Genomic DNA, 57671 nt, shown 5'->3' on the forward strand with positions numbered 1-57671 from the left:
GGGGGGGGGGGGGGGGGTAAAAGACGATGCCCCCGACCAGTTCGGTTGCCATGGGGATGCCCACCTGCTCGAAGGAAGCGATGGTACCCGCGGGCTCCACGCTCAAAAACGCCCGCATACCGTCTTCCGGAGCTTAAAAACGTGAGACCCTAGAAGAGACACAGCCACAGATACACCCCAACCTGAATGGGGTAGCAGGGGCAGAAAGGCACCGCATGCAGACTAAACCCTCCATCATTGCTGTCGATATGGATGGCACCTTCCTCACCGACTCCAAAACGTTCGACACCGAACGTTTCTCGCGCATCCTATCCCGCCTGCAGGCGCAGGGCATCCACTTTGTTGTGGCGAGCGGAAACACCTACGCCAAGCTGCAGGACTATATGCGCGGCTTCGAGAACCAGGGTCTCATCTATATCGCTGAAAACGGTGCGTATCTTGCCGATGAGAGTGGCAAGCTTGCCGTGCATCCCTTTCTGGACGAAGATGTGCCGCGCATTATTGAGGTAGTGCAGGGATTGGACCGGATCGGTCTGCTGGTTTGCACCACCGAAGGTATCTACCTGCCCAAGGACCGTTGCGACCAGATTGTGCACATGATTCGCGGCTATTTTGAAGACACCGGTCAGGAGCTTCCCGAAACCCTCACGTTGGAGGACTTTGCGGCGTTCTTCTTCCCCGGCTCGGTCATGGTTGACTCTGTTGAGGATTTTGAGGGCGCACCCATTAAGTTCCCGCTGTTGACTCCGCCTAAGCAGACGCAGCAGTTGAGCGTTTACCTGCGTGAGGTTCTTCCGCAGACCGTCACTCCGATGGTTAGCGGCTTCGGTGCCATTGATCTGGTGCGTACCGGTGTCAATAAGGCGACCGGTCTGGAGGACCTGTGCGAGCGTCTGGATGCTGATCCGGCGGGCATTCTTGCCTTCGGTGACGGTGAGAACGACATGGAAATGCTCCGCTACGCGGGCTGGGGTGTTGCCATGTCTAATGCCCCGGAGGTTGTGCGAAATGCTGCTGATGAGGTGATTGGCTCGAACGAGGAACAGGCAGTTCTGGAGTATCTGGAACAGCTCCTGGACCGTTTGGAAGCTTCGCACTAGACGCTTCACAAAGAGACGCGCAGAAGCCTTTGCATGCGGGGCGGCGCGGGCCTGGGTGAACCTCAGGTAAACACCGCCCTGAAATATTCTGGCAAGGTCGCTAGAAGCCCATGCTGGTAACGAACAGCGCCCGTGAGCACAGAATCTATCCGATATAATTAACAGAATTAGTTTTGTACCCGTTTAAGGAGAGAAAGATGGCGGGAAACCCGCTTCTGAATTCAATGACGAAGAATGTCACTCAGGGTGACTCTCGTTTCGGTCGTTTTGGTGCGCAGCCGCAGCAGACCAGCCAGCAGGCGCAGTACGGTCAGCAGGCGCAGTACGGTCAGCAGGCACAGTACGGTCAGCAGTATGATCAGCAGGGCTACGGCCAGAACACCTACGGCCAGCAGCCCTATGGCCAGCAGTATGGTCAGCCCCAGTACGGTCAGCAGGCACAGTACGGCCAGCCGTACGGTGAGGCTGACTACGGCGTAGCAGCCCCCACCTACTCGGAGCCCATCCCCGCCGGTGAGCGCCTGACCATGAACGATGTCTTGGTTAAGACCGGTATCAACCTGGGCCTGGTCGCTGTCGGTGCCGCTGTTGCATGGAATGCACCGGTGCTGCTGCTCCTGGGCATGGTTGGCGGTCTGGTCCTGGGTCTGGTGAACTCCTTCAAGAAGAAGGTTTCCCCGATTCTGGTCATGACCTACGCGCTCATGGAAGGTCTGCTACTCGGTGGTCTGTCCGCTGTTGTGGATATGCGCTACCCCGGCGTGGCAGTTCAGGCGGTTCTGGCAACCCTCGTGGTTGCGGGTGTGACCCTGGCTCTCTTCGCCAACGGCAAGATTCGCACCACCCCCAAGCTGAATAAGATTTTCATGATTGGTGCGCTCAGCTACCTGGGTTACGGCCTGGTGTCCATGCTGACCGCGGGTATCTTCGGTTCCTCGCTGAACAGCTTCTCTATCGGTGGTATTCCGCTGGGCCTGGTTGTTGGCCTGTTCGCTGTTGCGCTGGCAACCTACTCGCTGCTGCTGGACTTCACCACCACCTCCGAGGCTGTGGAGGCTGGCCTGCCCGAGCGTGAGTCCTGGCGTCTTGCATTCGGCCTGACCGCTTCTCTGGTCTGGCTGTACGTTGAGATCCTGCGTGTTCTCATGTACCTGGCAAGCATCTTTAGCAACGACTAAAGCTCGTTATGAGGCGGCGGTACCGTGATGGTGCCGCCGCCTTTGCCGCTTTACTTCCCCGATGTATCGAGGCGCAGGGGAGGGGCGCAACAACATCACCACATACCGCCTCCGCTGGGGCAGCCGAAGCTGCCCCGCGCGGGCGCGACACCGATAACGATTTGGAGACACCGTGAAAATTACACCTATTGCAGAAGAACATGTAGCCGAGGAGAAGCGCGGCTACCGGGTGCCTTTTGCTATGGAAGTTGCTGGTGCTTGGGCGTGGCGCATCATTATGATTGCCGGTGCCGGTTGGATCCTTTGGAAGGGCCTGGGGCACGTCTCCCTGCTGGTTATTTCTCTTCTGGTGGCTCTGCTGCTGGCGGCTCTGCTGAGCCCCGCCGTGATGCTTCTGCGTAAGAAGGGCGTTCGTGCCGGTGGCGCGGCGGCTATTGCCGAAATCGGTATGATTCTGGTGCTCGCCGGTATTATTTCGCTGACCGGTCAGCAGATTCTGCGCGGTTTTGTGTCCATGGCGGATAAGGCGATGCAGGGCTACCAGCAGCTGATTGGTTGGCTGAAGGACCTCGGTTACGAGTTCGGTGCAGACCAGCTGAACCAGCTGCTGGAACAGATGGAGAGTGCTGCAACCAATAACCCCAGCTCCGTGCTGCACGGTGTGTCTCGGGTGGGTTCGACTGCGGCTGAGGTTGCAACCGGCACCCTGTTGACCCTGTTTACCCTGGTCTTCTTCCTGATGGAGGGCGAGCGTATCTGGCTGTTCGTCACCCGCCTCTTCCCGAAGGATGCGCGTGCCGCCGTCAACGGTGCGGGTCGTGCGGGTTGGAAGTCCCTGGGCGCGTACGTGCGCGTTCAGATTCTGGTGGCGGCTATTGACGCTATCGGCATTGGCATTGGTGCCGCAATTCTGGGCGTGCCGCTGGCTATCCCGCTGGGTGTGCTGGTCTTCCTCGGCTCCTTCGTTCCGGTGATTGGTGCTCTCATTTCCGGTGCTGTGGCTGTGCTGCTGGCGCTGGTTGCTCTGGGCCCGGTGCAGGCGCTGATTATGCTCGGTATTGTTCTGCTGGTTCAGCAGCTCGAATCCCACATTCTGCAGCCGCTCATTATGGGTAAGGCTGTCTCCCTGCACCCGCTGGCGGTTATTTTCTCGGTGGCTGGTGGATCCATGATTTTTGGTGCGGTGGGTGCTCTGTTCGCTGTGCCGACTCTGGCTGTGGTCAACGCGGTGGTGCGTTACCTGGCGAACCGTGACTGGGAGAAGGAAGCACCTCGTGAGGAGGAGTTCCTCTTCCCGCACGAGGTGGCTCGCCGCGAGCAGGCTGAGGAGAAGGCCCAGGAACGGCAGGAGAGCGTCAAGAATCTGGCCTCCCGGGTGCCGAGCCGTCAGAAGGCTGAGGAGCCTGAGAACCAGGCTTCCGAGGCTTCGGACTCCTCCGAAGACTAGGGGCCTGCATCGAGCGGGAGGTTTTGGCGTAGGGCACCCCGCCACCCTCGATAACGCACCGCTAACTCGTCCCGGCGATACCGCCGGCCGCGATGCCGTCTACGGCGGTGTCTCGCCAGGGGGCTACTTGCGACCGGGTAGCCCCCTTCGCTGTACCCATCCTCTAAAATGGGATGAGCAATACATCACCATCCCGCGCCCGCGGGACAACGCACCGTCAGAATGGAAAACCCGTGAGCGTAGATCTCGACTCCCTGCCCGTGACCATTACCGATATTGAACGTGCCGCAGAGCTGCTCGAAGGCGTTATTGAACGCACCCCGGTCGCCCATTCGCGTGCCCTGAGCCAGCGCCTGGGTTCCGAGGTGTTCTTCAAGTGTGAGAACCTGCAACGCGCCGGTTCGTTCAAGGTGCGCGGCGCGTATGTGCGCATGGCAAAGCTCTCCGAGGAGGAGAAGAAGCGCGGCGTCGTGGCGGCGAGTGCAGGTAACCACGCTCAGGGTGTGGCTCTGGCTGCTGACCGTCTGGGCATTAAGGCTCGCATTTACATGCCGCTGGGTGCGGCACTGCCTAAGATTACCGCAACCCGCGATCACGGCGCTGAGGTTGAGCTGCACGGCCTGACCGTGGATGAGGCTCTGGCGGAGGCGAAGCGCTACGCCGAAGAGACCGGCGCGGTGTTCGTGCACCCCTTCGACAATGAAGACATTATTGCCGGCCAGGGCACCATCGGTCTGGAAATCCTGGAGCAGGTTCCGGACGTTGACACCGTGATTGTGGGTGTTGGCGGCGGCGGTCTGCTTGCTGGTCTGTCCGCTGCTATCCGCGCGAAGGAGCAGAAGCTCGGTAAGAAGATCAAGATTATTGGTGTTCAGGCGGAGCACGCGGCGGCGTACCCGCTGTCGCTGGCTGCGGATGCTCTGGTGCCGCTAAAGAAGGTTTCCACCATCGCTGATGGTATTGCGGTGGGTCGCCCCGGCCAGATGCCTTTCTCCATCATTAAGGAGCTGGTAGACGATGTGGCGACCGTGAGTGAAGACGATATCGCTCGCGCCCTGATCTTCCTGATGGAACGTAACAAGCTTGTGGTGGAGCCTGCCGGTTCGGTGCCCGTGGCTGCGCTGATGAACGGCAAGCTGAAGGAAGAGTACGGCGACCTGGGTACGGTCGTGTGTGTGCTCTCCGGCGGCAATATTGACCCGATGCTGATGCTGAAGGTGATTCAGCGCGGTCTGTCTGCGGCTGGCCGCTACATGACCGTGAAGATGATGCTGTCTGACCGTCCGGGTGAGCTGGCGACCATTTCCCGCATTATTTCTGAGAATGATGCGAACGTGACCGGTGTGGATCACACCCGTGTGGGTGGTTCGCTGTCCATGGGCGATGTGTCGATTACCATCGACATGGAAACCAAGGGCGTGGAGCATTGCCGCCAGGTGATTTCTGCCCTGGAGGATGAGGGTTTCAAGCCCATCATCGTCTACTAAGCCGATATATTTATTAGCCGACGAGCTATAGCGTTGCCTCGAATCGGAAGGGTGGAGGCAACCAGATAGGCGCACGCAGGCAGACAAAAAACAGTGCGGGGTGCTGACCGTTATAGTCAGCACCCCGCACTGTTTGTTTTAAATCTAGCGCTGTCTCTTAGCTCTAACTTCTTAGCCCTGGTAGGGGGTTGCGGAGATAATCTTGGCGCTCAGTTCCTTACCGTTCGGAGCGGTGTAGGTGACTTCGTCACCCTGCTTAGCACCCATAATTGCTGCGCCGAGGGGGGACTTCTCAGAGAAGACCTTCAGGTCGCTACCTGCAGGCAGAGTGTCCTCAATTTCGCGGGAGCCGAGCAGGAACTTCAGGGTGCGGCCGGCAACCTCAGCTTCGATGACCATGCCGTGTTCTACCACGCCGTCGTCAGCGGGAGTATCGCCGATGTGCGCGGTTTCCAGCAGGTGCTTGAGCTGCTTGATGCGTGCCTCGTTCTTAGCCTGCTCGTCACGTGCAGCGTGGTAGCCGCCGTTCTCGCGGAGGTCACCCTCATCGCGTGCCTGCGCGATGCGGTCAACAATTTCCTGGCGGTACGGGCCGGAGAGGTACTCCAGCTCCTGGGTGAGGCGGTCGAAGGCGTCCTGAGTGAGCCAGGCACCGGTGTTTTCAGCCATGCGTGTCCTTTGCTTATGCGCCGGCGTTGCCGGTGCGAAACGAATAAACCCGCTACCGTGTGCCAAAGAAAAGGCGAGGAGGTGGTAACGGAATGAATCAACAGACCTATTCTAGAACACCGGAGGATTTTCGGCTGTTACGCCGGTCGTATCTTCCCCTCTGAGCGCATCTTCGTCGGTACGCACGCCGGTAGCTGAACGCTCCGCCAGCATCAGCCTGTTTCTTGCCCGTGAATCTGCTGATATGACGGCACGTTTCACGATGTCACACGGCGTCATCTGCGCTAGTGCACCGGCGCTATCCTTGGGTATCATACGAGAAGCTACAACCGTAAAATTTCTGCCGTGTAGCGCTCGCATTTGCGAGTCACAGACACATCACCCCTGGCGCATCATCTAAAGGAGACCACCGTGAGCGAAGCCATTGAACAGCTGAAGGCAAACCTGCCGACTCACCCTCCCGTGGACTCCCTCAAACCGCTGGAGGAGGACTACACCGGTCTGCGCATCCTCGCGGTGCACGCCCACCCGGACGACGAGTCCTCCAAGGGCGCCGGTACCGCCTCGGCGTATATTGCCCGTGGTGCCCGCTTCATGGTGGCGACGATGACCGGCGGCGAGCGCGGTGACATCCTGAATGAGGAGATCGATAAGAGCCCGCGTGCGCACCGTGACCTGCCGGGTCTGCGCCGCGCTGAGATGGCGGCTGCCCGCGAGATTATGGGTATTGAACACCGCTGGATTGGCTTCTTCGACTCGGGTCTGCCCGAGGGCGACCCCATGCCGCCGCTTCCCTTCGGTAGCTTTGGCACCATGCCCCTGGACCGTGCCGCCGCGCCGCTCGTGCGTCTGGTGCGTGAGTACCGCCCGCACATCATCATCACCTATGACGAGATCGGCGGCTACCCGCACCCCGACCACATCATGACCCACAAGGTCGCAGTGGAAGCATTCGAGAAGGCGGGCGACCCGGAAGCCTACGTGGGTGAGGGCGAGCCCTGGACCCCGCTGAAGCTCTATTACGACCGCGCATTCAACCCCGAACGCACCCTCGCCCTGCACGAGCATCTGCTCGATACGCACGGTGAGAGCCTGCTGAGCGGCTGGATTGAGAACCTCGCGCACCGCGCCTCCTCGGGGGAGGCGCCTCGCCACGAGACTACGACCCGCATCCTGGTTCACGAGCACTTTGAGCAGCGCGATCAGGCCTTGCGCGCGCACGCCTCGCAGGTGGACCCGAACGGCGTGTTCTTCGCCGTTCCCAGCGAACAGCTGAAGGATATTTGGCCCTGGGAGGACTACACGCTGGCCGCCTCGCACGCTGAGGTTCAGCTGCCCGAATCTAGCCTGGACGAGGGCCTGAGCGACTACTACGTTATCTAGGCTGGGGTGCAGCGCCCCGCGCGTTACAATGATGCCCTTCACCCACGATATGAGTCGTAGGTGAAGGGCATCATCCATTCTTAGGCGCGCGATGCGTGCAGCCCCTGCACGCAACCCTGCACCCGACCCGCATGCCGCCACTAGCCACCACAAATTTTGAGCCGATTCTCAGCCCAACCGTGATGCCGATTGCCGCGAAGGTACGGCGCGGCGGCGTAGAATAAGAGCTTGGACTCTTTCGTTATGAGCCCGCTGAATTATCTGCCACGACAGCCGAATGAGGTATGAGCTATGAGCGCCAACGCCCTGCCCGTGATTACTGTGCACGGCCACGCCAGCAACCCCGGCACTGTCACTGAGCCTACCGTCTATGAGCAGGCTCTGGCGCGCTCGCTGAGCCCCGAATCCCTGCCTGCACATATTGGAGTGCTGGTGGACGGTAACCGCCGTTGGGCGGCTCAGCGTGGCTTGAGCACCCGTGAGGGCCACGCTGCCGGTGCGGAGCGAATTATTGATTTTCTGGCCTGGTGCACTGAGCTGTCGATTCCGCAGGTGAGCCTGTACATGCTCTCCACCGAGAACCTGAAGCGCCCCGAGAAGGAACTGACCGGTCTGGTCGCTGTGATTGATGCGTTCTTGGTGCGTCTGGTGGAGTCCGCCTGCGGCCCGGTGCGTGCCATCGGCAATATTGACCTGATTCCTCGCCAGCTGCACGAGCGCCTGGACTGGGCGATTGAACAGACGGCGCACCTGCCCGGTGTTCGCGTGAACATTGCGGTCGGTTATGGCGGTCGCCAGGAGATTGTGGACGCGGTTCGCTCGGTTCTGCGTGAGGCCGCCGCGAAGGGCACCTCCCTCAAGGATATGGCTGACCAGCTGAATGTTGAGGATATTTCCTCGCACCTGTACACCGCCGATATGCCCGACCCGGACCTGCTGATCCGCACCTCAGGCGAGCAACGTCTGTCCGGTTTCATGACCTGGCAGAGCGCGTATTCTGAGTTCTATTTCTGCCGTGCCCTGTGGCCGGACTTCACGCGCGTTGATTTTCTGCGTGCCCTGCGGGACTACGCGAACCGTTCCCGCCGTTTCGGCTCCTAGAACTTATACGCTCTAGCACCGGTGGTGTTGGCCTCTCGGTTCTTGCCTCCCCGGCTAGCAGCCTCCGGTAGTACAGCCCCCAGCATTACAGAATGGACGTTCTATGCTCGCTGAGCTTTCCCGCCTCTACAGCGCAGGCGGCGCCTCCGTTATTGCCGCTCTGGTGCTCGGCAGCTACCTGCTGTATTTTTTGTGGTGCACCCTGCGACTGTGGCGTATTGACGTGCGCGAGCACCGTCTGCCCCACCGCATCCTGATTCCTCTGGCTATTGCCACCTATACGGCTCTGCCGGTGTCTTTGCTTTTTGCCGGTCGCCCCGCCGATATTTGGCGCGTGATTGGTGCCGGTCTGGCGCTATGGCTCTGCTACGGGCTTCTGCGTATCCTGTCTTTCGGTGCGCTGGGCCGCGGGGATGTGAAGCTTGCTGGCATTCTGGGCGGCGTGCTCGGGTACCTGTCCTGGGCGAATCTTGGCTGGGCGTCGCTGGTGACGTTCCTTGCCGGTGGTCTGGTGTCTTTGGCCCTGGTGCTGTTCACGAAGGCGCGCGGTAGCACCCGCATTGCCTTCGGTCCGTTTATGCTTCTGGGTGCGCTGGTGGCGTTGGCGGCTCCTGCGTATTCTCTGTGGTAGATTCCGAAGTAGGGTGACCGTCCGGCTAAGTGGCGGGCTTGTTCTGTGTGCGGCTCGCGACTGTTCGCTCTGCTCTCTAGCACCTATTCCCGGTAGATTTGCCGGGGCGTTTGAAAGGTTGATGTTATGCCTACTCCTCCCTATATCCGTAAGCTGCGTGAGCGGATTGGTTCGGATTACCTGTGGCTGTCCGGTGCGACGGCTGTGGTGTACCGTGAGCAGGATTCTAAGGTGCTGCTGGTGCGCCGTAGCGATAACGGGGCGTGGACCCCGATCACAGGCATTGTGGACCCGGGGGAAAGCCCCGCACTGACCTGCCTGCGTGAGGCGCAGGAGGAGGCGAACGTGCGGATTGAGGTGCTGGAGTTGGCGCAGGTGAAGGCTGACCCGCCGATGCAGTTCGGTAATGGTGACCGCTGCCAGTTCTTGGATCATACGTTCTTGTGCCGCTGGGTTTCTGGTGAGGCGAAGGTGAACGATGAGGAGTCTTCGCAGGTGCGTTGGGCGGATGTGTCTGACCCGGCGGAGCGTGCGTTGCTTTCGGAGCGGATGCTGGACCGTATTGATGCGGCGCTGAACTATGATGGCCACTGCCGTTTTGGTTTGGAGTCGGTGCCGCCGGAAGAGTACTAGACCGGCTGCTGGGGCTGAGTAAAAGCCGCCGATTGAGGCGTGCATATACAGAAGGAGGGGCGACCCGCCGTCATGGCGAGTCGCCCCTCCCAGTATTTTTATGACAGTTTGTTACATGTTATTGGGTGGTTCTTCCTGTTTTTCTGTGGGAGTGGGGGACTGGAACCCTAAAGGCTGCCGTGGTTTTATTTTGTTTTTGTCTTTTTTACCTTAAGTTGTGCCTGTGTTTCGAGTTATGAGTGGTGTACATGAGATGCTTTATATATGACACGGGTTACATTGGGAGTGACGGCCCCGTATTAGTCAGTAACCCGAGAAAGATTCGTTCACGTGATGTTCTGGTGAGCGTAGTCGCTTTCCTTTTACTCTGCCTATAAATCTTTAAGGCATGCCATTTTTCTGTGAACTAGGCTCATTGTGTTCATCGCAATTCTTGGTCGCTATTTTGATGCGTCCTGGAAGGAGCAAAGCATGACAACACATAAAATACCCTGGAGAATCTACGTAGCCCTTATTGGCTCTCTGGTGGGTACAGGAATATATTCCTTCGCCCTACCCATTGCGATTCTCGCTAGTACAGGCGAAATTGGGCTGGCTGGCGTAATGGCGGTAGCCATGCAAATCCCCAATATCGCCTTGGCATATCCACTAGCAACCCTATCGGATAGTCTGCCTCGAAAACCTATGATTGTGATTGCCGGGGCAGTAAACATCCTCAGCATCCTTACCTTGGCGTTGATGATTGAGCAGCATATGCTGTCATGGTTCGCCATCGCCGCACTAGGATTTGTGAGTGGTGTCTTCTCTGAGCTGGCTGCTGCCTCAGAAGCAGGATATATTCCGCAGCTTCTCGGACGAGAAAACCTTCTTTCGTACAATGCACGTCGTGAAATTTGCGAGGGAATATCCGCAATCATTGCGCCCCCTACAGCAGGATTTATTGTTCTTGTCGCGGGTGCAACGGTCGGTCTTATCGTCCCGGTGCTCCTTTTCGGGGCGGCAACTATTTCATACGCAACGTTGCCATCCGTAGAGATGGAAACTAAAACTGAGCAACGCGAAACCGCGCAACATGGGTTTATTCACCGCATGTTTGACGGTATCCAATACATGTTCTCCGGTGCCCCGCAGAGACTTATCCTTGTCTACACGTTCTTCTTGGCGGCAGCTACGGCATCGTATTCACTCATCATTATTTACCGCCTGTATGAGGAGCTCACTTTTGAAGCCTCAGTGGTAGGCATGATTATGGCCTGCAGCGGTATCGGCGGTATCGTTGCGGCACTCATCATCGATCGTTTCCTCTCTTTTGAGAACACGCAAGGAATGCTACTGGTCGCCAACGTCGTATCCCTGCTCGGAATACCGCTCGTCACCGTCAGCAATAACCCTGTAGTGCTCGGCGCCCTGCTCTTCATCCTGGACGTAGGATGGGCATCAGCTTTCATCTTCTCCAACAATCTGCGTGACTGCATTACACCGAATGAGCTACTGGGGCGTGCCAGCTCCCTTGACGGTGCCGTGTTTGGGCTAGGAACGCTGTACTCCATGGGCGCGGTAGCACTGATGCTTGACCATCTCGGCTCCTTCAACGCTGCGCTTGTCGTCAGTATCCCGGCTGTACTCTGCCTCATCTACACGCTGGTCCACTATAAACAGTTCAAAGTGTTTAATATCGTTGAACAATAGCGAGAACCCGCTACCAACTCATTGACGGAGCAGAGAACACATACAGAGGGAGGGGCGACCCGCCGTCATGGCGAGTCGCCCCTCCCTCTATGGTTAAGCCGCGAACCTCAGCGAGGTGCAGGCAATTGAGGTGCTGGAGCTGGCGCAGGTGAAGGCTGACCCGCCGATGCAGTTCGGTAATGGTGACCGCTGCCAGTTTTTGGATCATACGTTCTTGTGTCGCTGGGTTTCTGGTGAGGCGAAGGTGAACGACGAGGAGTCTTCGCAGGTGCGTTGGGTGGATGTGTCTGACCCGGCGGAGCGTGCGTTGCTTTCGGAGCGGATGCTGGACCGTATTGATGCGGCGCTGAACTATGACGGTCACTGCCGTTTTGGGTTGGAATCGGTGCCGCCGGAAGAGGACTAGCCAAGCGAGGGTTGCCCTCCGCCCTGCGCGAACGAGACCCGACTTTATGCCAAGTTGATACACCCTAAGTGTTATAAAAACAAGACCTTCTTTGACGAGGAAAGAGTGCTATTCTGAGGGGATACACAGCGTTCCCCCATCGGGCCGTTGCACCCCGTGGAACGCCAACGAAAGAGGGTAATTATGAACTTGGCAGAACAGATTGTCGCACAGCTCGTCGAGGCCGGTGTCACGCGTATCTACGGCGTGGTGGGCGACTCCCTGAACCCCATCGTGGACGCAGTGCGCGCCTCCGGCGGCTCGAAGAACGGCGGTATCGACTGGATTCACGTGCGCCACGAGGAAGCCGCGGCCTTTGCCGCAAGCGCCGAGGCCCAGGTGACCGGTAAGCTGGCCGTGTGCGCCGGCTCGTGCGGTCCGGGCAACACCCACCTCATCAACGGTCTCTACGATGCCAACCGCTCCCACGCTCCGGTGCTGGCGATTGCTTCCCACATCCCCTCCGGCCAGATTGGTAGCGGATACTTCCAGGAAACCCACCCCGAGCGCATCTTCGAGGACTGCTCGGTCTACAACGAGATGGCAGTCTCTGGCCACCAGACCCTGCGCATCATCAACTCCGGTATGCGTCACGCTATCGCCCGCCGCGGTGTGGCCGTCGTATCGATTCCCGGCGATATTGCCATCCAGGATGCCGTTGACCACGTGCCCGCATGGGGCGACTACCGCCCCGGCACCATCGTCCCCGATGAGACCACCGTGCGCGACCTGGCCGATCGCATCAACGCGGCCAAGAAGATTTCGATTTTCGCTGGTGCCGGTGTGGCCGGTGCACATGATGAAGTCGTTCAGCTGGCCGACCGTGTCGCGGCTCCCGTGGGCCACACGATGCGCGGTAAGGAGTACATCCAGTACGACAACCCCTTCGATGTGGGAATGACCGGTCTTCTGGGCTACGGTGAGGCCGCAGAGGGTATGAAGGACTCCGACCTGATGCTCCTGCTGGGTACCGACTTCCCCTACGACCAGTTCCTGCCCAACGTGCAGACCGTTCAGATTGACCGTGCCGGCGAGGTGTTGGGCCGCCGTACCAACGTCGACCTGCTGATTGAGGCTGACGTTGCCGCAACCCTGAAGGCCGTTCTGCCCCTCGTGCAGCGCAAGAGCGACCGCTCGTTCCTGGAGAAGCTCCTGAAGAAGAACGAGAAGATCATGACCAAGGTCGTCGGCGCCTACACCCACAACCCCACCAAGGGCAAGATTCACCCCGAGTACGCCGCATCCGTGCTGGATGAGCTGGCCTCCGATGACGCCATCTTCACCGCGGACACCGGCATGTGCAACGTGTGGACCGCCCGCTACATCACCCCCAACGGCAAGCGCCGTCTGCTGGGTTCCTTCCTCCACGGCTCCATGGCGAACGCCATGCCTATGGCCCTGGGCGCCCAGATTGCCGAGCCTAACCGCCAGGTCATCTCGGTCTCGGGTGACGGTGGCCTGTCCATGATGCTGGGTGATATTCTGACAGCGGTCATGTACGATCTGCCGCTGACCATCGTGGTGTTCAACAACTCCACCCTGGGCATGGTGAAGCTTGAGCAGCTGGTTCAGGGCTTCGAGGACTTCGGCGTGGATGTGCCGCTCGTCAACTACGCCGACATCGCAACCGCCGCTGGTTTCCAAGCTCAGCGTGTTGAGAAGGCCGAGGACCTGGAAGGTGCGCTGCGCAACGCCCTGGCTCACCGCGGCCCCTCCCTGGTCGAGATCATTACCGACCCCAACGCTCTGTCGATGCCGCCCGAGGTCGAGGCCAAGCAGATCGTTGGCTTCGCCACCTCGCTCTCCAAGATTGCGCTGAACCGCGGCGCAGCGGAGGCCGTGGCAATGGCTCGCTCGAACCTGCGTAACATGTCCGCGTGGAGGCAGTTCAGCTAGTCCGTAAGGGATGCTTAACGCTACCGGAGGGGCCCGTCGAAAGGCGGGCCCCTCCGTCGTATCTACTACCTTTGCGCACGTGGGAGGCAAGACGAACATAAGAAATCGGGTGTGACGATACCGTGGGAACAGTAGCGCCACACCCGATTCTGTATGCGGTGTGATCAGACGATTTGGATTAGAAGTTGCCCAGCATCTTGGTGACGTCCAGAGCCGCATCCAGCTGCTCCTCGGTCACTTCGCCGCGCTCCACGTAGCCCAGAGCCACAACTGCCTCACGGACAGTCACCTTGTGAGCCACCGAGTACTTAGCGATCTTCGCAGCAGCCTCGTAACCAATCAGCTTGTTCAGCGGGGTCACGGTCGAGGGCGAAGCCTCAGCCAGGAAGCGGCAACGCTCAACGTTAGCGGTCAGACCGTCAATCATCTTTTCGGCGGCAACGCGAGAGACGTTAGCGAGCAGGCGGATCGACTGCAGCAGGTTAGCGGCCATCACCGGAATACCCACGTTCAGCTCAAACGCGCCGTTGGTGGAAGACAGAGCAATGGTTGCGTCGTTACCGATAACCTGAGCGGCAACCATGATGGTAGCCTCACAAATCACGGGGTTGACCTTACCGGGCATAATCGAGGAGCCGGGCTGCAGATCGGGGATGTGCAGCTCGCCCAGACCGGTGTTCGGGCCCGAACCCATCCAGCGGATGTCGTTGCTGATCTTCATCAGGCCGTACGCCAGGGTGCGCAGCTGACCGGAAACCTCAATCAGGCCGTCACGGTTAGCCTGAGCCTCGAAGTGGTTACGAGCCTCGGTCAGGGGCAGGCCGGTCTCCTCAGCAAGCAGCTCAATCACGCGAGCGGAGAAGCCGTCGGGGGTGTTGATGCCGGTACCCACAGCGGTACCGCCCAGGGGAACCTCAGCCACGCGAGGCAGGGAAGCGTTCACACGCTCAATACCGTAACGCACAGTTGCGGCGTAGCCGGAGAACTCCTGGCCCAGGGTGATGGGGGTTGCATCCATCAGGTGGGTACGACCGGACTTCACAACGTCCTTGAACTCAGCAGACTTGCGCTCCAGGGACTCAGCGAGCACCTCGAGAGCGGGAATCAGGTCCTTCACCAGAGCCTCGGTCACAGCAACGTGCACGGAGGTGGGGAAGACGTCGTTGGAGGACTGGGAAGCGTTCACGTGGTCATTGGGGTGAACCTCAATGCCCTTGGACTCCAGGGAACGGGTTGCCAGGGTTGCCAGAACCTCGTTCGCGTTCATGTTCGAGGAGGTACCGGAACCGGTCTGGAAGACGTCAATGGGGAAGTGGGCGTCGTACTTACCGGTTGCTACCAGATCCGCTGCGTCGCGGATAGCCTGGGCGCGCTCAGCGTCGAGCACCTTGAGTTCCTCATTGGCGGTCGCGGCTGCCTTCTTCACGAGGGCAAGCGCACGAATATGGGCGGATTCGAGGGTCTGACCCGAAATCGGGAAGTTCTCGACTGCGCGCTGGGTCTGTGCACGGTAGAGTGCATCAGCCGGAACGCGAACTTCGCCCATGGTGTCATGTTCAATGCGGTATTCAATGTTTTCAGCCATATCTCTAGGATAGGCGTTCAAAGTGGCTTACGTCGCCTCGAAAAGGTGTCAAAAGAGGAAAAACGCTCATAAATTTTGAGGCGTGAGAAGGCACGTAAAAACCCCGCCCCGGTAGATGTGCGAACACGCTACCGTGGCGGGGGTATCCCATAGAAAAATCTGTTGTTAAGTGCGAGCATGTGGGTTCTCGCGCTAAGGCTCGTAATGAGCGGAGAAGAGGAAACCTAGTCCAGGTTCTCGGCAACCACAACGCGCGGGGGAGTCTTCACGACCACCGGAAGCGTCTGAGTCGGCGGGTTCTGCGCGTCGTTCTTCTCCTCCGGCAGGGTCAGATCCTGCGAACTGAACACCAGCTCCGCCTTACCCTCCTTCAGATGGTAGAAGACACCAATCACGGCGACCTTACCCTCAACCACCGCATCCGAAATGATGTGGGACTGCTCAATAATGCGGATGGCGGTCTGGCGGGTGTGCTCACGCACCATGTCGTTAACGACCGGGTTCTCCGGCAGCTTCGGGGACATCACCGAAGGCAGGATGTGCTGCACCAGGTTACGGATGAAGCCGTGCGGCATCTCACCGGACTCCAAGGACTTGCTGGCCGCAGTCACAGCACCGCAGGAGTCGTGACCGAGAACCATCACAATGGGAGTCTCAAACTCATCAACCGCGTACTCCAACGAACCGAGCGCGGCATTCTCCAGGACGTGGCCGGCGGTACGCACCACGAACGCGTCGCCCAGGCCCAGATCAAAAATAATCTCTGCCGCGAGGCGAGAGTCACCGCAACCGAAAATCGAGGCGAACGGGAACTGACCCGATGCCAGGTCGGTACGGCGAATCGTGTCCTGGTTGGGGTGCTCGTTGCTGCCCTCAACAAAACGGCGGTTACCGTCCTTCAGACGCTTCCATGCTTCTGCGGGAGTCGGTTGGATGCCAGCCATGTGATGCTCCTTAGCGGACAAATACAGATAACGCGTGCCGTCGGAGGCAACGAATCTGCGAACGGGTATGTGGGGCTTCAGGCGCTCGCACTGAAGCTCAGCTCCTTGCCGGGAGCCTCCCGGAGAAAGAACCTACCTCAAATATGCCTTAAATATGCGAAAAATAGCTAGTTTGGCACGCCTTCACAACACCCAAAATCAGTGCCTCAGAGTGTATGAAGTGCCGAAGAGAGACACAGCCCTCACCAATTTGCCGCATCTGCTCACCTTAAAGTCAACACGCACGCAAACTCGTTCAGAACAAGAAAAACGAAGCGCCCGCGCGCTATCCTGAAAGGAGCACTACTGCGTCGGCGACTTCGTGCTGGAAAGAACCAGCCAGCCGACGGTGTATTCAGAAATCTCGAAGGTGAGTCTATGACTACGAACAACAACCACGGCGATCGCAACCTCGCAATGGAACTGGTCCGCGCGACTGAGGCAGCAGCAATTGCTGCAGGCCCCTGGGTCGGCGCAGGCGAAAAGAACCTCGCAGATGGTGCAGCCGTAGACGCAATGCGTTACCGCCTCTCCACCGTCAACTTCAACGGCACCGTTGTCATCGGTGAAGGTGAGAAGGACAAGGCTCCCATGCTGTACAACGGCGAGAACGTCGGCGACGGCTCCGGTCCCTCCCTCGACGTGGCGGTTGACCCCATCGACGGTACCCGCCTGACCGCACTCGGCATGGACAACGCCCTCTCCGTGATTGCTGTGGCAGACGGCGGCACCATGTTCGACCCCTCCGCAGTGTTCTACATGGAGAAGCTGGTCACCGGCCCCGAAGCCGCAGAGTTCGTCGACCTGCGCCTGCCCGTCAAGCAGAACCTGCACCTGGTCGCTAAGGCTAAGGGCAAGAAGGTCAGCGAGCTGACCGTATGCGTGCTGGACCGCCCCCGCCACGCCAAGCTGATCCAGGAGATTCGCGAGGCAGGCGCCCGTACCCGCATCATCCTCGACGGTGACGTCGCCGGCGCTATCGCAGCCTGCCGCGAAAACACCGGCGTGGACCTCATGCTCGGCACCGGCGGCACCCCCGAAGGCGTTGTCGCAGCATGCGCTATCAAGGCAACCGGTGGCGTCATCCAGGGCCGCCTGGCACCGACCGACGAGGCAGAACGTGAAAAGGCACTGGAAGCCGGCCACGACCTCGACCGTGTGCTGACCACCAACGACCTGGTCACCAGCGACAACTGCTTCTTCGCCGCAACCGGTATCACCGACGGCAAGCTGCTGCGCGGCGTGCGCTACAGCAAGAACGTTGTGACCACCCAGTCGCTGGTTATGCGTTCCTCCTCGGGTACCGTGCGTACCGTTGAGGCAGAGCACCGCCTCTCCCGCCTGCGCGAGATTCTCTCGCACACCAAGAGCCCCGAAGAACAGTAATCTTCGAAGCGCAGTAATCCTCGAAGAGCAGTAATCTTCGCCCTCGCAAGGGCTGAGGAGCCGCGCTAAGACTCCTCAAACATTGCACATACATACACAGGGAGCCGCCCCACCGAAGAACTCGGTGAGGGCGGCTCCCTCATGTATTTAGCTTTTAGTTCTCAGGATACGCCCCAGTAAGGACGAGCCTGAACCCGTTAGCGAGAGCGGAAAGACTGAACCTTCGCCTTCGCCTTCGCCACAGCATCACGAACAGCCGGACGAGCCTTGTACGCCAGCGTGTAGGCGCGGTAACCCAACGAGGTTACCGGAACATCCCAGGTACCCGGGTACTCCACCGACTCACCGCCGAAGGACTTCTTGAACTTCGTGAAACCAGCCCACTCGTGATCCGGCTGATCCTCCGGCGCAATACCGAAGAGGTCAACGTACTTCAGACCCTTGCGCTTAGCGTCCAGGATAAAGTTCGTCACCACCACAACACCTGCACTAAGGTTGCGGTGCTCAAAAGAAGCCGCAGCGTGCGCGTAGGTGCGGGTGTCATCCGAATCGTACACAAACGCCGCCGCGATCGGGGTGCTCTCACCGTTCTCATCGGTCAGCTTCGCAATGTACAGGGACGCCGCACCGGCGGGCATCAGCACGCGAGCAACCTGCATCAGGTACTCATCCTGCTGACGGTTAAAACCGTTACGGTCCGCGGTTTCCTCGAGGAAGCCGAAGAGAATCGTCATATCCGAGGGATTGGTCGAAACCTCAACGGTCACCCCCTTTTTGTGGAGATTACGATGACGATTACGGTAACTGGGGATCATTCCCTTGAGGATTTCGTCCTCAGAGCCCGAAAGATCAATAATCTGAGTGTGCGAAGGCTGCACCTGGCGAGGAGCCAGAACCGCGCCGCGACGAGCCAGGAAAGTAGCCGCATCCTGATCGCCCCAAATAGCGGATTCAGTGGGTTCAATGCGCACAAACAGGCAACGAAGCTTCGCAGCCTCTTCCTTCAATGACGCGAGAGCCTCATCAAAAGCCACAGCGCTGGAGGCGACCGGTCCGTACGGGCTGTACAGGTAGCGGCCGGTAGCGCCGCCCTCAACGGTTGCAAGGTACGACCAGCCGTTACCGCTTTTACGAATTACGGTGTGACCATTAGATTCCTGAAAACGTGCCCAAATATCGGACTGAAGAATATTGCTCATACTTCTAGTGTATCCGAGCTTAGGGAACGTAAGCCTGGGGCTCCGACGAGGCCTCGGGAGCAGAAGCGGGGCGGGGGGCGGAGGAGCTCTCCTCCGCCTCGCGCTCGGCCGCTGCCTTAGCCTTCGCCTCGGCAACTCGGGTGCGCAGAGCGGCTCCCTTGTCCATCGCGGTCTGGCGCAGATCCTGAGAGAACTGACGCAAATCAGCGTGAACCTGCTGAGCAAACGCATCGGTACCCGAACCCAGAATACGCAGAGCCAGCAGACCCGCATTGCGAGCACCGTTAATGGAGACGGTAGCTACCGGAACACCGGCGGGCATCTGAACAATCGACAGCAGCGAGTCCATGCCCTCGAGGTTCTTCAGACGCACCGGAACACCAATCACAGGCAGAGCGGTGACGGAAGCGAGCATACCGGGCAGGTGAGCGGCGCCGCCGGCGCCAGCAATAATCACGCGAATACCGCGGCTGTGAGCCTTCTTGCCGTACTCAATCATGTCCTCGGGCATGCGGTGTGCAGAAACAACATCAGCCTCGTAAGGGATGCCGAACTCGTCCAGAACCTCGGCTGCGGCCTCCATGACCGACCAGTCCGAATCCGAACCCATCACAATGCCAACAATGGGCTGGGAAGAATTATAGGGAGACTGAGACATAATCCTCATATCCTTTCAGGATGCGGTGGCGAACCACCATCAATAGGGTGCGTCGGATACGCAGGATACTCTCACCCCACGCACCGGCTAAAAATAGGGCTACAGGGGGCGGCCGTCACGCAAAATGGAGGCGGCATTCGCGGCGCTATGGCGCAACGCCTCAAGCTCAGCCACCGTGCCGGTAATGTTCACGTGACCAATCTTGCGGCCCGGGCGGGTTTCCTTGCCGTAGAAGTGAATCTTTGCGCGCGGTTCAGCTGAAAGCGCCAGCGGGTAGACGCCGAAAATGTCTTCGTTCTCGCCGCCCAGGTAGTTCTTCATCACGGCAACACCCTCCAGCACGGAGGTATCACCCAGCGGCAGGTCAAGTACCGCACGCAGATGCTGCTCAAACTGGCTGGTCACCGAGCCGTCCTGAGTCCAGTGGCCGGTATTGTGCGGGCGCATCGCCAGCTCGTTGATGTAGAAGCCGGCGGGGGAGCCGGGCACCTCGAAAAGCTCAGCAGCCATGACACCGGTGACCCCCAGCTCGGAGGCAATGGTCACCGCGGCGGCTGCGGCAGCCTCCGCAATCTCGGGGTCCAGGTCCTGCGCGGGTGCAATAACCTCATCACAGATGGAGTTCACCTGGATGGTCTCAACAACCGGCCAGGGACGCACCTCGCCGCTTTCACGGCGAGCCACTAGAGCGGAGAGTTCACGGGTAAAGGGAACCTTCTCCTCGGCAAGCAGGGCGGAGAAATCGGTGCGGGAAGGCAACTGCTCGAACCACGCAGTACTGCGCTCGCGAGCCTCCTCGGGGGAATCCAGGACGAGTACGCCCTTGCCGTCGTAACCGCCGCGCGGGGTCTTCAGCACCATGGGCCAGCCAATTTCATCGCCGAAGGCGAGCAGTTCGTCCAGGGTAGAAACCTTAGCCCAGCGGGGGTTCGGCAGGCCCAGACGCTCAATAGCGGCGCGCATCAGGAGCTTGTCCTGAGCGTACTGGAGAGCTTCGGGACGGGGCTGAACATTCACTCCCTCCGCCATGAGGGTGCGCAAAAATTCGGTGGGCACATGCTCATGGTCGAAAGTGATGACATCCTTGCCGCGAGCAAATTCGCGGAGGGTGTCCAAATCCTTGTAGTCCCCGACGGGGGCGGTACGTACCGCCGCCACGGCGCCGACGGTGGGCGCCTCCGCGAGAATCTGCAGGTTCAGGCCAAGGTTAGTTGCTGCGGGTGCCATCATGCGGGCCAGCTGGCCGCCGCCGATGACACCAATTACGGGTCCAGTCACAGGGTAAGTCACATCACCTAAGTGTACCGGGTTCGGAGTGTTTATGGGAGCAAGACCACATGAAGGTCGCAGAATGGGTTCAACTGGGCTTCAGAGCCCAATATTTGGGCGTGAATACCGGAAGAAATCGTAAAAACCTGCCTTCTGCGCGGTCAGGCAGAGACGAAACTATCAGCGCATGATGAAAAGAGTCACCCGGTAGCTGAGAGGTCTATGGAAAAACTCCCAAAGGGACAAACAACGTACCGGGACTGTACTAACATATAAGAGCTTGTAAAAGAGACCGAAGCGCCACGCAGTGACAACGTAACCAACGCTCACCGTCGCAGCATCGGCACCTTTTTCTCCGATAAAACCCCGCTAGATAGGCCCCGCATGAGCGCACAGACGAAACCGACCATTACCGAACGCCTGAAATCCCTCTGGGACAGCTACGGTATTGAGGTTCTCAAATTCGGTACCGTGGGCGGCGCCGCCTTCATCGTCAACTCTGTGACGGTGTGGGTGCTGATGATGACCATCATGTCGGAGTCCCACACCAAGGCGAAGGTTGTAGCGAGTGTTGTCGCAACCATCTTCTCCTGGCTCATGAACCGCCTGTGGACCTTCCGCGACTCCCGCTCCGAAAACTGGAAGCGCGAAGCTATCGAGTTCGGTCTGGTGAACCTGCTCGGTATTCTCGTCGAAGCCGGCTGTGTGGCATTCAGTACCTACGTGCTGAACCTGCGTACCCCCGAGGCGTCCTTCATCTCCGGTACGATTATCGGTACCATTCTGGGCACCATTCTTCGCTACTTCCTCTACCGCTTCTGGGTGTACGGATCGCACCGCAAGCAGGTTGAAAAGGGCGAAGGCACCGACCACGAAGAGCTCGGCCGCATGTTTGATGAGGCCGCCGCCATTCTCGACGGCGAAGAAACCACCAAGCAGAAGGCACGCTCTGAGGCGGCTGCATCCGAGGCGCAGTCGAAGCCCGGCTCGCAGAACTCCTAAGCTCCTCGGATTGTAGAAGCAGCATAGTTAGAACGTGATATAACGATTCATCCCCCGATACGAACGGTATCGGGGGATGAATCATTTAAACCCCTATGTGCTTGTTGGTGCTGTGTCTGTTGGTACCCTGCGCGGTCGTTAGCCTTCCGCGCGATTTTTCGGGCAACAGGGGAAGGCGCATTATGCGCGGGGAATCTCCACCGCACGCTCAGCAACCATCAGAGAGGCCAGCTGTCCATCCTGCCAGTTGACGCTCGGGTCAGCCACAAACACCGCATGCCCCGAAGCCAAAATAGCTAGCACCTCCAGCAGAGCGCTCAGGGTCGCCTCCGAAGCATCAAAACCGTAGTCGGGGCTCAACTCCAGTGCGAGCGCCCGCTGCCCCGAAGGTAGCGTGTACCCCGCCGTGCGATAGGTCTGTGCCTGCGCAAGAACCTGCTCGTAGGCTTCCGCATAGCTGAAACCCTCAATAATTTCTGCCGAATCATCGGGAAGTAGACCCGAGTACTGGTCGCCAAAGCTGCGCACCAGAGCGCAGTAATCGAGTACCTCCTCGGCGTGCGGAGCCAGTGCCTGCAGATCGCCGGTGTAGGAAAGAGCCAGCGGCGCACGGTCAACCGCCAGAAGGTACGCGGGGTCATTCGTGTAGCCCGCCTCCTGCTCGGTGCAGACCACGGCAACCAGCGGCTCGTCCTGATCGAGGATCGCGCCCACGCGCAGAGCCGCCAGACCCAGAACAATAGTGCGCCAGTGCAGGGGAGCCTGCAGATCAAAACCTTCATCGGGCGCCAGTTCGCATTCTTCAACCAACAGGTTTGCGCTCTTGTCTACCCAGTTCATGAGGACCCTGCCGGAGAGCTCAATACGCTCGCCTGCCGCCGAATACCAGATGAGGGCGGGAGTTTGTTGAGTGCTGAGTTTCTCGAAGAAACGGTTCAGAGTCGTGGGCGCGGACGCGCCGGTGGGGGAGAGAGTAACCATGGGTTTCACTCTACCTCACGGTTCAGAAGGAGCGGAGGCGCAGGGACAATTCCGGGAGCGGAGAGGAGGGGAGGGCCGATTGCCGGGCTAGAAAAGTACAGAAGTAAAGTAAAAACTTCTGATGGTGCTTGAAAAAACCTAATGATGAAAAACCTTTGCACTAACTAAGGTCCTATTTTGAAATAGGGCATGCAGATAAATTGGGAATATAAATGTTTCGCAATAAGCCTGGAAAAATATGCAGAACATGGATGTCAAAAAGATAAACTTTTCTTTTCGAATTTCCTGAAAATTTCTGGGAGTGGGGTTTGGGGGATTCCTACAGGGGGTTGCACCGCCGACTTCCCTTATATTTGCGGTCAAGATGCGGAATTTGCATGCGGCGGCAAGTGGTCCTGAAAGGGGAAATTTGAGGCTGGCTCAAGATGTGACCAGGGGCAAGTGAAGGGGTGAAAAATATATAAAGGTCAAATTCACATTAAATATGACGCCTGTAACATATACATCTGAACATTGATTAAGTCTAGTTTGACGAAACGGCGTGTCGCACGTCTAATAGATATATAAGCGTGTTTGCTCTGGAAGGGACCGTAGAGGCCAGAGCAAACCATGCCACACCATACACACGAAGATTCCGTCCACGACGGATCCGCAGACTCATTAAGTTCACAATGAGAATACGGAAGGAAAACCCATGGGCTCCTACATTGCATCCGACCGCTCTGTCGCGGCCGCGCGCGCATCAGGCGCTCAGCGCCGTAGCATGAATCCCACTCAGCCCCTCGAAAAAGCCGCCGACGCCTTTCTCACAGAAGCAGAACGAAACATGCCTGCCTGCACCGACGTATGGACCGCCGCGGCAGGACTCTACGGAACCGAAGGCGAAGACGGAGAACTCGCCTGGCAAGCTGAAGCGCTTTGCGCCCAAACCGACCCCGAGGCCTTCTTCCCCGAGAAGGGCGGCTCCACCCGAGACGCCAAAAGGGTATGCGGTGTATGCCCCGTGCGCGAAGAATGTCTACAATATGCAATGGACAATGACGAGCGCTTCGGAATTTGGGGCGGGCTGTCAGAACGTGAACGCCGCCGACTGCGCAAGCAGGCGAGCTAAGCCAGGAAGGTACCATCTACATGCAGACCGCACGACTGTGCTCCCGCCAGACCTGCCAGCGAGAGGCGACTGTTACTCTCCACTACTCCTACGCAGACTCCACGGCACTCATTGACGCGCTCTCTGAATTTCGCGAACCCCACGCCTACGACCTCTGCGACGACCACGCCGCACGACTGACGGCACCTCAGGGTTGGCGAGTGGTCTACAAGGTACCCGTTCAGGACACCACCGAATCCTAGAATTCAAAACTAAGAATTAAACACCCGAATGCAAAGAACCTTCCGCGAATTCATGCGGAAGGTTCTTTGCGTATGAGAAACTGGCAGATAGTACAGACACCCGCAACTCACTCAAACACCGATCACTCGAAAAGAACGCGAGATCAATGAGCAAAGAAACACACCGAGGAATGTGGGGCGCACTGCGCCCGGCCATCCGCCGAAATAGCGCCGAAGAACTCCTCAAAGCTCGTCGAGCAGAGACCGTGACCAGCGAACCGGCACCGCACACCGGCGCATTTGGCCGCATCGCAGCAGACGTACCCACCGTCGCCGAAGAACCCGACCTGCCTACCGGCTCTGTACCCGTCGTCCCCGCACGCAGCAAACTCCGTGAACAGGGCGTCGGTACCCGTGTGCGCACCCGCACCAACGTCTCCACAGGCTTCGTGCCCCTCGTGCGCGATTCGAAGAGCACCCCCAAAAACCCGACGCTCAGCGACCTCAACCGCGAAACCATGCAGCGCGCCGCCGAAGCAGAAGCCGCGGCAGCAGCGGAAGCTGAAAAGGCCGCCGAAGCAGAACCCGTCGCTACCGCGGAGGCAGCAAGCGCCTCCACCGCCGGACGCAAGTACCGCACCGAAACCACCCGCACCGGCCACACCCAAGCGGTCGCAGACCCCAACGCGCCCCTGTCCTCCCTGGCTGCCTCGCCCGAAGCTGCAGAACGCGCCGCAGCCCGCGAAGACGCCGTGGAAGACACCCCGCGCTTCCTTAAGCTCCGCGCAACCCTCATCGCGCTCACCGTACCGCTGACCGTAGTCATGATCGCGATCCGCGCTGTAGCCTCCGCGCCCTTCCTCTGGCTCGAATACCACCGCCCCGGATTCCCCGAAGACAGCTACGGCTACTACCTCGTCGAGAGGATGCGCCTGGGCTCCTACGGCGTGGATTACATCAACAACTTCGCGCCGCGCGAATACCTCGCCCGCGTCACCACCGGTGCCGACAACACCCTCGCCTTCACCGAAGCAGAAGTGAACCACATGCACGACGTGAAGTGGGTGCTGCTCATCGCCACCGTAGCCGTAGCTGCTCTCTTCCTGGTGACGCTCTTCAGCAGCATCTCTCTGCGCGAGCGCGCCCCCGGAACCATTCGCCGTAGCCTCTTCGTCGGCACCTGGATTACCCTGGGACTCATCGTGGTGCTCGGTGTTGTGGGCGTCTTTGGTTGGGAGTGGCTGTTCACCACCTTCCACCAGGTGTTCTTCCCGCAGGGCAACTGGGAATTCTCCGTACGAAGCTCCCTGATTCGCCTCTACCCGCCGCAATTCTGGATCGACGCGGCAATCGCCGTAGCGGTCCTCGTAGCAGCGCAGATTACGCTCCTGCTCGTGACCACCTGGCCCACCAAATACCGCAAGCTTAAGGCAGAACGCCGCCGCCAGGAACGCCAGGAACTGCGCGTCAAGCTCGCCTCCGCACGAGTCGGCGACAACTAAAAATCATCAGCCACTTCCCCGTGCAAACCAGCGCGGAAAGGGCACCCAAAGGGGGCTGGGCTCTACCACACGGTAGACCCCAGCCCCCTTCGCTATACCCAAGCTCGCATCGCTCGCGCCTGAACCCAGGACTAAACCTGAGTCTAAGACCAGGTCTAAAACCTCAGCCTAAAACTCAAGCCTAAATCCAGGACTTAAACCACATATGCGAATACCACTGCTCATACGGAATCACCTGAGCAGTCCACAGCGGCATAAAGTACGCACTCAACATCAGCACACCCACCAGGTAAATCGCCACCAGCGTCACGCCCAAACGGGCACGCAACACCGAACCGCGAGCACCCGACAGTGCCAGACCCAAAACACCCGCCAACAGCAGGATCAGGAACGGCTCAAAGGACAGAGCGTAGAAATAAAACATCGTGCGAGTCGGGTACATAAACCACGGGAAATAGCCCGCACCGAACACAACCAGCAGCGCACCAAAACGCCAATCACGCTTCAGCACCAAAACCAGAAGCGCCACAATAATCGCCGGAATAAAAGCCCACCAAATCGCCGGGTTACCGATATTCAAAATAGCCTCGGAACAGGACTTCACGGTACAACCCGAAGAACCCAGCTTCGGCGACTCATAGTAGTACGAGGTCGGGCGACCCAAAACCAGCCACTGCCACGCCTGCGAAGAATACGTATGCGGGCTACTCAAACCAGAATGGAACTTAAATGCCGAGACATGGTACTCCCACAAGGAACGCAAATCCTCAGGAAGCCACATGACACCCTTGCCCGGGTTCTCAACAGCCCAACGGCGGAAATACGCATTCGACGACTGGAACCAGCCCGCCCAAGTGCTCAGATACACCAGCAGACCCACACCAATCATCTGGAAGAAGGCGGGGATGCCGTCACGCACCAGCGCCGTCAAACCCCACTTGTGCAGACCCACAATACGGCGAGCATTAATATCCCAGAACACCGTCAGCAGACCCATCGCCGCAACGAAGAACAGCGAATTCCACTTCACGCCCACCGCGGCACCGGCGCACACACCGGCAGCGAAACGCCACAGGCGCAGACCCATGCTCGGGCCCCACGGCATCGGCGGAAGCACACCGCCATTCTGGCGTGCCGCCTCCGCAATATGGCGTGCCAACACGCGCCGCGCCTGAATACGGTCAAGCACCAGACACGCAAAAGTCGCCAAAATCCAGAACATCTGGAAAATATCCAGCAGAGCCAAACGAGACTCCACCAGCATCAGACCATCCACAGCAGCCAGCAGCGCCGCAATAGTCGCCACCGTCATCGAACGGAACAGCAACCAGCCAACATAGGCAATCAACGCCACCGACAGGGTGCCAATCACCGCAGCAGAAACACGCCAACCAAAGGGATTATTATCACCAAAAATCGCCATGCCCGCTGCGATCATCCACTTACCCAACGGCGGATGCACCACATACTCCGGCGAATCCGTCAACAGGCCCGACGGGTGACCCGCCGCAAAGGACGCATTAGCGTCCTTCGACCAGCTCAACTCGTAGCCATAATGCACATACGAGTAAGCGTCCTTGGCGTAGTAGGTCTCATCAAAAACAATGGCGTTCGGATGCGCCAAATTATAAAAACGCAGAATACCGGCAACCAGCACAATCAGTGCGGGCGCCAGCCAACCCCAACGCGGGGCACGAATATAGGCAACAGCGAGCGCATCCAGCAGCGAATCGAGGCTGTAACGACCACGTTCAGACGAAGAACGGGCAGAACCAGCCGAACCAGCCGGAGCGGCAGATGCGGGAGAAAGTAGCTTAGGTATCTTCACCCCATCAATCCTAAAGGGTCAGAACGCACGATGCACCATTTCAGCCCGTGAACAGCATATATGACGCGCTCGGAGCCCCACCCGCACTAGCTACTTCTATCGGCGGGCTCACCCGGTAAGCCCACCCGGCACCGGATTGAGCGCGGGCGTTACACTTAGTGGGTACACGAAGACCAGACACAGACATGAGGCCTGCCATGACCGCACCCGCAGAATACACCGAAGAAACCGCCGCCCCCTCAGAAACCACAGCCCCCTCAGAAACGGTCGAGGCACCCCAGACTGACACCGCTGATACCGCTGACACCGCCGTCACCGCCGAAGAAGGCGGCGTGCTCATCCTCGGCGGCACCCCCATCGGCAACCTCGCTGACGCCTCCGACCGACTGCGCTCAGCCCTCGCCACCGCAGATCTCATCGCCGTCGAAGACACCCGCAAGCTACGAACCCTCGCCTCCGGGCTTGGTGTGCGCACCCGCGGCCGCATCATCGTCAACCACGACCACAACGAAGCCGAACGTAGCGAAACCATCGTGCAGGCGGTACAGGACGGTCAGCGTGTGCTGCTGCTCTCGGACGCGGGCATGCCCGCCATCTCCGACCCCGGCTACGTTGCCGCCGCAGCCGTCGCAGAAGCCGACCTGCCCGTCACCGTGGTGCCCGGCCCCTCCGCCGCGTTGACCGCGCTCGCGCTCTCCGGTTTGCCCACCGGACGATTTACCTTTGAGGGTTTCCTCGCCCGCAAGGGCTCCGAGCGTTCGCGCCGCCTCGCCTCGCTGGCGGGGGAGGAGCGCACCATGATTTTCTACGAATCCCCGCACCGTACCGCCGCAACCCTGGCAGACTTCGTGCAGATCTTCGGCGCTGACCGCCGTGGAACTGTCAGCCGTGAGCTAACCAAGCTCCACGAAGAGGTTCGACGCGGTACCCTGGCAGAGCTTGCCGAATGGGCTGAGTCTGAGCGCGTCCGCGGCGAAATCGTCATTATTGTCGAGGGTGCACAAGCCCCCGAAACCCCCGAAGCACAGGACGTAGTGCAACTGGTCCTCGACCGTGTAGCGGGCGGCGAGCGCCTCAAGAGCGCCTGCGCCGCGGTTGCCGCTGAGACCGGCACCTCCAAGCGCGACCTGTATGAGGCGGCACTGGCTGCCCGCTCCGAATAGCCCAGAATCACCGCGCAATTTTACCCCCTAAGTTTTACCCCGCTGTTTTATCCCGAGGATTTATCAATGTGTCAGAGCTATCCCGGTCCTGAAATCACCCAGGAGTACCTGAACTCCCTCGCCGCCCTGGCGAACTACACCCTGCCCACCCCCGCGGCACTTCAGGCAACCGCCCTGCCTAACGGCTGGACGCCTGTCCCCGGTGAAGTCCCCGCACCCTATAAGGCGGAACTCTACACCGGCATCAGCGACGCCGAAGGGGGAGAAGGCACCCGCCGTCGCTCCACCACCGGCGAGAACGGCCGCAGCCGTAACCTGGTCTTCCCTCCCGCCCCCGAGCCGCTGCCGTACCCCATCGTGGATAACCACACCCACATGGACCTGCTCGACGGCGAAGTGGAAATCAGCGCCCGCGATGCAATCGACGCCGGCGAAAAGCTCGGCATCGCCGGCATTGTGCAGGTCGGATACGATATCCCCTCCTCCCTGTACGCGGTCGCCGCCGCGCAGGCTGATGAGCGTGTCCTCGCCGCCATTGCGATTCACCCCAATACCGCCCCCGAGCTGGCTACAGCCGGTCAGCTGGAGGCGGCGCTAGCCACCCTCGACGAGCTCGCCACCGCCGACCGTGTACGCGCTATTGGTGAGACCGGCCTGGACTATTTCCGCACCGGCGAGGAGGGTAAGGAAGCACAGCACTACAGCTTCCGCGAGCATATTCGCATTGCGAAGAAGCACAACCTGGCGTTGCAGATTCATGACCGTGACGCGCACGAGGATGTTGTGCGCATCCTGGATGAAGAGGGCGCACCGGAACGTACCGTGTTCCACTGCTACTCGGGCGGCCCGGAGCTTGCCGCGATCTGCAATGAGCGCGGCTGGTACATGAGCTTTGCCGGCACGGTGACTTTCAAGAACTCGAAGGGTATTCAGGAGTCGTTGGTGATGGCTCGTCCGGAGCTGATTCTGGCTGAGACGGATGCGCCGTTCTTGACCCCGCATCCGTTCCGTGGCCGCCCGAATGCGTCCTACATGACGAACTACACGGTGCGGTTCATGGCGGCTCACCGCGGTGAGGAGCTGGAGGCGCTCTGCCGCCGTATCCGTGAGAATTCGGAGCGCGTTTACGGTCAGTGGTAGGCGCGTACAGCCTGTAGCGGAGAGCTACTCTGGATCGCCTGCGTATTGCCTTGGCTCCAAAGATGCGTTTGGCGAATGCAAAGAACGCCCTGGACGCCACCATTGATGAGGTGAAGCAGCGTCTGGGCAAGGCGAAATAAGTAAGCCTCTTTGAGAAAGCCTTTCTTTGTCATATATGTATGGCGGGGAGAGGCTTTTTTGTAGCTATTTTCAGCTCTAGTGCGTGAGGTAGCATGTAACGTGCGAGACATAACAGGGGGCCGTACGCCAATTGTTGGGTACTATCATTCAATTGAATGATAGTGTATTTTTATACATACGATTCATCACTCACTGACTGGGCGACTTGTTATCGTGCGCGCATATTTTCTGCGCGCTTTGCGTTTGTCGTTGCCAAGTCAATACTCGGCACTCATGCGTGGCTTCTGTCGTTTCAGATAAAGACTGTATGGGCGTGCCACAGCAAAGGGAAAACCATGGCAAAAATCCTGAAATACGTTCTGGGACTGGACGACGCGAACCGTTTTGATTCTTTCTTCTCGGTGGGGGCACCCGCTCAAGATTTTCAGCGTTATTCTGCGGTGGATAACCGCGATGATCACGTCACTGATGCGCAATTCGATAGCAAGCAGTTCTTGGCTCGTTACGGTAAAGAGCCGAGGCCTGCCGAGAAGGGTTGCGCTTTGAGCCACTACCACATGTGGAAGGACTTCCTCGCTTCAGATGCCGACTGGGCTTTGTTTGCTGAGGACGATGTCCTCATTTCCCCTGACCTGCAACCTGTAGTGGATAGGATTATCGAAAAGTATCCTCACGTGCAGATGGTTAACCTGGGCGATATCTACGCTTCTGAAGCTGGCAAGCTCACCCCGCAGGTTGATTACCCTCGTCTTTCGTTGCTTTCTCCTTTTGTGTACGGCAAGTACCGTATGGGTAATGCCTATGGTTCAAAGCCTCTGTATGGTGCTGCCCTGTATCTTCTTTCGCGTTCTGGGGCTGAACGACTCGTGGAATGTTATGGAGAGACGGTTCCTGGCGTTGTTGCCGATGATTATTCCCTCTATCGAGAATGGGGGGTAGACGTATATTTGGTGCAACCCGGTCTATGCGGTTGGGAAGGTACTAGCCTCATTCAAACTTCTGGCGTTCGTCACTTGGAAAGCCTCAAGAGCACGCAGCATGGCACTGGTTTTCTCGATCGGTTGCGCATCGCCCTGGCGCCGAAGAAGCGTATTGCGAACGCGAAGAATATTCTGGAAGCCACCATTGATGATGTGAAGCAGCGCCTGGGACGATAACCCAGAGACGGATTGGGCTACTGTCATCACATAAAAATCTAAATATGTGGGTCTTCTGCCTGTCCAGTATCCCCTCCCTATTGTGTATATCCGGTAGGGAGGGGATTTTTGCTGTGCACCAGTACGACGCGTGCCACATCGCGTTTTAACCTGAGGAGACCTGAGATTGGCGCATGGTGAATGATAGAATTCTTTTTACGTTGCACTGCGGTGTGCGTATTTATCACACGCTCAATATTTCAGACTCCCTGCCGTTTACGCACTGATTTTTAAGATTGATGAACCCCTCTGTTGTGCAGGTGGTCTGAAGTTCTGAAAACTCATCATTAACCGACGCGATCTTCTACTGCTTAGGTCTTCTGGATGAGCTATTGAAGGGAAAAACATGGCAAAGATTCTGAAGTATGTTCTGGGCCTGGATGGCGCGAACCGTTTTGACTCGTTCTATTCGGTGGGCGCACCCGCGCAGGATTTTGTCCGTTATTCTGCGGTGGATAACCGCGATAATCACGTCACTGATGAAGAATTTGACGTTGAGTTTTTCCGTAGCCGCTGGCATCGCGACCCGAGCCCCGCGGAGAAGGGTTGCATGCTTAGCCACGTGAAGATGTGGCGTGACTTTGTTGCGAGCGACGCCGACTGGGCACTGATTGCTGAAGACGACATTCTTCTTTCTCCGGATGCTGAGGCGGTGGTGAACGCAATCATCACGAAGTACCCGCAGGTGCAGCTGGTGAACCTCAGCGATTCTTTTGCGAATGATGCCGGCAAGCTGAACCCGCAGGTGGAATACATCCGCCTGTCTCTGCTGTCTCCTTTTGTACACGGTAAGTACCGTATGGGTAAGCCGTACGGTACTTGGCCCCTGATTTGCACCGGTCTGTACCTGATTTCCCGTTCGGGTGCTGAGCTGTTGCTCAAGCAATTTGAGGATAAGGTACCGGGCACCGTAGCTGATGATTACAAGCTGTACCAGCAGTGGGGTGTGGATGTGCGTTTTGTGCAGCCTGGCCTGTGCGGCTGGGAAGGCAGCAGCGTCATTTTGGAATCCGGTAAGCGTCATCTGGATAAGGTGAATAGTCTCCAGCACGGTACTGGTCCGCTGGATCGAGTGCGTATCGCTTTGGCACCGAAGAAGCGTATTACAAATGCTAAGAACGCTCTGGAAGCCACTGTTGATGAGGTAAAGCAGCGTTTCTCGCGGTAACCTAAACTGTAACCTCCCCACCATCCACCTATGTGAAGGAACGCTGTGAACGATCTGCCCCTGCTCGGCCCTGCTGAGATTCGTGAGCTTGCCGAGATGCTCGGTATTCGTCCTACGAAGACTCTTGGGCAGAACTTTGTGATTGACCCTAATACGATTCGTCGTATTGTCAACGCGGCAGAGATTTCACCGGAGGAGACGGTGCTGGAGGTCGGCCCGGGCCTGGGTTCGTTGACCCTCGGCATCCTGGACGCTGCGAAGGATATGGTGGCGGTGGAGATTGACCCGCCGCTGGCTCAGCAGCTTCCGCACACGATTGAGAAGTTCCGCCCTGAGAAGGCGGGCGATATTGATGTGGTGCTCATGGACGCCCTGAAGGTCACCGAGCTGCCTCGCACTCCGGATGCTCTGGTGGCGAACCTGCCCTATAACGTGGCGGTTCCGGTGCTTCTGCACCTGTTTGCGCAGTTCCCGAGCATTCGTCACGCCCTGGTGATGGTTCAGGACGAGGTCGCCGACCGTCTTTCGGCGACCCCGGGTTCAAAGATTTACGGTGTGCCCTCGGTGAAGGCTAATTGGTATGCCGAGGTGTATAAGGCGGGCGTGATTGGCAAGAACGTGTTCTGGCCTGCGCCGAAGATTAACTCGGGCCTGGTGGGTTTCCGTATGCGCGAGGAGCCTCTCTCTACCGTTGACCGTGACCTGGTGTTCACGATTGTGGATGCCGCTTTCGCTCAGCGCCGTAAGACTCTGCGCGCTGCGTTGAGTTCCTGGGCGGGTTCGGGTGCGCGTGCGGAGCAGATTCTGGTGGCTGCCGGTATCGCTCCGACGGAACGCGGTGAGAAGCTAGATATTCACGGCTTTATCCGCATTGCGGAGGCTTCGCTGACTATTCCGGCTGAGCCTGTAGCGGAGTAGCTTCTTTCCGCTCTGAATTTTTCACTGACGTTCTCACGCGAGTTCCCGCGCGAAAGGTGTATGCGCTGATGAGTACCCAGGTCGCTATTTCGGTTGATGCTCCCGGTAAGGTCAATCTGTACCTCGCTGTGGGGGACGTCCGCCCGGACGGCTACCACCCGCTGACTACGCTTTTTGCGGCGGTCTCTCTGACGGAGACCATTACGGTCTCTGAGGGGCAGACGCCGGGGCTGAGCCTGAGCATGGACATTATGCCCGGCTCCCTGGTGGAGCAGCAGATGCAGGCGGGGCAGTTCGACCCAGCCGATGTGCCGATGGATGAGCGGAACCTCGTGTACCGTGCCGCGGAGCTAATCCTTGCGGAGCACGGTATTGGCTCTGTCCCGGCGCTGCACCTGCATATTGCGAAAGCTGTGCCCGTGGCAGGCGGTATGGCGGGCGGCTCAGCGGACGCGGCTGCCGCCCTCATTGCTACGGACCGCTACCTGCACACAACCGGCCGCACAGGTGCGCTCCTGACCCAGACAGATTATGAACGTCTTGCCGCGCAGCTGGGCGCCGATATTCCCTTTAGCGTGCGTGCCGCGCTCGGGCAGACCCTCGCCCTGGGGCAGGGGACCGGTACCGAGCTGCAGAATATTGCGGCGCCTCGGGAACCTCTGCACCTGGTGATTGTTGCCGCGCAGTTTGGCCTCTCAACCCCCAGCGTATTCAAGCAGCTGGACGCGGGCCGTGCCGCCGGTGAGTATCCCGCCTCCGGCGAGCTGATGGAACCCGTAGAGCTTCTGAGCGCCCTGAATTCTTATGACGGTTCGGAGGCGGCGCTCGCCTCCTTGGCGCTGCTGCTACGTAATGACCTGCAGACACCCGCACTTTCGTGCGCCCCGCAGCTGGAGCAGACCCTGAACCTGCGCGATAGCGAGGGCGTGTACGCGTCCCTGGTGTCCGGTTCCGGCCCGACGGTGCTTCTGCTGGCTTCTTCGCAGACTCGGGCGGAGGCTCTTGCGTCCACTCTTCGCGCTGCGGGCAACCACGCGGTGAGCGCGGTCAGTGCGGGCTAAAAAATCTGCGGTGTGTCTTGAAAAGTCTCGTACTTTCTCTCCCGAATATGTTGTTCGGCTTTGGGAGAAGCTTTTCGGTTCTATTCACCGTTAGCCGCCGCTGTAGTGGAGAGCTGAATATATACACAAATGCCGGTTCTAGATTGAATCTAGAACCGGCATTCTTCTATGCCAATAGACCTTAGCCTAGTAGCTCGGAGAGTTCGAGCCAGCGCATTTCTAGCTCGTCAATCTCATCCTGAAGTGTCTGCTGCTGCTCGCCGAGTGCCGCTAAACCGGCGTAGTCGGAGGCGTCGTGCGCGCTCATCTGCTCGGAGAGCTTCTCCTGTTCTGCAGCGAGCTTGGCGAGGCGGCGTTCAATCGCACCGGATTCCTTCTGCGCCGCACGCAGCTCGGCACCGGAGACCTTCGGGGTATCCGGCTCAGCAGAAGCCTGCGCCGAGGAGGCGGCACGCGCCTGCACGCTACCGGCGGCAGAACCGCCAGCACCTGCCGCCGAGAGTGCCAGGTACTCGTCCACACCGCCGGGCAGATGGCGGAACGAACCGTCAATCACGGCGTACTGCTGATCGGTGACGCGTTCCATGAGGTAACGGTCGTGGCTGACCACCAGCAGGGTACCCGGCCAGGTGTCCAGCAGATCTTCCATCGCGGCGAGCATATCGGTGTCCAGGTCGTTGGAGGGCTCGTCGAGAATCAGCACGTTCGGCTCATCCAGCAGAATCAGCATGAGCTGCAGGCGACGCTTCTGACCACCCGAAAGGTCCTTGACCGGGGTAGACAGCTGCGCGCTCGTAAAGCCCAGACGCTCCAGCATCTGCGAAGGGGATAGCTCCTTACCATCGGCAATGTAGCTACGCTTCTTACGGCCAATCACATCCGAGACGCGGTCGTTAGCAACCTCGTTGAGCTCATCGAGCTGCTGGGTGAGGGTCGCAATCTTCACGGTCTTACCGTGCTTGACGCGGCCCTCGGTCGGCTTCAGATCGCCCGTCACGAGCGAAAGCAGAGTGGACTTACCCGCACCGTTCACGCCCAGGATTCCGGTGCGCTCGCCGGGGGCAATCCGCCAGGTAACCTTCTTCAGCACCGGGCGCTTGCCGCCGGGCATCGAGGAATCGTCGTAGACGACGGAAACGTTTTCGAGATCGACCACGTCCTTGCCGAGGCGGGAGACTGCCATCTTCTTCAACTCCACGGTGTCGCGCACGGGCGGAACGTCCGCAATGAGGGCATTGGCGGCATCAATGCGGAACTTCGGCTTGGAGGTACGTGCGGGCGCACCGCGGCGCAACCAGGCGAGCTCCTTGCGCATCAGGTTCTGACGCTTCGCCTCCGCAGCGGCTGCCTGACGGTCACGTTCCACACGCTGCAGAATATACGCCGCGTAGCCGCCCTCGAAGGGCTCGACGATGCGGTCGTGCACCTCCCAGGTGTCGGTACAGATTTCGTCGAGGAACCAGCGGTCGTGGGTGACAACCATGAGGCCGCCCGCGTTCTTTGCCCAGCGCGACTTCAGATGGTTGGCGAGCCAGGTGATGGCTTCAACGTCCAGATGGTTGGTGGGCTCGTCGAGCATGAGTACGTCCCACTCCTGCGCGAGCAGTGAGGCGAGCGCTACGCGTCGGCGCTGACCGCCGGAGAGCGAAGAGACGGGGGCATCCCAGGGCAGGTCAGAGACCAGACCGGAGATGACATCGCGGATGTGTGCCTGCGACGCCCATTCGTATTCGGGGGTGTCGCCCACAATTGCGTAGCCGACGGTGTGGTCGTCATTGAGGACGTCTGACTGGTCGAGGTAGCCGATGCGGGTGCCGCCGCGCACGGTAACGCGGCCGGAGTCCGGTTCGAGCCGGCCGGCAAGAATCTTCATGAGGGTGGACTTGCCGTCGCCGTTGCGACCGACAATGCCGATGCGGTCGCCTTCGTTCAGGCCGACCGTGATGCCTTCAAAGATGGTTCGGGTAGGGAATTCGAGGTGCAGCGATTCGCCGCCAAGTAGATGTGCCACGCCTTCTAGGGTACAGGGTGAGTCTTCAGTTCAAGTAGCGCCCCAAGCTTTGATGAGGGGCTACTTGGCGGTGCTGAGAAAAGCTGTGGGGATTGCGGGGCGCGCGGCTAAGTTGAGCACAGATATTTGATAAACTGAGGAAAGCATTTCCTGCATTGCGCTGTTCTATGCCCAAAATGGCGGTCAATGACGATGAGGACCCGCTAGCGGGGGCTTGTCGTGAATGTAAGGATAATCCGCCATGGTGTAATGGCAGCACAGCGGCCTTTGGAGCCGTTTGTCTAGGTTCGAGTCCTAGTGGCGGAGCGTAAGCACTCAACGGCACCGTTGATAGAGAGTTAGCGGTCCGCGCTCACTCCTCACTCTTACAACCACTACTAAGGAGTCTTCCCAGTGAACACTGAACTGGCACCCTCTGCAGTGATCGTTCTCGCCGCAGGCGCTGGTACGCGCATGAAGTCCGCTACCCCCAAGGTCATGCACGGCATCGGTGGTCGATCCATGGTTGAGCACGCTGTCGCTGCTGCACGCGATTTGAACCCTGAGCGCCTTGCTGTTGTGGTGCGCCACCAGCGCGATAAGGTTGCTGAGCACGTTCTTGCATTTGACCCTGAGGTAACCATCGTTGATCAGGATGAGATTCCGGGTACTGGTCGCGCGGTTGAGGTCGGTCTGAATGCCCTGGATGCGCAGGCACCCGTCTCCGGCACCGTCCTGGTGACCTACGGTGATGTTCCTCTGCTGCGCCCCGAGACTCTGCGCGAACTGATTGCCTTCCACGAAGAAGACAAGAACTCCGTAACCGTGCTGACCACCCACATTGATGAGCCCGGCGCCTACGGTCGTATTGTCCGTAACCAGGCTGGCGAAGTGACCGCCATTGTTGAGGCGAAGGACGCTTCCCCCGAAGAACTCGAAATTACCGAAATTAACTCCGGTATTTACGCTTTTGACGCCGCTGTTCTGCGCGAGGCACTGCTCGAGGTGACCACCAACAACGCACAGGGCGAGAAGTACATTACCGACGTTCTGTCCATCGCTCGTTCTAAGGGCTACCGCACCTCCGCTCTGGCTATTGAGGACCGCTGGGAGGTTGAAGGGGCTAACGACCGCGTGCAGCTGGCTCAGCTGGGTCGTATGCTCAACAACCGCATCCTTGAGGCTCACATGCGTAACGGCGTGACCATTGTTGATCCTGAGAACACTTGGGTTGACGTTACCGTCACCATTGAGAACGACGTAACCCTGCTGCCCGGTGTGCAGCTGCACGGCTCCACCACCGTTGCTACCGGCGCTACCATTGGCCCGGACTCCACCCTGACCGATATGACCGTTGAGGCTGACGCTACCGTCATCCGCGCTCACGGTTTTGGTGCTGTCATCGGCGAAGGTGCAACTGTTGGTCCCTTCGCATACCTGCGCCCCGGTACCACCCTGGGCAAGGACGCTAAGCTTGGCACCTTCTGCGAGGCTAAGAACTCGCAGATTGGAGATGGCGCAAAGATTCCGCACCTGTCCTACGTTGGTGACGCCACCATCGGTGAAGGCGCGAACATTGGTGCTGGATCTATTTTTGCGAACTACAACGGTCTGGTGAAGAACCGCTCCGTTATCGGCGCGCACGCCCGTATGGGTTCTGCGGGCATTTACGTTGCACCTGTTACCGTCGGTGACGGTGCCTACTCCGGCGCGGGCGCGCTGATCCGTAAGGATGTTCCTGCTGGCGCCCTCGCCTACTCTGAGACTTCCCAGCGCACCATCGATGGCTGGGTTCTGAAGAACCGTGCCGGTACCGAACCCGCCGAGGCTGCTAAGGCTGCTGGCGCTCAGGATCCGGCAGAATCCTAATTCGAGGAAAGAACAACACCATGAGTAGCGAGATTACCAACCCCGGTGAGCGCAAGCTTGTAGTGGTCTCCGGTCGAGCACACCCCAAGCTTGCCGAGGAGATTGCACAGGCACTTGATCACGACCTGTTGCCCACCTCCGCATACACCTTCGCCAATGGCGAGACCTACGTCCGCTTTGAGGAGTCGGTGCGCGGTGCGGACGCTTTCGTGATTCAGTCGCACCCGGCACCCATCAACGAATGGCTCATGGAGCAGATCATTATGATCGATGCGCTCAAGCGTGCATCCGCTCGTTCCATTACCGTGGTGTCTCCCTTCTATCCCTACGCTCGTCAGGACAAGAAGCACAAGGGTCGCGAGCCCATCTCGGCACGTCTGATTTCGGACCTGTACAAGACCGCGGGTGCTGACCGCCTGATGTGCGTGGATCTGCACACTTCGCAGATCCAGGGCTTCTTTGACGGTCCGCTTGATCACCTCTTCGCAATTCCGGTTCTGGCTAAGCACATCCGCGAGCGCGTGGACGACCTGTCCAACGTGACCGTTGTGTCCCCGGATACCGGTCGTGTCCGCGTGGCTGAGCACTGGGCTGACCTGCTGGACGGCGCGCCTCTGGCGTTCGTGCACAAGACCCGCGACATCAACGTCCCCAACCAGGCTGTTTCTAAGACTGTTGTGGGTGACATCGAGGGTCGTACCTGCGTGCTGATTGACGACATGATCGACACCGGTGGCACCATTGCTGGCGCCGTGAAGGTCCTCATGGACAAGGGCGCAAAGGAAGTTATCATCGCGGCAACTCACCCGGTTCTGTCTGATCCGGCTGCTGAGCGTCTGTCCCAGTGCGGTGCTGTGGAGGTCGTCGTGACCAACACCCTGCCCGTGCCGGAAGAGAAGCAGTTCGATAACCTGACTATTCTCTCCATCGCTCCGTTGATTGCTCGCGCTATTCGCGAGGTCTTCGATGAGGGCTCTGTGACCGAGATTTTCGAGCACTAAGCTTCTAAAGCCTAACGAAAGTCCCCCGCTGACTACTGTCGGCGGGGGACTTTCTGCTATTGAGGCTAAGTTATAGAGGCTAAAGCTAACCGGCTGGAGCAGATATCTGTTCCAGCCGGGTTAGTGCTGTATTTAGTGTCGTGTGCTTAGCGGTGTGCGCTTAGCGGTGTGCCTGTGCGAGCCAGGGCAGAATGATGCGCAGGGACTGCTCCACCTCGTCCACTGCGACCTTAGCTGCTGCGGGGCCGCGGCGGTAGGGGTCTTCCAGCTTGTCGCTATCGAGCGGGCGAGCACCGTGCGAGTAGAGGTAAGAGAGCGGCTCGGCGCGGCGTGCGTCCTCGCGGATTCGTGCAACCTGCTTGAGTAGCTTGATCTTGGCGTGGTGCTGGGGCCACTCGCGCACGATCCAGTCGGCGTGTACCTTCTCAGCGACCAGGATGATGGTGGCGTTCTCGACAATCTGGCCGTTGAGCTGGCGGGAGGCGAAACCTTCGGGGTTGTAGCCACGCTCAATAAGCTCGTTGGCTACGTGCTCGTAGACGCCGTGACCGACGAGTGCTCCGGTGCCCGCGCTGGCGAAAATCCACTTGTCTTCCAGACCGTATTCTGCGGCGAGGTGCTTGGCGATAACTTCACCGGATGCGCTGCGGGCAATGTTGCCGGTGCACACGAAGAGTGCTTCGAAGGGGCCGTCTTTGTCGGTGCTGTCGGTACGGTTGAGAGTCTTGGGGGAGAACTTGAAGAGCGGGGTGCGTTCGCTGCGGGAGTTAGTAGTGGGGGAGGAGTGTGCGTTTCCTGCGCTCTGGCTGTTGGCTTCTTCGGGGTTGGCGAGCTCTTCGGCATCAACGGTGGGCGCGTTGTGCTGGCCCACGCGGATAATGCTGGGGCCGGTGGGCTTACCGTCTACGTCGAGGATGTCGCCGGGGGTGGCCTCGATGTCGGTGTGGGTGAGAGGCTGTGCGGAGACGGTTGCGGTGCCGTCTGCGCTCAGTTCTTCTTCCGGGGTGACTTCCTGCTGAGGGGTCTGCGTAGCGGTGTATACCTCGTAATCGTCTACGGCTTCCAGGAGGGATCCGTCAGGGGAGATGGTGCGACCGGCTACCCCGCGGCGGTTCTTGCCCGCTAGGTCGGGGTTGCTCTTAATGAGGGAGCGGACTCCATCAGCAATATTTGCGGAGGGAGAGGCGGTGGTTGCCTGCTGCTCCTCGGCAGTTTCTGCGGAGTTGGTTTTGTCCTCGGAGGAGCCCCACGCGTACTTGTCCTTGAGGGACTTGATGTTGAAGATGCCCATCAAAAAGCCTTTTCTAATTGACGTACCCAACAGTGAACAGGGAAGCCGGAAGTGTCGGGTTTGCTGAATGAATAGTATCTATCATACCGAGTTACTTGCACCTCCAACGGTTCCTTTTCCTGTGTGTGGCAAATACCCCTAAATGTCTTATGTTTTAGCTATGAATTAGAGGTTCTTCTTGCGACTAAAGATGACCAAAAGTACAAGTTTGATGCTGAAAATGTTTAGATGCCGCGTGCTAGAATTGGCGTGAAATGCTGGTCTTCTTCTCACTCAGGAGCCAGCGAGTACACTCACCAACGAGGACCAATGAAGAGTATTTATACTAAGCTTCGCCTGCTTTTCCCGGGACGAAGCTTTACGCTGCTTGTCTTTAACCTGATCGGTCTGTTCCTCCTATCTTTGATGGAAATGGTCGGCGTTGCTGCCATTCTTCCCATTGTGAATATTGCGATGGGCGCGGAACTTACCGGTTACTTGGCTGTAATTTCCGATATCTTCGGCAACCCTCAGCGTTCTGATTTGGTGGTCTATCTGGGTCTCGTTCTGGTGCTCGCCTTTGTTATTAAGGGTGTTGTTGCGCTCCTCTTTAAGCGCTGGAGCCTGAAGTTTACCGGTTACCAGCAGCTGGCGACGTCGACGACGATCCTCAATCATTACATGAAGGATAGCTACTTCAACCACAAGAAGTCCCAGCCTGAAGAAACCGCGTACCTGATTAGCACCTACGTGGTGTTTGCATACCGCGGTTTTGTGGGATCAATTATTAACTTTGTGGGCGACTTCCTGTCTATCATCGTGTTGCTCATCATGATTCTTTGCGTCATGCCGGTTCCGGCGCTGATCGCTTTCGCATACTTCGGCATCACCATTGCTGTCATGCAGTTCTTCTTGCGCCGCGGTAACGCGAAGTATGGTGAGATAACGGCACGCGCGGGCCGAGACGCTTTGCGCTTCCTTCTGGACGACATCAGGGGCTTCCGCGAAATTCGTATTACGAATGCACACAAGGCTGCTATCGAGCAGTACCGCGAGCCCGCAGTACGAAGCGTTAAAAGCGATGTTAACCTCTCGTTCCTGAATGACTTCCCCAAGTACTCTCTTGAAGTTATTTTCATCGTGGGTATCGCTGGTCTGTTGGCTCTGGTGACCGCAACTCAGGGTGCTGATGGTCTTCCTTCCCTTATGCTTTTCGCAACCGCATGTATCCGCATCCTTCCGAACGCTACCCGTATGATTGCTTCCCTGGGCGGTATTCGCGCGAACGAGTTCGCTAGTGAAGAGGTTGCTAAGGTCATCCGCTCGATGAGCCCGGAAGAGCAGCGCCTGCAGATGGTTGAATTCAAGGATGAAATTGATCCGGCAACCATCATTAACTCGGGCATTGAGCCCGTGGATGTTCAGATTGATAACCTGGTCTACCGTTACCCGGATGGTGATAAGGATGTTCTCAAGGACATTCAGCTGGATGTGCCGGCTGGTACCTCGGTTGCTTTCGTTGGTGGTTCCGGCTCGGGTAAGACTACCCTGGTTGACTTGATTCTTGGTCTGTTGACCCCGACGAGCGGCACGATTTCTAGTCAGGGTAAGGACATCCATACTGACCTGCATTCCTGGTACCAGAAGATTGGTTATGTCCCTCAGGATCCCTACCTGGGCAGCGGTACTCTGCGTGAGGCTATTGCTTTCGGTATCCCCGACAAGCACATTGATGACGATCGTGTACGCTACTGCCTTGAGCTGGCGGAGTTGATGCCCGTTGTCGAGACTCTGGAAGACGGCATCAACACTTCGATTGGTGAGAACGGTAACCGCCTCTCCGGTGGTCAGCGTCAGCGTGTGGGTATTGCGCGTGCGATGTACCGCAACCCGAGCCTGCTGGTCATGGATGAGGCAACCAGTGCACTGGATAATGAGACTGAGCACAAGATCACTCAGACCATTAACCGTATCTCCAAGGAGATTACCGTGATTATCGTGGCTCACCGTCTTTCCACGGTGCGCAACGTTGACCAGCTGGTGTACCTCTCTCAGGGCCGCATCGCTAATAAGGGAACTTTCAAGGAAGTTCAGGCGGCCAACGAAGAATTCGCGAACCTCGTTCGCCTGGGCCAGCTGCCCGATTAATTGAAACTATGGGGGTGATCGTATGCAGCAGTTAAGTACGGTCGCCCCCATCTTTAGCCTTCTATAGCTTGTGATTTTCAGGCGCCTCACTCAAAGGACATATTGTGACTCATACTCCCCGCGTATCTGCGGTTATCCCGTTTTACGGCGAGCCGGAACCGGTTCTTGCCATCATTGACACCCTCCGCGCGCAGAAGGGGATTGACCCCTCCGATGTCGAGATCGTCGTTTCGGACGACGTCTCGCCCGTTCCCTTCCCCGAGGTTGAGGGCGTGACCGTCGTGCGCCGTGCCGTCAACGGCGGCTTCGGTAAGGCCGTGAACTCCGGCGTAGCCGCCGCAACCGGCGAGTGGGTGTTCATCCTCAACAGCGACCTGGAGCTGGATGACACCTTCATCTCCCGCATGCTCGCCGCAACCGAGGCACACGGCCAGGTTCTGGCCAGCCCGCAGGTCATCGGCCACGACGGCCAGCAGCAGTGGGTGGCCCGCAAGTTCCCCACCGCCGGACACATCGCCTGGGAATGGTTCACCCCCTTGGCTCGCTTCAAGCCGACGAAGTGGTGGCACCGCGGCGTTGGACACGATGTTGAGGCATGCACCGGAACCTCCGACGTGAAGGTCGACTGGGTTATGGGCGCGTGCATGGTTGTTCCTCGCGCGACCTTCAACCGCATCGGTGGCATGGATGAGCGTTTCTACATGAACAGTGAAGAGGTGGACTTCCAGTACCGCCTCTCGAACGCTGGTGTGGACCGTTACCTGATTCCTTCGGTAACCGTAACCCACGAGGGAGGCGGATCTTCGCCCTCCGAGCGCCGTGTACAGTGGCTGACCACTGCTCGTTTCATTTATGCGGATAAGTGGGGCTGGGAGAAGAAGCTTGCTGTTGCTCTGCGTGCTACCAGTTACGCGAACTTCCTGGTGAACTCGGTGCGCGGCCTGCGAAATAAGGATGTCGACGCTCGTGGCTTCCTCGCCACCGAGCTGGAGCGTATCGCCAAGGCGGAGCGCCGCGAGAACTAGGCGCGAAACGTGCGGAATCTACAGCGGTAGTTCCGCAAGATTCCTAGCGCTCTTCATCAGAATACGCATATAGAACGTAGGAGGCGACACAGTGCACTCGAGTGTGTCGTCTCCTGCTTTCGTTGTAAAATTTCAATAGGTATGTTTTGCCTCAAATTGCAGGTGAAACTTTCCGTTCCTCTTCACTCCAACACATAGCACCGCACGGTTCTACCCTGCGGGTTCATATAGCAAACGCCGACAGGATCCAATCCTCATATGACTCAGCCCAAACTTCTACTGCTCTCGCCCGCATTCCACGGGTACTGGAAGGCGATTCAAGCGTCCCTGGAAGTGCACGGATACGATGTGCACACCCACATCTACGATGCCCCCGGTACTCTGTCCGAGCGCATCCTTAACAAGCTCGCCCACGAGCTACCCGAGAAGTACCGCCCCGAAAGCTTCGCTGCTCAGGCAACTCGAAAGGCTATTGACGCTTTCAACGAGTTCCGCCCCGATATTGTGCTGGTCATTAAGGGCGATATGCTCTCCCGCGAATGGTGGGACCTGCTGGAGACCTCCGGCGTTCGCTACGGTACCTGGCTCTACGACGAAATGCGCCGCATGAGCTACACCGAAGAGGACCTGCACCACCTGGGCTCGCTGGCAAGCTACAGCCCGCTGGATGCACAGCACCTGCGTGAGCAGGGTTTCGAGGTGCTCGACATGCCCAACGCCTACGATGCCCATTGCCCGGTTGTCCCCATGCGTGAGGACTCCATCAACTTTGTGGGCGCTAAGTACCCCAACCGTGAGGAGACCCTGCAGGCGCTGGTCGCAGCTGGTCTGCCGGTGCGTGCCTACGGTCGTGCTTGGTCGCGTCACCCCTATGACATTCTGCGCACTAAGCAGTTCAAGGATTCCGGCGTGCCTGCAGGTCGCGATATTGACCGCTCTGAGGCGTACGGCATCATGGCGTCCTCCCCGGCAACACTGAACATCCACAATAACCAGGATGGTTTCACCATGCGCACCTTTGAGGCACCCGGCGTGGGCGCTCTGCAGGTGATTGACCGTGCCGATGTGGATCGCTACTACATTCCTGGCGAAGAGGTCCTGGTCTACGAGAGCATTGATGAGCTCATCGAGATTTGTACCCGTATTTTCCGTGAGCCGAAATGGGCTCGTCAGATTCGTGAAGCCGGTCAGAAGCGTACTCTGGCTGAGCACACCTTCGATCAGCGTGTAAAGATTTTGGAGCAGCTATGGGCCTAACCTATCCCATTGATATTGACGCATGGGCTGCCTGGCAGAAGCGTCAAAACACCCTGCGCTGGGCTAAGAGCGAGGCTCGCGCTCTTATGGGACGTCTGCGCGGAGGCGCGGCTGAACAGGAAGGCCCCGTCGGCGGCGTGCTGTACACCCGCGGTGCCGTACCCCGCGTGCTCATCGTGCTCGATTCGTTCTCGCCGACGAGCCGTAACTCCCTATTGGAGCCGCTCAAGTACCTCGAAAACGTGGGTGTGGCCCTGTGGGTCCCTGAGGACGCTTCGGAGTACCTCAACGGCCAGTACGCCACTGAACGTTACGACCGCGATGCCTGGAGCGAGCAGGAAGCGACGGGAGACCAGTTGCAGGAGCTCCTGCCCGGTGTACGCGTGGTCCTTTCTCTTGGCCATTACCTGGCTCGTGGCGCGGCAGCCTACGAGTTCTCTCGCGCGATCGGCGCTGAGTACTGGGTTATTCAGCACGGCCTGCTGGTGCCTCAGGCACCGCCGCTACCGGTTGGATGCACCCTGCTGGCGTTCAGCGAAGCTGACGCAGAATTCTGGGCATCGGGTCGCCGTGACGTGACCACGCACGCGGTGGGTTCGCAGCTGCTCTACCTGGCAGCCCAGAAGGCCGCTGGCACCGAGGCACAGAAGCAGAACGACCTGGAGCCCATCTTCTTGGGCCAGATGCACGGTGCGGAGCTTCCGCGCGCATCCTTCGCCTACGCTTCGCATTCCTTCTTGAAGAAGTTCGGCGGCGTTTACCGTCCGCACCCGAGCGAGAAGGATAAGCTGTCAGTACTGACCCATAAATTGTGGGAGAAGGAAGGCATCCGTATTGACCGCTCCGGCACTCCGCTGAACGAGGTACCGAACCCGGTGGTGTCCATCTTCTCTACCGGTGTTTTGGAGGCTGCAATCCGCGGTATCCCGGCGTGGGTTTACCACCCGGCACCGCCGGCATGGCTTGTGGAATTCTGGGACCGCTACGGCATGAACCAGTGGGGTCAGGAACCGACCCCGGCACCGGTTCAGCCGAAGAAGGAACCGGCACAGCGTATCGCTGAACTCATGATTGAAACTTTGGAGGCATAATGCGTATTCTCTGCGTCATCCCCGTGCGCGGTGGCTCGAAGGGCATTCCGCGTAAGAACCTGCGTCCTATCGCGGGTAAGCCGCTGGTTGCATGGACCATCGAGCAGGCACTGGCTGCTAAGGAAGAAGTAGCCGGCGAGCACGAGTTGCGTGTTGTCGTCTCCACCGACGATGCTGAGCTGGCTGATATCGCCCGCGAGTACGGTGCCGAGGTGCCGTTCATTCGCCCGGCACACCTGGCTGAAGATACCACTGCAACCGAGCCGGTCATTGAGCACGCCATCGAGTTCTACACCGAGAACGGTTGGGAACCCGAGGCTGTCATGCTGCTGCAGGCGACCAGCCCCGTGCGTCTGCCCGGTACCCTGGCTCGTGCGGTCCGCCAGTTCGCTGAGAACGGTAAGGACTCCATGGTCGGTGTGATTCCGATTGGTCCGTTCATCTGGACCTGGCACGCAGACGGTGAGCCCACCGCGGCATTCGAGATTATGCATCGCCCGCGCCGCCAGGAGCTGACCAAGGAAACCTTCCGCTATCGCGAGAACGGCTCGATGTACATCACCAAGACTCACGTGTACATGGACCACCATAACCGCCTTGCGGGTTACCCCGGCGGTACCATTGACTTGTTCATGCTGGACGAGGTCGAGGGCGTCGACATTGACGCACCGATTGACTTCTCCGTGGCAGAGCACCAGCTCACTCAGATCCTGGCCGAAGGCAAGTAGCCTTCACCAGCGGCAGTACCTCGTCTGCCGCTCCCGGCTTGACCGGCACTCAGGCATTCAACTAAACACTCAAACGAAAAGGTCAAAATCGTGATTATTGAACGCAATATTGCCCCCTACGTGGTCTTCGCTGAAGACCCGATTCTCAACGCCCTGCAGAAGATTTCTGCTAACGGCCAGCGCATCATCTTCCTGGTGAACGAGTCCGGTATTCTGCGCGGTTCGCTCTCTGACGGCGACTTCCGTCGTTGGCTGATTGCTAACCCGACCGCATCCCTGGAGACCAGCGCCCTGGACGCTGCGAACACCAACCCGCAGACCGCACCGGCTGACGCTGACCCCGAGACCCTGCGCGCATACTTCGCGAAGGGCATCAACCACGTTCCGCTGACCGACGAGCGCGGTCACCTCGTGGCACTGGCAATGGACGAGCAGGACGTCCTGCGCATCGGTAAGCACACCATCAGCGAGGATTCCCCCTCCTTCATCATCGCTGAGATTGGTAACAACCACCAGGGTAGCGTTGACTTCGCTAAGGAACTGGTGGACCTGGCTGTTGAGTCCGGCGCGGACGCTGTGAAGTTCCAGCTGCGTGACATGGACGCTCTGTACCGTCAGCGCGGCGCAGCAACCGCAGGTGAGGACCTGGGCGTTCAGTACACCCTGGATCTGCTGTCCCGCTTCTCCCTGACCGTTGATCAGATGTACGAGGTCTTCGACCACGTCAAGCAGCACGACATGGACATCATGTGCACCCCCTGGGACGCACCCTCCGTTCAGGCACTGGTTGACTACGGTATCCAGGGTATGAAGATTGCTTCTGCTGACCTGACCAACCACGAGCTGCTGCGCGACGTGGCTTCCCGTGGCCTGCCCATGCTGGTTTCCACCGGTATGAGCCGTGAAGAGGAAATCCGCGAGTCGGTTGCCCTGTTGCGTAACGCTGGCGCATCCTACGCTCTGCTGCAGTGCCAGTCCGCATACCCGGCACCCTTCAAGGACGTCAACCTGGCATACATGGACCGCCTGGCTGAGATTGGTCAGTGCCTGGTCGGTTACTCCGGTCACGAGCGTGGCTACCACGTGCCGATTGCTGCTGTTGCTCGCGGCGCGAAGATCATTGAGAAGCACTTCACCACCGACAAGACCCTCGAGGGTAACGACCACACCGTCTCCCTGCTGCCCGAGGAATTCAAGGCAATGGTCCAGCAGATTCGTGAGGTTGAGGCAGCTATTGGTTCTGCTGCTCCTCGCGAGGTGTCCACCGGTGAGCTGATGAACCGCGTGAACCTGGCAAAGTCCCTGGTTGCTACCCGCCACATTGCTAAGGGCGAGGTCGTGACCGAGGCTGACGTTGCTGTGAAGTCCCCCGGCCGCGGTCTGCAGCCGAACTACCTGCCGCAGCTGCTGGGCCGCACCATGCAGCGCGACGTTGAAGAAGGCTCGTTCTTCTTCGAGGGTGACCTGAAGGATGACCTGGTGACCCGCCGCGACTTCAAGTTCGACCGCCCCTGGGGTCTGCCGGTTCGTTACCACGACTACAAGCCGCTGATTGAAGAGGCTAAGCCGGACTTCCTGGAGTTCCACTTCTCCTACAAGGACCTCGAGATCAACATCGACGACGTCTTTGACTCCAAGCTGGACATGGGCTTCACCACCCACCTGCCCGACCTGTTCGCAGGTGACTTCCTGGTGGACCTCGCCTCCAAGGACCCCGAGGTGTGGGAGCGCTCCATCGCTGAGGTTCAGCGCACCATCGACATCACCCGTGACCTGACCCGCTACTTCACCGTAGATGAGGACCCGGTCATGGTTGTGACCATGGGTGGCTTCACCAAGGACAAGCACATCCCCGCTGCTGCACGTGCTGAGAAGTACGAGCGTATCGGTGAGGCTCTGAAGCGTCTGGATGCATCCGGCGTCCGCCTGGCGGCTCAGACTCTGCCCCCGTACCCCTGGCTGATGGGTGGTCAGCAGTACCACAACCTGTTCCTGGATCCGAAGGACACCGCAGAGTTCTCGCGTGCATTCGACACCGCGCTCTGCCTGGACATCTCTCACACCATGCTTGCTTGCAACTTCCTGAACATTCCGCTGTCGGAGGCTGTTGAGCAGCTGGCACCGCTGTCCATTCACCTGCACCTGGTGGACGGCACTGGTGTTGACGGTGAGGGCGTTCAGGTTGGCGAAGGCGATGTCGACTGGGCATCCCTGGGCAAGCAGCTGCGTGAGCTGGCACCGAAGGCATCCTTCATTCCCGAAATCTGGCAGGGCCACATCAACAACGGTGAAGGCTTCTTCACCGCGCTGGACCGCCTCGAGAAGTGGCTGTAGAAAGTAGACACTCACTCATGAATTCAAACGGAGTTCCCACGGCCCTGTGGGTCGTTCCGGTTCCCGATTTTGGTGGAGTAGCTCGGCACGTTGTCGATATGGCACGTGCCGGGCTCCCCGGCTTTAACCTGGTGGTTCTCGCACCCGAGGGCAAGCTGACCGAGCGCCTCGAGGAACTGGGAGTCACCGTCATCAAGGCCGAGTTCGGCCCCGATTACGGTTTTAAGACTTCCTTTGCTTCTTTGAAGAAGGCTATTGAGCAGCTTCGCCCGGAGATTGTGCACAGCCACCTCGCATATGCGGACGTCGTCGCAACCGCTGTGGTGAATGCTCTGCGCATCCGTAGCGTTATCAAGCGCGGTACCTGCGTGCCGAAGCTTCTGACCACTGAGCACGGTATTGCCGGTAACGACTCGGTGTACCACGGTAGCTCCTGGCGTTCTAAGCTCATGGAGACCGTGCACCGTGTGCGCCTGTGGGGTACCGATCAGGCGATTGCTGTTTCTCGTTCTACCGCTGATCAGATGCGCGCCAAGTGGGGCGCTCGTGGCGTGGAGCTGGTGTATAACGGCGTGGATATCCCCGAGGTACATGCGGCTGTTGAGCAGCAGCGTGTTCCCTCTGAGGGGAGTCCGCGTATTCTCTCGCTGTCTCGTCTGTCCCCTGAGAAGGGTATTGACGTGCTGTTGGATGCTTTTGCGCAGCTTCGTGCTGAGTACCCGAAGGCTCATCTTGAGATTGCGGGCTCTGGCGATTTGGCATCCGAGTTGCAGGCTCAGGCTCAGCGTCTGAACCTGGGCGATTCGGTGACCTTCAGCGGCTTCGTTAACCCGATTGAGGCGATGGGCCGTAGCGACATGATTGTTCAGCTGTCGGTGTGGGAGAACTGCTCCTACACTCTGCTGGACGCTAAGGCTGCGGGCCTGAAGACTGTGGCTACCGCGGTGGGTGGTAACCCGGAGATTCTGGGCGCCGACGAGCTGGTGGACCGTCAGAGCGCAACTCTGACCCAGGACGTTCTGCAGGCGATGCGTCAGCAACTGCAGAAGGACGATTCGGAGCCTTTCACCTGGATTTCGAACGAGCAGATGGCTGCTCAGACAGTTGATATTTACGCACGTGTACTTCGAGGAGGCCGATGATGAGCCAGACTTCGCAGGTTTACGCGCACTTGAATGAACCTACTGAGAAGCCTGAGGTTTCGCGTTTCTCTGAAACTGTGTCTCGCGGTAGCGAGTATGTCCGCCATCAGAGTAGCCAGATTCGAATGCCTGAGTTCATCATGGCATTCATGCTTCTGTTCGCTACGCCTATTGCTGGTATCGGTCTGCCCTTTAACCAGGTGGTTGTTATTGTCTTGGCACTATACGGCTTGACCCGTAAACCGACTTTTGACGTGAGCCACTTTTCGGGTCTGCGTGCCATCATGTTTATTGCGATGGGGTACCTCGCAATTGTCTCGATGAATGGTGTCCACTCGGAGGATGCGTCGGACTGGACTCGACGTTTGCTTCGTCTTGTGGCTGCAACAGTGCTGATTTGGACTATTGCCGCAGGCCGACTGCATATTCGTTCCATTGTTCTGGGCTATTCGGCAGCTATTCTTTTCAACGCGGTAGCTTATTTTGCTGGTTTTGCTCCGGTGACCGGTTACTACGGCTACCTGACTGGTTGGCTGAACGATAAGAACTTCTCAGGCCTGGTGTATTGCCTCTTTGGCTTGCTAATCCTGAGTTTTGCCCGCAATAAGATTGAGGTCATCCTCGCCATAGTGGTCTTCTCCGGGCTATTGTGGGCTACGGGTTCTCGTACCTCTATCGCGGCGTATGCAGCGGGTCTGATTTGGATCGTTATTGCTCACCGTATGAAGACTTTCGGCCGCATTGCCTTGGGTGTGGCCCTGTACTGGCTGATCGATATTCTGACCAGCGACTACGCGCACTCTGGTGCCTTCGCAGATCGTACCGGTACAGATGCGCTTCGTTCACTGATTGACCAGGCATCTGAGATTAAGGTTCAGGCTGCTGGCTTCTTCGGGCAGGGCTTGGGCGAAGCGTATGTATATCTGGCACATACTGGTTCGAAGACCTGGTTCTTCCACAATTCATACTGGTCTGCCCTGGTTGAGGGCGGCTGGCCCTGGATGATTCTGGTTGTCACTATTACTGTTCTCTTTATCGTGAACGTATTTAGCGGTCAGAAGACCCTGCCCGCAAAGTTTTATGTTGTGCAGGGTGCAGGCGTAGCCATCATGATTTGTGCATCGCGTCTGGGTGAGGTGTTCTACACCTGGCCGTGGGCTGTTGCCTGCGGACTGGCTTTGCGTGTGTTGTTGCTCGAGCGTGAACAGCGTCTGGGCACCGGCCATGACGAGGCGAGTATCGAGGGCTTTGACGAGCGCATTGAGATTCGTGATGCAAAGGAATCTGAAGACCAGCCGCTAATAGCGCAGGGTCCACGTGAGGGGTAGAGGAAGTACACACGGATCGTTTCTGATCTGGGTGCCTATTTTCTCTGCATCGTGAGCGTCGTGTAACTATCTGCTGAACCGCTTATTGGAGCGCCTTGTTCTGGCGTATCCGGGGGAGTCTGGATTGTTCTCTAGAAGGACAAAACAACATTCCCCTTGTGAATTGCTCTAGGAGTAGAACAATGAAGAAAGAACTGTATATTGCTACCAATAACGGTGATATTGGTGGCGGCGAGGTTATGCTTCTGAACATTGCCCGCGCAGCCCGTAACCTAGGTTACAAGGTCACCATTGTGGGTCCCTCCGAGCCGAAGCAACTCATGGAAGCTGCTGCGGATGAGGGCTTCCCTCGAATTATGTTGCCTGCTAAGAATCGCGCACAGTACATGCTTGCTTTGCGCGCATGGCATGCCCAGAACAAGGACGTACTGCTCTGGTGCAATGGTCTGGTTCCCGCAGTAGCAACGGGTGGCCGTAAGAACCGCATCGTACACCTGCATCAGTACGCTACTGGTATCAATGCCAAGCTGGTACCGTTCGCTCGTCGTAATGCATCGGTTACTTTGGTGCCTAGCCGTTACGTCGCACGTGCTTGCCCTGGCAGCGAGGTTTTCGCTAACTGGGTCAACGGTGTCTCAACTGAGCTGGACCATCACGTTGGCGATCGTCGTCTGCGTGTTGGTTTCTTGGGTCGTCTGACTCCTGCTAAGGGTATTCCTACTCTGTGCGAGGCGTTGAGCATCCTCAACAAGGACGAGATTATCTACGACTTCATCATCGGTGGCGAGCCTGTATTCGCTTCTGAAGAGGGCCGTGCTGAGGTTGAGACTGCTCTGGCCCGTGTCGCACCGTTCAGCACTCGCTTGGGCTGGACCACTCCGGACCGCCTGTTCTCTAACATTGACATGCTGGTTGTCCCCTCGGCGGGTGCTGAAGAGTCTTTCGGCCTTGTGGTTGCTGAAGCGATGAGCGCACGCATCCCTGTCGTTATCAGCGACGCTGCACCCTTGATGGAGGTCGTCGGCGGCAACGGCTCCTACCCCTACATCGTCCCGGTGAACCAGCCGCAGGCACTCGCCCAGGCCATTGAGAAGCTGGGTCAGGAAATCCGTGAAGAGACTGAAGAGCTGGCAGAACGTACCTCCGAGCTGTTCTGGCGTTGGCAGGAAAACTACTCACCTGAAGCAGGTAAGGTCCGTGTTGGTGAGATTCTGGAGCGTTTTATCCGCTAAGGTGCTTCTAAACGTATAGGCCATTCCCAACGGATATCCTCTCACTCAAACCCCGAAGGAAAATTATGACGACTACTCACCGCTACAAGGCTGCGGTTATCATCCCTTCTCGCGGTGGTGCAGATATTCTGCACTACCCGCTGGATGCCCTTGCCGCCCAGACCGAGAAGGACTTCCAGGTTATCGTGGTCCTCGACGGCGATATTGATAACAGTGAAGCTGTGCTTGACCGCTACATTGCAGAAGGCAAGCTGAACCTGACCAAGATCGTTTTCGAGGAGAACCGCGGCCGCGTGGCTGCGTTGAACGCTGGCCACCGTGCGGCTGATGCGGATGTTCTTATCCGTTGCGATGACGACCTTGAGCCTGCTGCCGACTACGTTGAAGCGCGGATCCGCCTGCACCGTGATTACGACGGTGTGATTGGTACCTTGAAGAACGTGTACCCGGACACTCCCTACTCTCGTGTGTACGGTAACTTCCGCGATGCCCGATTCAAAGAAGGTGCCCTCAGCGTAGCTGAAGAAGGCCGTTGGCTGTACTGGAACGGCAACTCTTCTATCTCTGCTGAGTACTTTGACCGTACTGGCGGCTACGACCCCGCGTACCGCCTCTACGGCTGGGAAGACGTAGACATGGGCAAAATGGTTCATGACGCTGGTGGCCGCATCATCATCTCTGATGAGGTCGAGGTCAAGCACTACGCCGAGGCTACTACCACTGCAGTGCGTGCTCTGCGCGCCCTGCACTCGGGCTCCGCCCGCACCATCTTCGTCCGTAAGCACGGCGAGGAAGCACACCCTGCCCCGAACCCGACGGGTCCGTGGGGGTTCTTGGTCAAGACCCTCGCTCGTTTCACCACCGAGAACACCATTAAGGCTCTGGGCGATGCGAGCGATAAGATTCTGCTCAAGCTGCCCGCTAAGGCTGCTGAGAAGCTTGTGGCACTGCAGGTTGAGGCTGCATCCTACGCCGGTATTCACTATCCTGAGCGAGCTCAGAAAGTTTTCTAGGAGGAAAAGAAAATGTCACTCACTCAGCTCTTGACCTCCGCTCCGTTTACCGGGCCGAAGAACCCTGACGCGGTGCTCGCGGATATCCCGAAGAGCCTCAAGAAGCTTGGCCGCCTGGTGCGTCGTTACGTGCCGCTGGTGAAGCCTGAGGCTACTGAAGAGATTGCAATTGCCCACGACTACCTGACTCAGCGCGGTGGCGCGGAGCGTGTTGTTCTGGCGATGCACCGTGCGTTCCCGGACGCACCGATTTACACGACTCTGTACGACCCGGAGGGCACCTTTCCCGAGTTCAAAGACGCGAAGATTATCACGAGTCCCTTGAACAAGATTGGTTACCTGCGTCGTAACCACCGCATGGCTCTGCCGATTCTGCCGATTGCTTCTTCTTTCTTGAAGGTGCCGGCTGAGCGTGCTGTGGTATCGACAACCGGTTGGGCGCACGGCTTCAACTTCGCCGGTCGTAAGTTCATTTACTGCCATTCGCCGGCGCGTTGGCTGTACCTGAGCGATCAGTACCTGGGTGAGAAGAGCACCGGCCCCGTGCCGCTGCTGCTGAAGACTCTGCGTCCTGCACTGATGCTGTGGGATCACTGGGCGGCTCACCGCTCGGCGGTGTACGTGGCGAACGCGAGCGTGATTAAGAAGCGCATCGAGAACGTCTACGGTAAAAAGGACGTTCCGATTTTCTTCCCGCCGCACTCGGTAGATGCCGCCGCACCGGTTGAGCCTATCCCGGGTCTGGAAGAGTTCACCGAATCGGACGATTATTTCCTGATTGTTTCTCGCCTGCTGCCCTACAAGAATGTTGATAAGGCTATTGAAGCCTGCAATGAGTTGGGCAAGAAGCTACTGGTGATTGGCCGCGGTCCGGAAAAGGAACATCTGGAAGCGCTTGCGGGCCCGACTATTCGTATTGCTTCGGGCGTTTCGGACGCGCAGCTACGTTATGCGTACCGTCACTGCCTGGCGCTGCTGGCTATCTCGTATGAGGACTTCGGCATTACCCCGCTAGAAGCGGGTGCTAGCGGCAAGGCCGTGATTGCCTACCGTGCGGGCGGCTTCCTGGATACCATTCAGGAAGGCAAGACCGGCATGTTCATCAACCAGCCGACCGTGGAGCAGCTGGTGGAAGCTCTTAAGGCTTTCAACCCGGACGACTGGGATGCCGACTACATCCGTGAGCACGTTGATGGCTTCTCGGAGGCTCGTTTCATTAGCCGTTTGAAGACCTACGTGCAGGCTTTGCCCGAAGACTAAAAGAGCTAGGCGGCTCATAGAAGAAGGTGGGGCGGTAGAAACTAAGGTTTTTCTACCGCCCCGCCTTCTTTATGCTTTCTGAGAGCCTTAGCGGGCCTCTAGGAGCCCCTTGGAGAGTAGCTCGGGAATAAAACCCTCAATCTGCGGCCCCATAGTCTCTACGGGCTGTTCATACATCTCGCAGAGCACGTCGATAGCCTCCTGCAGAGACATCGGGTCTTCAAAAATACTCCAAATAATGGAGGCTGAGTCCTGAAGGACAGACAGCTCCCCGTTGGCAAGATTCGCGAGATAAGTTGCCGTGGGGGAGTACTTAGCGAACTCTTCAGAATGAACGTACGCGATGTTCTCGGGAATACCGTAGACGGTCTGACGGGAATCTACCGGATTGCTCATTTTTTCACCTTGATTCCGAAACGCTCAAAGAACTTTGCACGTATCTCTGCCTTAGTGGGGGTGCGTCCCAGCTGCATCGCCAAATGGTCCTTGTTCACAAAGAAAATATTTTTGAGGGTGCGCAGCTTATCGTGCAGGGTGGATGCCGACTGCAAACGCCCAATCCACTGAATGTAGTGGGGCACATCCTGCGAGACCGACAGCCACAGCAGGTAGTCTCGGTCGTCACGGTACTGCTCCAGACCGCCCATAGCCGCGCTATATGCGAGGGAGGAGTCAAGCTCTTCCGCGCGGGCTCGCAGGCGCTGCCAATCGCTGTACGAGAGCAGGGAGACCAGGTAGTTAATATCTGCGCTGTAACGTGAGGCAGCGCGGGCGCGGTGAAGCACCACGAGAAGACGCGCGTCCAGGTCACTGGGGACAGTGCAGGGGCGGTGTGCAATCATACGGGTCTTGCGCGCTGCCCAGATGCGGTCAAACGCCTTCTCGTAGTCGCCGTGGCGTCCCAGACCGGGGAAGAAACGATGAATATCGGTCAGGCCCCATGAAGCGTGGTAGAGCGTCATCGCGTGCTCGAACACGGAACCTGTTTCGAAGTGGGCTTGGATACGCCATCCATCTGCCAGAAGGATCTCTACAAAGCGGTCCACGTGAGAGGGACGGACGAGCAGGTCAGCGTCGGAGCTGTACCTGCCCTTGCGGTAAATTTCCTGGGAGAAAGCGTAGCCTTTGACATGCAGAATATCGATGGAGTGCATGTCGGCAATTCGCTGGAAGTAGGCGTGCGCAAGCCGAATCCGTGCCGCGAGCGGAGTAGTCTGCGGCTCCGGGGTATTGGATGAGTGAGTGGTCACAATAGCCTTTCGGTGCACATGTATACCAGATAAGTATAAGGCGGGATGGGCAGAAAATACTGCCCATCCCGCCCTAAGTCGCTCCCTAAGATTTAGGGTGCTTATTACGCTATTACTTCTTAGCTGAGGACTTCTTCGACGACTTCTTGTCGCCGTCCTTGCCGTAACCGTAGTAGGTTGCGTAGCCCACGTAGGTGCTTGCGTAACCGAAGCCGTAGTAGGAGTTACCCAGGCCCTTACGGGGTGCACGGTTCAGAACAAGACCGAAGAGGTTTGCGTTGACCTTCTTCAGGATGCTGGACGCCTCGGTCATCTGCTCGCGGTGGCTGCGGCCAATCGAACCGACCAGAATCACGCCGTCCACAGAGTTGGAAAGCAGCGATGCATCGGTCACGGGCAGCAGCGGCGGAACGTCGACCACCACGATGAACTCTTCGGAGAGTTCCTTGATCAGCTGGCGCATCTTATCCGAGCCCAGAAGCTCAGAGGGGTTCGGGGGGATACGACCTGCAGGCAGGACGAAGAGGTTCGAATCGCCCAGCTGGTGCACAGCGTTAGCGATCTCAACCTGGCCAGCCAGAACCTGGGTCAGACCAACCTTAGCGTCGAGCTTCAGCTTCTTAGCCACGGTCGGGCGGCGGAGGTCGGCGTCAATGAGGATGACAGGCGAACCTGCGTCAGCCATTGCGCGAGCCAGCGACAGCGACACGGTCGACTTACCTTCACCGGGCACTGCGGAGGTGACGATGAACGAACGCGGGGGAGTGTCAACGTTCACGAAGCGCAGGTTAGTACGCAGCTGGCGGATGGACTCCTGTGCGATGTGATCGTCGGTGTCACCCTTAACGATGTTCTCTTCGTTTAGGTCCTCACTGACAGGCAGAACGCCCAGGATGCTTGCACCGGTTGCCTTGGTAGCGTCGTCACGGGTTCGAATACGCTGATCCAGAGCACGGCGCAGGAAGATTGCCAGGTACACCAGACCGAGGCCAGCAACGGCGCCGATGAGCACGTTCTGCTGGTAGTTCGGGGCCACCAACGGCGGGTTGACGCTTGCGTTGTTCAGAGGAATAACGCGAACGGTGTTGTTGGTGGTCGGGGAAGCGGCGGTGTTTTCGCCGTTCACCAGAGCCTGAGCGTTACCGGGGTTCTGCTCAATCTCCTTGATGTAGTCGGCGGTAGCCTGCAACGCACCGTTAGCGAGCAACTGTGCGTTCTTCGGGGAAGAAGCCTGCGCGCTCACGGTAATCAGCGCGGCGTTATCACCCGCAGTTGCAGTGAGGCTTGCACGAATCTGCCCGGTAGTCATGGAGAGTTCGGGGTTGTTCTGCTTAATCTTCTGTGCCACGGCCTCAGAGGAGACGATAGCAGCGTAGGAACGAGCGCGCTCCTTAGCGGCTGTAGAGCCGGAGAGAACATCCACCGTACCGGACTCGCCCACGGTCACGTAGCCCGAGGACGAAGCAGCGTAGACCCTCGGCTGGAGAGAGGCATAGCCGAAGCCCGCTGCGGCACCGACAACGATGCCAATAATCAGCAGCCAGAGGTTAGCCCTCGTGGTG

General features: G+C 58.5%; 48 protein-coding genes and 1 tRNA gene (1 of these 49 only partly in view). 36 read left to right on the plus strand and 13 right to left on the minus strand.

The annotated features are described in order from the left end of the window. Nucleotides 1-215 precede the first annotated feature (215 nt). The 4 genes from HMPREF2710_RS08265 to ilvA all read left to right on the plus strand — a co-directional run bounded on the left by HMPREF2710_RS08265 (nt 216) and on the right by ilvA (nt 5212). Complete coding sequence (locus HMPREF2710_RS08265) at nt 216-1100, plus strand: Cof-type HAD-IIB family hydrolase (RefSeq protein WP_049358312.1); 885 nt, start codon at nt 216-218, stop codon at nt 1098-1100. Between the two features lie 197 nt (nt 1101-1297). Then, nucleotides 1298-2278, plus strand: a complete 981-nt coding sequence (locus HMPREF2710_RS08270) for a Bax inhibitor-1/YccA family protein (RefSeq protein WP_070600593.1) — start codon at nt 1298-1300, stop codon at nt 2276-2278. A 172-nt stretch (nt 2279-2450) separates the two neighbouring features. Next, entirely contained in the window at nt 2451-3725 is a 1275-nt protein-coding gene (locus HMPREF2710_RS08275; protein WP_049358313.1) for an AI-2E family transporter, read from the plus strand. 233 nt (nt 3726-3958) lie between these two features. Further along, the gene (gene ilvA / locus HMPREF2710_RS08280) at nt 3959-5212 is read left to right on the plus strand and encodes a threonine ammonia-lyase (RefSeq protein ID WP_049358314.1); all 1254 of its coding nucleotides are present in this window, start codon (nt 3959-3961) and stop codon (nt 5210-5212) included. A 171-nt stretch (nt 5213-5383) separates the two neighbouring features. On the opposite strand, the gene greA is transcribed toward ilvA, so the two are convergent. Next, nucleotides 5384-5881 carry a transcription elongation factor GreA gene (gene greA / locus HMPREF2710_RS08285; RefSeq protein ID WP_044150727.1) on the minus strand — a complete coding sequence of 166 codons (498 nt, stop codon included), beginning with the start codon at nt 5879-5881 and terminating at the stop codon, nt 5384-5386. A gap of 411 nt (nt 5882-6292) precedes the next feature. On the opposite strand from greA, the gene mca reads away from it, so the two are divergent. The 7 genes from mca (at nt 6293) to HMPREF2710_RS08320 (ending at nt 13659) form a co-directional block, all read left to right on the plus strand. Continuing rightward, nucleotides 6293-7264: a mycothiol conjugate amidase Mca gene (gene mca / locus HMPREF2710_RS08290; RefSeq protein ID WP_070600595.1), complete on the plus strand. Its 972-nt coding sequence runs from the start codon at nt 6293-6295 to the stop codon at nt 7262-7264. Between the two features lie 291 nt (nt 7265-7555). After that, complete coding sequence (uppS, locus tag HMPREF2710_RS08295) at nt 7556-8365, plus strand: polyprenyl diphosphate synthase (RefSeq protein ID WP_070600597.1); 810 nt, start codon at nt 7556-7558, stop codon at nt 8363-8365. Nucleotides 8366-8468: 103 nt separating this feature from the next. Next, nucleotides 8469-8996: a prepilin peptidase gene (locus tag HMPREF2710_RS08300; protein ID WP_070600600.1), complete on the plus strand. Its 528-nt coding sequence runs from the start codon at nt 8469-8471 to the stop codon at nt 8994-8996. A gap of 126 nt (nt 8997-9122) precedes the next feature. Further along, nucleotides 9123-9629 carry an NUDIX hydrolase gene (locus HMPREF2710_RS08305; protein ID WP_070600601.1) on the plus strand — a complete coding sequence of 169 codons (507 nt, stop codon included), beginning with the start codon at nt 9123-9125 and terminating at the stop codon, nt 9627-9629. Nucleotides 9630-10046: 417 nt separating this feature from the next. After that, complete coding sequence (locus tag HMPREF2710_RS08310; RefSeq protein WP_239662235.1) at nt 10047-11318, plus strand: MFS transporter; 1272 nt, start codon at nt 10047-10049, stop codon at nt 11316-11318. Between the two features lie 115 nt (nt 11319-11433). After that, on the plus strand, nt 11434-11724 hold the full coding sequence (locus HMPREF2710_RS08315; protein ID WP_246822917.1) for an NUDIX hydrolase: 291 nt from the start codon (nt 11434-11436) through the stop codon (nt 11722-11724). A 183-nt stretch (nt 11725-11907) separates the two neighbouring features. Further along, nucleotides 11908-13659, plus strand: a complete 1752-nt coding sequence (locus tag HMPREF2710_RS08320; protein WP_049350049.1) for a pyruvate dehydrogenase — start codon at nt 11908-11910, stop codon at nt 13657-13659. 178 nt (nt 13660-13837) lie between these two features. Here HMPREF2710_RS08320 and HMPREF2710_RS08325 read toward each other — a convergent pair whose 3' ends face one another. Then, complete coding sequence (locus tag HMPREF2710_RS08325; RefSeq protein WP_049341536.1) at nt 13838-15244, minus strand: class II fumarate hydratase; 1407 nt, start codon at nt 15242-15244, stop codon at nt 13838-13840. Between the two features lie 224 nt (nt 15245-15468). Further along, nucleotides 15469-16188 carry a carbonic anhydrase gene (locus HMPREF2710_RS08330; protein ID WP_005508935.1) on the minus strand — a complete coding sequence of 240 codons (720 nt, stop codon included), beginning with the start codon at nt 16186-16188 and terminating at the stop codon, nt 15469-15471. A gap of 417 nt (nt 16189-16605) precedes the next feature. Between HMPREF2710_RS08330 and glpX the strand changes: the two genes are divergently transcribed. After that, nucleotides 16606-17613, plus strand: coding sequence for a class II fructose-bisphosphatase (gene glpX / locus HMPREF2710_RS08335; RefSeq protein ID WP_049327916.1), 1008 nt, complete (start codon nt 16606-16608; stop codon nt 17611-17613). A gap of 197 nt (nt 17614-17810) precedes the next feature. Here the strand turns inward: glpX and HMPREF2710_RS08340 are convergent, their stop codons facing one another. From HMPREF2710_RS08340 to HMPREF2710_RS08350, 3 genes are all read right to left on the minus strand, one after another. Next, nucleotides 17811-18812 (minus strand): lipid II:glycine glycyltransferase FemX, encoded by a 1002-nt coding sequence (locus tag HMPREF2710_RS08340; protein WP_049341541.1) that lies wholly within the window; start codon nt 18810-18812, stop codon nt 17811-17813. Between the two features lie 19 nt (nt 18813-18831). Next, nucleotides 18832-19470 carry a 5-(carboxyamino)imidazole ribonucleotide mutase gene (gene purE / locus HMPREF2710_RS08345; protein WP_005506874.1) on the minus strand — a complete coding sequence of 213 codons (639 nt, stop codon included), beginning with the start codon at nt 19468-19470 and terminating at the stop codon, nt 18832-18834. Nucleotides 19471-19569: 99 nt separating this feature from the next. Continuing rightward, entirely contained in the window at nt 19570-20760 is a 1191-nt protein-coding gene (locus HMPREF2710_RS08350) for a 5-(carboxyamino)imidazole ribonucleotide synthase (RefSeq protein WP_049352097.1), read from the minus strand. Nucleotides 20761-21123: 363 nt separating this feature from the next. Here HMPREF2710_RS08350 and HMPREF2710_RS08355 point away from each other — a divergent pair, with 363 nt between their 5' ends. Further along, nucleotides 21124-21741: a GtrA family protein gene (locus tag HMPREF2710_RS08355; protein ID WP_012904046.1), complete on the plus strand. Its 618-nt coding sequence runs from the start codon at nt 21124-21126 to the stop codon at nt 21739-21741. A 180-nt stretch (nt 21742-21921) separates the two neighbouring features. Here the strand turns inward: HMPREF2710_RS08355 and HMPREF2710_RS08360 are convergent, their stop codons facing one another. Further along, nucleotides 21922-22722 (minus strand): TIGR03089 family protein, encoded by an 801-nt coding sequence (locus HMPREF2710_RS08360; RefSeq protein WP_044150721.1) that lies wholly within the window; start codon nt 22720-22722, stop codon nt 21922-21924. Between the two features lie 694 nt (nt 22723-23416). Here HMPREF2710_RS08360 and HMPREF2710_RS09630 point away from each other — a divergent pair. The 3 genes from HMPREF2710_RS09630 to HMPREF2710_RS08375 all read left to right on the plus strand — a co-directional run bounded on the left by HMPREF2710_RS09630 (nt 23417) and on the right by HMPREF2710_RS08375 (nt 25556). Then, complete coding sequence (locus HMPREF2710_RS09630; protein WP_049362311.1) at nt 23417-23833, plus strand: WhiB family transcriptional regulator; 417 nt, start codon at nt 23417-23419, stop codon at nt 23831-23833. 20 nt (nt 23834-23853) lie between these two features. Continuing rightward, entirely contained in the window at nt 23854-24075 is a 222-nt protein-coding gene (locus HMPREF2710_RS08370) for a DUF3499 family protein (protein ID WP_049346776.1), read from the plus strand. Between the two features lie 146 nt (nt 24076-24221). Continuing rightward, nucleotides 24222-25556, plus strand: a complete 1335-nt coding sequence (locus HMPREF2710_RS08375; RefSeq protein ID WP_070600602.1) for a TIGR01906 family membrane protein — start codon at nt 24222-24224, stop codon at nt 25554-25556. Nucleotides 25557-25737: 181 nt separating this feature from the next. Here HMPREF2710_RS08375 and HMPREF2710_RS08380 read toward each other — a convergent pair whose 3' ends face one another. Beyond that, nucleotides 25738-27384, minus strand: a complete 1647-nt coding sequence (locus HMPREF2710_RS08380) for a dolichyl-phosphate-mannose--protein mannosyltransferase (protein WP_049350057.1) — start codon at nt 27382-27384, stop codon at nt 25738-25740. Between the two features lie 197 nt (nt 27385-27581). Between HMPREF2710_RS08380 and rsmI the strand changes: the two genes are divergently transcribed. From rsmI to HMPREF2710_RS08415, 6 genes are all read left to right on the plus strand, one after another. Next, nucleotides 27582-28547 carry a 16S rRNA (cytidine(1402)-2'-O)-methyltransferase gene (gene rsmI / locus HMPREF2710_RS08385; RefSeq protein ID WP_070600604.1) on the plus strand — a complete coding sequence of 322 codons (966 nt, stop codon included), beginning with the start codon at nt 27582-27584 and terminating at the stop codon, nt 28545-28547. 66 nt (nt 28548-28613) lie between these two features. After that, nucleotides 28614-29687, plus strand: coding sequence for a TatD family hydrolase (locus HMPREF2710_RS08390; RefSeq protein ID WP_070600606.1), 1074 nt, complete (start codon nt 28614-28616; stop codon nt 29685-29687). A 476-nt stretch (nt 29688-30163) separates the two neighbouring features. Further along, nucleotides 30164-30985 carry a glycosyltransferase family 25 protein gene (locus HMPREF2710_RS08400; RefSeq protein ID WP_044150717.1) on the plus strand — a complete coding sequence of 274 codons (822 nt, stop codon included), beginning with the start codon at nt 30164-30166 and terminating at the stop codon, nt 30983-30985. A gap of 385 nt (nt 30986-31370) precedes the next feature. Further along, nucleotides 31371-32192, plus strand: coding sequence for a glycosyltransferase family 25 protein (locus tag HMPREF2710_RS08405; protein ID WP_049346770.1), 822 nt, complete (start codon nt 31371-31373; stop codon nt 32190-32192). 45 nt (nt 32193-32237) lie between these two features. Beyond that, entirely contained in the window at nt 32238-33110 is an 873-nt protein-coding gene (gene rsmA, locus HMPREF2710_RS08410; RefSeq protein WP_049355014.1) for a 16S rRNA (adenine(1518)-N(6)/adenine(1519)-N(6))-dimethyltransferase RsmA, read from the plus strand. A gap of 68 nt (nt 33111-33178) precedes the next feature. Then, entirely contained in the window at nt 33179-34171 is a 993-nt protein-coding gene (locus HMPREF2710_RS08415; RefSeq protein ID WP_070600608.1) for a GHMP family kinase ATP-binding protein, read from the plus strand. A 181-nt stretch (nt 34172-34352) separates the two neighbouring features. Here HMPREF2710_RS08415 and HMPREF2710_RS08420 read toward each other — a convergent pair whose 3' ends face one another. Beyond that, entirely contained in the window at nt 34353-36182 is a 1830-nt protein-coding gene (locus HMPREF2710_RS08420) for an ABC-F family ATP-binding cassette domain-containing protein (protein ID WP_049362297.1), read from the minus strand. A gap of 235 nt (nt 36183-36417) precedes the next feature. Between HMPREF2710_RS08420 and HMPREF2710_RS08425 the strand changes: the two genes are divergently transcribed. The 3 genes from HMPREF2710_RS08425 to HMPREF2710_RS08435 all read left to right on the plus strand — a co-directional run bounded on the left by HMPREF2710_RS08425 (nt 36418) and on the right by HMPREF2710_RS08435 (nt 39031). Continuing rightward, nucleotides 36418-36488, plus strand: a tRNA-Gln gene (locus HMPREF2710_RS08425). 87 nt (nt 36489-36575) lie between these two features. Further along, nucleotides 36576-38030: a bifunctional UDP-N-acetylglucosamine diphosphorylase/glucosamine-1-phosphate N-acetyltransferase GlmU gene (glmU, locus tag HMPREF2710_RS08430; RefSeq protein WP_049362296.1), complete on the plus strand. Its 1455-nt coding sequence runs from the start codon at nt 36576-36578 to the stop codon at nt 38028-38030. 20 nt (nt 38031-38050) lie between these two features. Then, a complete protein-coding gene (locus tag HMPREF2710_RS08435) occupies nt 38051-39031 on the plus strand; it encodes a ribose-phosphate diphosphokinase (RefSeq protein WP_049327934.1) in 981 nt (326 codons plus the stop codon). A 160-nt stretch (nt 39032-39191) separates the two neighbouring features. Here HMPREF2710_RS08435 and HMPREF2710_RS08440 read toward each other — a convergent pair whose 3' ends face one another. Next, nucleotides 39192-40322, minus strand: coding sequence for an arsenate reductase/protein-tyrosine-phosphatase family protein (locus HMPREF2710_RS08440; RefSeq protein ID WP_049362294.1), 1131 nt, complete (start codon nt 40320-40322; stop codon nt 39192-39194). Between the two features lie 309 nt (nt 40323-40631). Here HMPREF2710_RS08440 and HMPREF2710_RS08445 point away from each other — a divergent pair, with 309 nt between their 5' ends. The 11 genes from HMPREF2710_RS08445 to HMPREF2710_RS08495 all read left to right on the plus strand — a co-directional run bounded on the left by HMPREF2710_RS08445 (nt 40632) and on the right by HMPREF2710_RS08495 (nt 54859). Beyond that, nucleotides 40632-42449: an ABC transporter ATP-binding protein gene (locus HMPREF2710_RS08445; RefSeq protein ID WP_070600610.1), complete on the plus strand. Its 1818-nt coding sequence runs from the start codon at nt 40632-40634 to the stop codon at nt 42447-42449. 104 nt (nt 42450-42553) lie between these two features. Beyond that, nucleotides 42554-43474, plus strand: a complete 921-nt coding sequence (locus HMPREF2710_RS08450) for a glycosyltransferase family 2 protein (RefSeq protein WP_070600612.1) — start codon at nt 42554-42556, stop codon at nt 43472-43474. Nucleotides 43475-43732: 258 nt separating this feature from the next. Next, the gene (locus HMPREF2710_RS08455) at nt 43733-44731 is read left to right on the plus strand and encodes a CgeB family protein (RefSeq protein ID WP_070600614.1); all 999 of its coding nucleotides are present in this window, start codon (nt 43733-43735) and stop codon (nt 44729-44731) included. Further along, entirely contained in the window at nt 44722-45822 is a 1101-nt protein-coding gene (locus HMPREF2710_RS08460; protein WP_070600616.1) for an RNA-binding protein, read from the plus strand. Before HMPREF2710_RS08455 ends, HMPREF2710_RS08460 begins: the two co-directional genes overlap by 10 nt. Beyond that, entirely contained in the window at nt 45822-46550 is a 729-nt protein-coding gene (locus tag HMPREF2710_RS08465) for an acylneuraminate cytidylyltransferase family protein (RefSeq protein ID WP_070600619.1), read from the plus strand. The genes HMPREF2710_RS08460 and HMPREF2710_RS08465 overlap by 1 nt, the downstream gene beginning before the upstream one ends. Nucleotides 46551-46640: 90 nt before the next feature. After that, nucleotides 46641-48884: an N-acetylneuraminate synthase family protein gene (locus HMPREF2710_RS08470; RefSeq protein WP_070600621.1), complete on the plus strand. Its 2244-nt coding sequence runs from the start codon at nt 46641-46643 to the stop codon at nt 48882-48884. A 17-nt stretch (nt 48885-48901) separates the two neighbouring features. Next, a complete protein-coding gene (locus HMPREF2710_RS08475; protein ID WP_070600624.1) occupies nt 48902-50026 on the plus strand; it encodes a glycosyltransferase in 1125 nt (374 codons plus the stop codon). Continuing rightward, nucleotides 50023-51354: an O-antigen ligase family protein gene (locus tag HMPREF2710_RS08480; protein WP_070600628.1), complete on the plus strand. Its 1332-nt coding sequence runs from the start codon at nt 50023-50025 to the stop codon at nt 51352-51354. Before HMPREF2710_RS08475 ends, HMPREF2710_RS08480 begins: the two co-directional genes overlap by 4 nt. Nucleotides 51355-51536: 182 nt before the next feature. Continuing rightward, the gene (locus HMPREF2710_RS08485; protein WP_049341589.1) at nt 51537-52586 is read left to right on the plus strand and encodes a glycosyltransferase family 4 protein; all 1050 of its coding nucleotides are present in this window, start codon (nt 51537-51539) and stop codon (nt 52584-52586) included. Between the two features lie 65 nt (nt 52587-52651). Further along, entirely contained in the window at nt 52652-53599 is a 948-nt protein-coding gene (locus HMPREF2710_RS08490) for a glycosyltransferase family 2 protein (protein WP_049341591.1), read from the plus strand. A 12-nt stretch (nt 53600-53611) separates the two neighbouring features. After that, nucleotides 53612-54859 carry a glycosyltransferase gene (locus HMPREF2710_RS08495; RefSeq protein WP_049341593.1) on the plus strand — a complete coding sequence of 416 codons (1248 nt, stop codon included), beginning with the start codon at nt 53612-53614 and terminating at the stop codon, nt 54857-54859. Nucleotides 54860-54946: 87 nt separating this feature from the next. On the opposite strand, the gene HMPREF2710_RS08500 is transcribed toward HMPREF2710_RS08495, so the two are convergent. The 3 genes from HMPREF2710_RS08500 to HMPREF2710_RS08510 form a co-directional block, all read right to left on the minus strand. Further along, nucleotides 54947-55255, minus strand: coding sequence for a PqqD family protein (locus tag HMPREF2710_RS08500; protein ID WP_070507827.1), 309 nt, complete (start codon nt 55253-55255; stop codon nt 54947-54949). After that, nucleotides 55252-56109, minus strand: a complete 858-nt coding sequence (locus tag HMPREF2710_RS08505; protein WP_049356079.1) for a nucleotidyltransferase family protein — start codon at nt 56107-56109, stop codon at nt 55252-55254. The genes HMPREF2710_RS08500 and HMPREF2710_RS08505 overlap by 4 nt, the downstream gene beginning before the upstream one ends. Before the next feature lie 112 nt (nt 56110-56221). Further along, nucleotides 56222-57671: the 3' portion of a tyrosine-protein kinase domain-containing protein gene (locus tag HMPREF2710_RS08510; RefSeq protein WP_070600630.1), read on the minus strand. The gene runs 23 nt beyond the window's last position; only the last 1450 of its 1473 coding nucleotides appear in the window; the start codon falls outside the window, past its right edge; the stop codon is at nt 56222-56224.

The organism is Rothia sp. HMSC069D01 (assembly GCF_001810135.1).
Lineage (GTDB): Bacteria > Actinomycetota > Actinomycetes > Actinomycetales > Micrococcaceae > Rothia.

Excerpts from the sequence above, each read along its gene's own strand:
- HMPREF2710_RS08405 (WP_049346770.1), top strand. The coding sequence starts at position 31,371 with ATGGCAAAGATTCTGAAGTATGTTCTGGGCCTGGATGGCGCGAACCGT.
- HMPREF2710_RS08490 (WP_049341591.1), top strand. The coding sequence starts at position 52,652 with ATGACGACTACTCACCGCTACAAGGCTGCGGTTATCATCCCTTCTCGC.
- uppS (WP_070600597.1), top strand. The coding sequence starts at position 7,556 with ATGAGCGCCAACGCCCTGCCCGTGATTACTGTGCACGGCCACGCCAGC.
- HMPREF2710_RS08305 (WP_070600601.1), top strand. The coding sequence starts at position 9,123 with ATGCCTACTCCTCCCTATATCCGTAAGCTGCGTGAGCGGATTGGTTCG.
- purE (WP_005506874.1), bottom strand. The coding sequence starts at position 19,470 with ATGTCTCAGTCTCCCTATAATTCTTCCCAGCCCATTGTTGGCATTGTG.
- HMPREF2710_RS08440 (WP_049362294.1), bottom strand. The coding sequence starts at position 40,322 with ATGGGCATCTTCAACATCAAGTCCCTCAAGGACAAGTACGCGTGGGGC.
- HMPREF2710_RS08265 (WP_049358312.1), top strand. The coding sequence starts at position 216 with ATGCAGACTAAACCCTCCATCATTGCTGTCGATATGGATGGCACCTTC.
- HMPREF2710_RS08480 (WP_070600628.1), top strand. The coding sequence starts at position 50,023 with ATGATGAGCCAGACTTCGCAGGTTTACGCGCACTTGAATGAACCTACT.
- HMPREF2710_RS08465 (WP_070600619.1), top strand. The coding sequence starts at position 45,822 with ATGCGTATTCTCTGCGTCATCCCCGTGCGCGGTGGCTCGAAGGGCATT.
- HMPREF2710_RS08415 (WP_070600608.1), top strand. The coding sequence starts at position 33,179 with ATGAGTACCCAGGTCGCTATTTCGGTTGATGCTCCCGGTAAGGTCAAT.
- HMPREF2710_RS08300 (WP_070600600.1), top strand. The coding sequence starts at position 8,469 with ATGCTCGCTGAGCTTTCCCGCCTCTACAGCGCAGGCGGCGCCTCCGTT.
- HMPREF2710_RS08500 (WP_070507827.1), bottom strand. The coding sequence starts at position 55,255 with ATGAGCAATCCGGTAGATTCCCGTCAGACCGTCTACGGTATTCCCGAG.
- HMPREF2710_RS08485 (WP_049341589.1), top strand. The coding sequence starts at position 51,537 with ATGAAGAAAGAACTGTATATTGCTACCAATAACGGTGATATTGGTGGC.
- HMPREF2710_RS08340 (WP_049341541.1), bottom strand. The coding sequence starts at position 18,812 with ATGAGCAATATTCTTCAGTCCGATATTTGGGCACGTTTTCAGGAATCT.
- HMPREF2710_RS08435 (WP_049327934.1), top strand. The coding sequence starts at position 38,051 with ATGAGTAGCGAGATTACCAACCCCGGTGAGCGCAAGCTTGTAGTGGTC.
- HMPREF2710_RS08370 (WP_049346776.1), top strand. The coding sequence starts at position 23,854 with ATGCAGACCGCACGACTGTGCTCCCGCCAGACCTGCCAGCGAGAGGCG.
- HMPREF2710_RS09630 (WP_049362311.1), top strand. The coding sequence starts at position 23,417 with ATGGGCTCCTACATTGCATCCGACCGCTCTGTCGCGGCCGCGCGCGCA.
- HMPREF2710_RS08360 (WP_044150721.1), bottom strand. The coding sequence starts at position 22,722 with ATGGTTACTCTCTCCCCCACCGGCGCGTCCGCGCCCACGACTCTGAAC.
- HMPREF2710_RS08355 (WP_012904046.1), top strand. The coding sequence starts at position 21,124 with ATGAGCGCACAGACGAAACCGACCATTACCGAACGCCTGAAATCCCTC.
- HMPREF2710_RS08390 (WP_070600606.1), top strand. The coding sequence starts at position 28,614 with ATGTGTCAGAGCTATCCCGGTCCTGAAATCACCCAGGAGTACCTGAAC.
- HMPREF2710_RS08270 (WP_070600593.1), top strand. The coding sequence starts at position 1,298 with ATGGCGGGAAACCCGCTTCTGAATTCAATGACGAAGAATGTCACTCAG.
- rsmI (WP_070600604.1), top strand. The coding sequence starts at position 27,582 with ATGACCGCACCCGCAGAATACACCGAAGAAACCGCCGCCCCCTCAGAA.
- HMPREF2710_RS08325 (WP_049341536.1), bottom strand. The coding sequence starts at position 15,244 with ATGGCTGAAAACATTGAATACCGCATTGAACATGACACCATGGGCGAA.
- HMPREF2710_RS08320 (WP_049350049.1), top strand. The coding sequence starts at position 11,908 with ATGAACTTGGCAGAACAGATTGTCGCACAGCTCGTCGAGGCCGGTGTC.
- HMPREF2710_RS08495 (WP_049341593.1), top strand. The coding sequence starts at position 53,612 with ATGTCACTCACTCAGCTCTTGACCTCCGCTCCGTTTACCGGGCCGAAG.
- HMPREF2710_RS08460 (WP_070600616.1), top strand. The coding sequence starts at position 44,722 with ATGGGCCTAACCTATCCCATTGATATTGACGCATGGGCTGCCTGGCAG.
- HMPREF2710_RS08330 (WP_005508935.1), bottom strand. The coding sequence starts at position 16,188 with ATGGCTGGCATCCAACCGACTCCCGCAGAAGCATGGAAGCGTCTGAAG.
- glpX (WP_049327916.1), top strand. The coding sequence starts at position 16,606 with ATGACTACGAACAACAACCACGGCGATCGCAACCTCGCAATGGAACTG.
- greA (WP_044150727.1), bottom strand. The coding sequence starts at position 5,881 with ATGGCTGAAAACACCGGTGCCTGGCTCACTCAGGACGCCTTCGACCGC.
- HMPREF2710_RS08445 (WP_070600610.1), top strand. The coding sequence starts at position 40,632 with ATGAAGAGTATTTATACTAAGCTTCGCCTGCTTTTCCCGGGACGAAGC.
- HMPREF2710_RS08455 (WP_070600614.1), top strand. The coding sequence starts at position 43,733 with ATGACTCAGCCCAAACTTCTACTGCTCTCGCCCGCATTCCACGGGTAC.
- HMPREF2710_RS08400 (WP_044150717.1), top strand. The coding sequence starts at position 30,164 with ATGGCAAAAATCCTGAAATACGTTCTGGGACTGGACGACGCGAACCGT.
- HMPREF2710_RS08475 (WP_070600624.1), top strand. The coding sequence starts at position 48,902 with ATGAATTCAAACGGAGTTCCCACGGCCCTGTGGGTCGTTCCGGTTCCC.
- HMPREF2710_RS08375 (WP_070600602.1), top strand. The coding sequence starts at position 24,222 with ATGAGCAAAGAAACACACCGAGGAATGTGGGGCGCACTGCGCCCGGCC.